Origin of the sequence: Bacillus cereus group sp. BfR-BA-01430 (genome assembly GCF_022663115.1) — a bacterium.
In the GTDB taxonomy this organism is placed as follows: Bacteria; Bacillota; Bacilli; order Bacillales; family Bacillaceae_G; genus Bacillus_A; species Bacillus_A cereus_BD.
Window position 1 is genome coordinate 1 of the sequence record NZ_JAKUEW010000011.1, and the last position, 57671, is coordinate 57671.

Consider the following 57671-nt stretch of genomic DNA (forward strand, 5'->3'; position numbering starts at 1 on the left):
GCATGTATTAGGCACGCCGCCAGCGTTCATCCTGAGCCAGGATCAAACTCTCCAATAAAGTTTGTCTAGCATCATAAATAAAAATTGACGTTTCACGTTGTTTGTTTCGTTTAGTTTTCAAAGTTCAACATCGCGTTTCAGCGACTTTTATAATATAACATAATATATTTTTCTCGTCAACACTTTTTTTGAAGCATATTTACTTCTTCATTTGCTGACTTCGCCTATTATATAGGCTTTTCTTTCCCTTTGCAAGCATTAATCTAAAAAAATAAGAGAGGGATGATTCCCCCCTCTCTTATTCTTCAGAAGCTTCTTCGTTTTCTTCTTCATCATCTTCTTTTTGAGCTTTTGCTACTGTCGCTACTTCTTGCTCATCTTCCAGACGAATTAAACGTACCCCCTGTGTATTACGTCCCATTTGCGAGATTTGTTCAACTGGCATTCGAATAATAACACCAGCTGCCGTAATCAGCATGATATCTTCCTCACCTGTTACAGACTTAACCGCTACTAACTTGCCGTTCTTCTCTGTAATATTACATGTTTTTAAACCTTTTCCACCACGACTTTGGATGCGATACTCCTCAATCGGTGTACGCTTTCCATATCCATTCTTCGTTACAATCAACACATTCATATTCTCTTCGACAATTTCCATACCTACAACACGATCATCCTCACCTAATGTTATAGCTTTTACGCCGGCTGCATTACGTCCCATAGAGCGCACATCTTGTTCATTAAATCGAATTAACATACCATTGCTTGTACCAACAATAATATCTTTGTCACCAGATGTTAAGCGTACAGAAATTACTTCATCCTCTTCGCGAAGAGAAATGGCTATTAGACCGTTTGTACGAATATTTGAAAATGATGAAAGCGGTGTTCTCTTAGAGATACCTTGTTTTGTTGTAAAGAATAAAAATTGATCGTCACCAAATTCACGAATTGGAATAATAGCGTTAACCCACTCATCCTTATCTACTTCTAACAAATTAATAATCGGTATTCCTTTCGCTGTACGGCTATACTCTGGAATTTCATATCCTTTTGTGCGGTATACTTTACCTTTATTTGTAAAGAATAAAATATGATCATGTGTCGATGTCGTTAATAAATGTTCAACAAAATCATCATCATTTGTGCCCATTCCTTGTACACCACGACCTCCACGGTTCTGCGTTTTATATGTAGAAGCAGGTAATCGTTTAATGTATCCGTTATGAGTCAATGTAATCGCAATATTTTGTTCCGGTATTAAATCTTCATCCTCAATGGATTCAATACCACCGATTGTAATTTCAGTTCTTCTCTCATCGTTAAATCGTTCTTTTACTTCTGTTAATTCTTCACGAATAATTTCCAGAACTTTTTCTTCATCGGCTAAGATTGCTTTTAACTCAGCAATTAATTTCAATAGTTCTTGATATTCTTGCTCGATTTTCTCTCGTTCTAATCCTGTTAAACGTTGCAAACGCATATCTAATATTGCCTGCGCTTGTTTTTCACTTAAGGCAAATTGCTCCATCAATCCTTGCTTTGCAATATCTGCTGTTTTCGAACTACGTATTAACGTAATTACTTCATCAAGGTGATCTAAGGCAATTCGTAACCCTTCTAAAATATGAGCACGAGCCTCTGCTTTTTCTAATTCGTAAGCTGTACGTCTACGAATAACTACTTTTTGATGTTCCAAGTAATAATATAGCGTTTGTTTTAAATTTAATACTTTTGGTTCTCCACCTACAAGTGAAAGCATATTAATACCAAAACTTGTTTGAAGAGCTGTATGTTTATATAGATTGTTTAGAAGTACGTTAGCATTTGCATCACGACGAACTTCCATGACAATTCGTAAACCTCTTCTATCAGATTCATCACGTAAATCTGTAATACCCTCAATTTTTTTATCGCGAACTAATTCTGCAATTTTTTCAATAAGGCGAGCCTTATTCACTTGGTAAGGTAATTCTGTGACAATAATGGATTGTCTTCCATTCGCTTTTTCTTCAATTTCAACCTTTGCACGTAGTGTAATAGAACCGCGACCCGTTTCATAGGCTCTGCGAATTCCACTTCTTCCTAAAATAAGACCTGCTGTAGGAAAATCTGGCCCTGGAATATATTCCATTAACTCAGCAATTGTAATCTCAGGATTATGGCTTAAAGCTAAGACCCCATCAATGACTTCTCCAAGTTGATGCGGTGGAATATTTGTTGCCATACCAACAGCAATACCCGTCGCACCATTTACTAATAAATTAGGGAAACGAGCAGGTAGTACAACTGGCTCTCTCTCAGAACCATCATAGTTATCTTGATAGTCTATTGTATTTTTTGTAATATCGCGCAATAGTTCCATAGAGATTTTAGACATTTTTGCTTCTGTATAACGCATCGCTGCTGCAGAGTCACCATCAATAGAACCAAAGTTTCCATGTCCATCAACGAGCATATAACGCTGACTAAAATCTTGTGCCATACGTACCATCGTTTCATAAACAGCTGAATCACCATGTGGATGATACTTACCGATTACTTCCCCAACGATACGTGCTGATTTTTTATATGCTTTATCAGCAGTAATACCTAAATCATTCATTGCATATAAAACCCTGCGATGTACAGGTTTTAATCCATCTCGTACATCTGGTAATGCACGAGATACGATAACACTCATTGCGTAATCTAAAAACGAGGTACGCATTTCCTGACTAATATTAACCTCTCGAATTCGTGCTTGTTGTTGATTATCTGACATCAACCAGCACCTCCTCTTACATTTCCGTTACAAATTACATTGATTTATATATAGACGACAGGAACACTGAGATTCCTGTCGTTATTTATCTTAAATATCAAGGTTTTTTACATATTTTGCATTTTCTTGAATGAAATTACGACGCGGTTCTACCTTATCTCCCATTAAAATTTCAAAAGTTTCATCCGCTTCAATTGCATCTTGTAAAGAAACTTGCAATAATGAACGCACCTCTGGGTCCATTGTCGTTTCCCATAACTGAGCCGGATTCATCTCACCAAGACCTTTGTAACGCTGAATACCTGGCTTAGGTTGCGCTGGCAACTCGGCCAATATTCTTTCAAGTTCTTTTTCGTTATAAGCATACTGAATCTTTTTCCCTTGTTGCACTTTAAACAATGGTGGTTGTGCAATATATACATAACCATGTTCAATAATTTGACGCATATAACGATAGAAGAACGTTAATAATAGGGTACGAATATGCGCACCATCGACATCGGCATCAGTCATAATAATAACTTTATGATAGCGAGCCTTTGATATATCAAAATCGCCGCCAATGTTTGTACCAATTGCTGTAATAATTGTACGCACTTCATCATTGGATAAAATTTTGTCTAATCGCGCTTTCTCAACGTTAATAATTTTACCCTTAAGCGGTAAGATTGCTTGGAAGTGACGATCGCGTCCCTGCTTTGCAGATCCGCCCGCAGAGTCCCCCTCTACGATATAAATTTCACTGATGGATGGATCTTTAGAAGAGCAATCCGCCAACTTACCAGGTAAACTTGAAACCTCTAACGCGCTCTTTCTACGAGTTAATTCACGCGCTTTCTTCGCAGCTACACGTGCTCTTGCTGCCATTGTCCCTTTTTCCACAATTTTACGTGCAACATTTGGATTTTCTAGAAGGAACTTTTCAAATGCCTCTGAAAATACAGACTCTGTAATCGTTCTCGCTTCACTATTACCAAGCTTCGTCTTCGTTTGCCCTTCGAATTGCGGATTCGGATGTTTAATGGATACAATTGCAGTTAAACCTTCACGAACATCTTCACCAGTTAAATTACTGTCAGCATCTTTTAAAATATTATTTTTTCTTCCATAGTCATTAATTACACGCGTTAAAGCTGTTTTAAATCCTACCTCATGCGTACCACCTTCATACGTATGGATATTATTTGTAAATGAATAAATATTATTTGTATATCCTTCGTTATATTGAAGGGAAACTTCAACCTGAATCCCATCTTTTGAGCCTTCTACATATACTGGTTCTTCATGAATTGGCTGCTTCGAACGATTTAAATGTTCAACATAAGATTTAATCCCACCTTCATAATGGAATTCTTTCTTCTGTTTATTTTCACGTTTATCTTCAATTATTAATTTAATATTACGATTTAAAAATGCTAACTCACGCATACGAGTTGCTAATATATCAAATTCATACACGGTTGTTTCTTTGAAAATTTCTGGGTCTGGCTTAAAGCGAGTGACTGTTCCTGTGTGATCTGTTTCACCAATCACTTTTAAATCTGCAACCGGAATACCTCGTTCATATTTTTGGTAGTGGATTTTTCCTTCGCGGTGTACAAATACTTCTAACTCGCTTGATAGGGCGTTTACTACAGATGCCCCTACACCATGAAGACCACCGGAAACTTTATAACCGCCACCGCCAAATTTACCACCAGCATGAAGTACAGTCATAATAACTTCTACTGCAGGGCGTCCCATTTTTTCTTGTATACCGACTGGAATACCGCGGCCATTATCCGTTACACGGATACTATTATCTTCTTCGATGACTACATTAATCTCATCACAATATCCCGCTAACGCCTCATCAATACTATTATCTACAATCTCCCATACAAGGTGATGAAGACCCTTTCCACTTGTTGATCCAATGTACATACCTGGGCGTTTTCGAACCGCTTCTAATCCTTCAAGTACCTGTATTTGACTTTCATCATATGAGTTTGCTTGCATTTCCTTTTGTTCCATTGACACAAAGATCACCTACTTTTCCATTTAAACAGAAGTTATATTCTGTCTATTTCACAATCTACCGTGCCGCTTTTTACATGAATTGTTTTCGCTTTTTTTAATGTTTCGTGTTCAATTCCGTCGACACTCGTCGTTGTCACAAATGTTTGCACTTTTCCTTGAATTGTATTTAAAAGATGTGATTGACGGTAATCATCTAATTCTGATAACACATCATCTAATAAAAGAATTGGGTATTCTTTTACCTCTGCATAAATCAATTCAATTTCAGCTAATTTTAGGGATAGTGCAGTTGTTCGTTGCTGTCCTTGTGAGCCAAAGACTTGAACATTTTTACTATTAACGAAGAATTGTAAATCATCACGATGAGGACCAATCAAAGTCGTACCACGGAAAATTTCACGTTGTTTCACAGATTGAAAACTTTCATAGTATACTTCTTTTATTTTCGACAAATCCATTGATTCTGATACATCTACACTTGGCTTATAAACGATTTCCAATTCCTCAAGCCCTCTGCTAATCCCACGATGGATTGGAGCAGCCCACTCTTGTAGTAAATGTAAGAATTCAAAACGTTTTTGTAGAATTTTCGCACCATGTTCAATAAGTTGAAGCGTAAATACATCCAACATCGTTTCCTCATTTTTACCTTGCATTGCCTTAAGCAAATGGTTTCGCTGTGTGAGCACTTTTTGATATTGACTTAATTCATACAAATAAACAGGAGCTATTTGTCCTAATTCCATATCTAAAAAGCGTCTTCTGACTTGAGGACTTCCTTTTACAAGATTTAAATCTTCAGGGGCAAACATAACAACATTCATCTCGCCAATATATTGGCTCAATTTTTGTTGTTCAAGTTCATTTAATTTTGCCTTTTTTCCTTTTTTAGAAATATTCAATTCCAAGGATAAGGAACTATTTCGTTTTTGTAATCTACCTTTTATTTTACCATAATCTTCATCCCATCGGATGAGTTCACGATCATTTGAAGTTCTATGAGATTTTGCCATCGCTAATACATAGATAGCTTCCATCAAATTTGTTTTCCCTTGTGCATTTTCACCAATGATTACATTGACTTTATCCTCAAAAGAAAGGTTCAAATCTTCATAATTTCGATAATTTTTTAATTGTATTTCTGAAATAAACAAAGGGCTCCCCCTTTATGCTTGAACTTGAAATGTTCCGTTTCCCGGAATTTCAACTATATCATTGGCGTATAATTTTCTACCTCGTCTATTTTCAAGTTCTTGATTCACGTACACTTCATATTCTTGCAAGAACCATTTTACAGCTCCACCTGTATCAATTATATCGGCAAGTTTTAAAAATTGTCCTAGTGTAATATACTCTGTTGAAATTTTAATACGTTTCATAAAATCGCTCACTTTCTAAAAGTGTTCATTCTTTCATTGTACTAAATAAACTAACATTAGGAAAGTAATACCCAAAATCAAAAAAGAGTCGCTAGTACATAAAAACTAGCAACTCTCATTCTTTTTAGTAAGTACGAACCGGTAAAATTAGTTGGATAATGGAGTTATCATTTACTGTACGAATTAAGAAAGGTCTCATCGCACCAGTAAAGCTAATTTTAATTTCAGTACTATCTAAAGCTTTTAATGCATCCATCATATATTTTGCACTAAATGATATTTTTAATTCTTCACCATCTATTTTTTCACATTGAACTTCTTCTACTACTTTCCCAATCTCCGGTGAATTTGAAGAAATTTCTAGCATTTGCTGTTCAAGTGTTGATAGTTTTACAACGTTATTACGCCCATCTCTTGCCAATAAGGAAGCACGATCAATAGCTTGCAAAAACTCTTTTGTATTTACAAAGATATCCGTCTTACTTTCAGCAGGAATTAAGCGAGTTGTATCAGGGTAATTCCCTTCCAATAATCGAGAGAAGAATAGTAAATGTTTTGTACGGAATAATACTTGATACTCTGTAATAACAATATCCACCATTTCTTCAGACTCATCTAAAATTTTACTTAGCTCATTTAAACTCTTACCTGGAATGACAACATTTGCTTGGAATTCATCAGAAATGTTATGCCCTTCAATTTTTGCTGTACGAAGTGCTAATCTATGACTATCTGTTGCAATACAAGTTAACTCGCTGTTATATACCTTCCAGTTTACACCTGTCAAGATTGGACGAGTTTCAGAACTTGATACTGCAAATACAGTTTGACGAATCATATGTTTTAGTAAATCTGTTGGCACTTTAAATACATGATGTTCTTCGATTTGTGGTAATAACGGATATTCCGCAGAATCTAATCCATTTAAATTAAACTCTGATTTTCCAGATTTTATTTTTGTCATAAAATGATTTTCGACAGAAATTTCGACAATGTCTTTTGGTAATTTTTTTACGATCTCACTAAAATATTTTGCTTGTAAAACAATACTACCTGATTGACTAACTTCTACGATTTCTTTTCCATCTTCTTCAACAGGAATAAATGATTCGATTGAAATATCTGCATCACTTCCTGTTAATGTAACTCCTTCTTCTGTAGCTACAACTTTAATTCCAGTAAGGATCGGAATTGTAGTACGAGAGGAAACAGCTTTCATTACATCTTGTACACTTCTTACAAGGTAGTCTTTTTGAATTGAAAAACGCATAGCGAAAACCTCCGGTAAGTATAAGATTTTATTTATTTAATAAAGATAAAAAGTAGTAGTAATAGTAATAGGGCTTGTGGATATGTGGATAACCCCGTTCAAAGATGTAAAAACAGTCTATCTACATGTGGATAGACTGTGCGTAAAACAGGAAAAGTTATTCACACTATTCAGCTACTACTTTAAAATATCATTAATTTCTTCAATTTGCTTTTGCAGTTGTGTATCTGTTTTTAAGAGCCGCGAAATTTTTTCATGTGCATGGATAACTGTTGTATGGTCGCGACCTCCAAATTCCTCACCTATCTTTGGTAAAGATGAATCTGTTAATTCACGTGATAGATACATTGCAATTTGACGAGGAAATGCAACAGATTTTGTGCGTTTCTTCGCTTTAAAGTCTTCTAATTTCACTTGATAAACATCCCCAACTGCCTTTTGAATATCATAAATGGAAATAATTTTCGGCTTTGAGTTTGGAATAATATCTTTCAATGCTTCGGCAGCTAGATCGGCATTGATATCCTTATTAATTAAGGAGGAATAAGCAACAACGCGGATTAATGCACCTTCCAGTTCTCGGATGTTCGAATCGATTTGATTCGCAATATAAATCATAACCTCATTTGGAATATCGAGGCCTTCTGCTTTTGCTTTTTTACGTAAAATTGCAATCCTTGTTTCAAGATCTGGTGGTGTGATATCCGTAATTAATCCCCATTCAAAACGTGAACGAAGACGATCTTCTAATGTTGGAATCTCCTTTGGTGGCCGATCGCTTGAGATTACAATTTGCTTACTTTCTTCATGCAATGCATTAAATGTATGGAAAAACTCCTCTTGCGTTTGTTCTTTTCCGGCAAGGAATTGAATATCATCTATTAATAAAACATCTACATTTCGGTATTTATTTCGAAAGTCCACCGCTTTATTGTCACGAATTGAATTAATAAATTCATTTGTAAATTTTTCAGATGATAAATAAACGACTTTTGCGTTTGGATTATGTTCAATCACATAATGTCCAATTGCATGCATTAAGTGGGTTTTGCCAAGTCCGACGCCCCCGTAAATAAATAAGGGATTATATGCTTTCGCTGGTGCTTCAGCTACAGCGAGTGAAGCTGCATGAGCAAAACGATTACCCGATCCAATAACAAATGTATCAAAAGTATATTTTGGATTTAACATACTTTGTGGCAGATGATTAGATTCATCACTCATCTTTTTTGCTTTTGCGGGAGGATAGTCAACCTCCTCTTCAGTTTGACTTTGAGGAATAATAAAACGAATATCCAACTTTGCTCCTGTTATATCATAAATTGTTTCTGAAATTAGCTCTGAATAGTGAGATTCTAACCAGTCACGGGCAAATTCATTGGGAGCTATAATGGTTAGAGTATCCTTTTTTAAAGCATGCGCCTTCGTTGATTTGAGCCATGTTTCATAACTTGGTTTACTTACCTTCTTTTCTAATTCCTTTAACGCACTATTCCATAAATCAGCGATATTTTCCAAGGATGTCCCTCCTTTACGAATATGGTAAAAGAATAAGGTTGTGCAACAAATGTACACCCCCCTAAATTTTAAATGTATATTTATACGAAACGTATTTTAAAACCTAAAAACGTTGTTTGTATACGAGATAGAGTTTTCGACAAAAATAGCATATGTGGACAAGTATTTACCCACATGTGAGTATAACTGTCCACAAGTTATTCACAAATTGTGGATAAAATATAAATGTGTAAAAGTTATTCAAGGTGAAAACACAACTATAATATCAAAAAAAAGTTGCCATAGCAATGAATTTTAGAAAGTTATCCACAAAATCAATACCTTGTGGAATAAACTTGTCCACAACACGATATACTGTGTAAAAGTCGAAAAAAAATTTGTGGATACAAAAAAACAAAAAATATATTTATCCACAAAAGAATGGGATGCTTGTGAAAAAAGGTGTGAATAGGTTTAAAGTGAATATTTGATGAAAATTTCGAGAACCATTGACATTTTCCTAGTTAATTAACTATAATTTATAAGACTGTCTTTAACAGATATTCCTCAGGGAGGTGTCATATAATGAAAAGAACTTACCAACCAAATAAACGTAAGCGCAGCAAAGTACATGGTTTCCGCAGCCGTATGAGCACAGCGAACGGACGTAAAGTGCTAGCAGCTCGTCGTCGTAAAGGAAGAAAAGTATTATCTGCGTAGACCACTGAACGATCAGTGGTCTTTTTTTCTAGCCATAATGAATTTCCGCTGATGAAATACAGGAGTGTCAATTGATATGAAGAAAAAGAATCGTATAAAAAAAAATGATGAATTTCAGGCCGTTTTTCAAAAAGGAAGGTCTAGTGCCAATCGTCAGTTTGTTATCTACCAATTAGATAAGGAAACACAACCATACTTTCGAATCGGTCTTTCTGTGAGTAAGAAAATCGGGAATGCAGTAGTTCGCAATCGGATTAAACGTATGATTCGTCAATCCATTACAGAATTAAAAGATGAGATAGATTCTGGAAAGGATTTTGTTATAATAGCAAGGAAGCCTTGTGCAGAGATGACATACGAAGAGTTTAAGAAAAGCTTAATTCATGCCTTCAAACGTTCTGGAATTAAAATTACAAACAAGTAGCGTAGGAAAAGGAAAATGAATTACACTATATACATACCGAAACAAGGAGGAGCAGGCTGTGAAAAAGAAGATAGGCTTACTTGCCATGGTTATCGCTTTGATGGCGATTGCTGCAGGTTGTAGTGAAGTAAATCAGCCGATTACACCGAAAAGTACAGGGATTTGGAATGAATATTTCGTATACCCGCTTTCTCAGTTAATCACGTATTTTGCAAACTTATTTGGTAGTAATTATGGTTTAGCGATCGTTATTACGACTCTTATTATTCGTTTTGCGTTATTACCATTAATGATTAAACAAACGAAGAGTACAAAAGCAATGCAAGCGCTGCAACCAGAAATGGTAAAGTTGAAAGAGAAATATAGCTCTAAAGATCAAGCAACACAACAAAAATTGCAACAAGAAATGATGCAATTGTATCAAAAACATGGTGTCAATCCATTAGCGGGTTGTTTACCAATTTTTATTCAAATGCCAATTTTATTCGCATTTTACCATGCGATTATGAGGACAGCTGAAATTAAGCAACACAGTTTCTTATGGTTTGATTTAGGACATGCAGATCCTTATTATATTCTTCCTATTGTTGCTGCAATTACAACATTTATTCAGCAAAAGATTGCGATGGCGGGTACTGTTGGACAGAATCCACAAATGGCGATGATGGTATGGCTTATGCCAATTATGATTTTAATCTTTGCAATTAATTTCCCAGCAGCATTATCTTTATACTGGGTAGTTGGTAACATCTTTGGTATCGCTCAAATGTATATGATCAAGGGCCCTGAAATTAAGGCTAGTAAGGCAGGAGGATCAAGCAAGTGAGTATAATTACTGCTAAAGGACAAACCGTCGAGCTGGCAGTACAAGATGCTTTAAGGCAATTAAAGGTTTCAAAAGAACAAGTAGATATAAATATTATCGACGAAGGCAAGCGAGGATTTCTAGGTTTAATTGGGAATCGACCTGCTGTGGTAGAGGTTATCGTAAAGAAAGATCCAATCCAGGAAGCTGAAGAGTATTTACGTAATGTCGTTCAGGCGATGGGAGCGGATGTAGCGATTACAAAAAAAGTAAAGGGAAGAGATGTGGAATTTACTCTTTCTGGAAAAAATGTAGGTGTTTTGATTGGAAAAAGAGGTCATACTCTAAATTCTTTACAATATTTAACAAATCTTGTTGCGAATCGTAGTACGAAGCAATATGTTGGTATAACAATTGATGCTGAAAACTATCGTAGTAAGCGAAAAGATACATTAGAATCTCTCTCTTATCGATTAGCAAAACAAGTAGCAAGTACAAAGAAAAATGTTGTATTAGAACCAATGCCTTCTTTTGAAAGAAAAATTATCCATCAAGCATTAGCTAATCATCCAAATGTTATTACATCTTCCGAGGGAAAAGATCCGCATCGGCATGTTGTAATATCTCCCAAATAACCGGTCACTCATTTGAGTACCGGTTTTTTCTATGAGTTTGTTCTAACAAGTTTTCATGTATGAAAATAAAGGATTTAAATGCAGATTTGACTGAAGAAAAAATGACTGTGGATAACTGAAAACACTAAACTTATCCACTGTGAATAAGTTTAGTGTTTTTTACATGAGGACATAATAAAATGAGTTAATATTCTTTTGTAGATAGGTTCATTATGGTATCCTAATAGTTTAGTGAAGGAAAAAATTATGTTGAAATAGAGAGAAATAAGCAAGTGAGGTGAAAGGACATGGAATTTGATACAATTGCTGCGATTTCCACGGCACTTGGGGAGGGCGCGATTGCCATTGTTCGAGTAAGTGGAGAGGATGCGATTGAGAAGGTCAATCGCATTTTTAAAGGAAAAGATTTAACAGCAGTATCTTCCCATACAATTCATTATGGTCACATTGTGGATTTAGATACAAATCAAGTTATTGAAGAAGTTATGGTATCTATTATGCGTGCTCCTAAGACATTTACACGTGAAGATATAGTAGAAGTGAACTGCCATGGTGGTCTTGTTTCTGTAAATAAAGTATTGCAACTGATTTTAGCACAAGGAGTACGTTTAGCTGAGCCTGGTGAGTTTACGAAGCGTGCTTTTTTAAATGGTCGTATTGATTTGTCTCAAGCTGAGGCAGTAATGGATTTAATCCGCGCAAAAACAGATCGTGCAATGAATGTAGCGATTAATCAAATGGAAGGACGCTTATCCACATTGATTAGTCGCCTTCGTCAAGAAATTTTAGAAACGTTAGCTCATGTTGAGGTAAATATAGATTACCCAGAATATGATGACGTGGAGGAAATGACACATCGTATTTTAATTGAAAAGGCAACTCATGTTCAAACTGAGATTGAAAAGATTTTAGAAACATCAAAGCAAGGGAAAATTTTGCGAGAAGGAATTGCGACAGCAATTATTGGAAGACCGAATGTCGGAAAGTCTTCATTATTAAATAGTCTTGTTCAGGAGAAAAAGGCTATTGTAACAGATATAGCAGGAACAACTCGTGATGTTATTGAAGAATATGTCAACGTACGTGGTGTACCACTTCGACTTATTGATACAGCTGGAATTCGCGAAACAGAGGATATCGTTGAACAAATTGGTGTTGAGCGATCAAAAGAGATGATGAGCCAAGCTGATTTAGTATTAGTAGTAGTAAATTATAGTGAACCATTAACGAATGAAGATGAAGAGCTCTTCCGTGCTGTACAAGGAAAAGATTTCATTGTCATTGTAAATAAAACAGATTTACCACAAGGGATTGAGATGGAACGCGTAACGGAGCTAGCAGGTGAGAAACGTGTTATCACAACATCCTTAATTGAAGAAAAAGGCGTAGATGAATTAGAGAAAGCAATTGCTGATCTGTTCTTTGAAGGAACAATTGAATCAGCTGATATGACGTATGTTTCTAATGCAAGACATATCGGTTTACTAACACAAGCAAGAAAAACGATTGAAGATGCAATTGGTGCAATTGAGAACGGTGTTCCAATTGATATGGTTCAAATTGATTTAACAAGAACATGGGAAATACTTGGTGAAATTACGGGTGATACCGTTCACGAAAGTTTAATTGACCAACTGTTCTCCCAATTTTGTTTAGGAAAATAATAAAGATCTTTCAAGATGATAGACGATAGTAGGAGGAATAAATAATGGGATACAATGCCGGTTCTTACGATGTCATAGTAATCGGTGCAGGCCATGCAGGATGTGAAGCGGGTCTTGCAGCAGCACGAATGGGATCAAAAACATTAATGTTAACAATTAACTTAGATATGGTTGCGTTCATGCCATGTAACCCTTCTGTTGGTGGGCCCGCAAAAGGGATTGTTGTTCGTGAAATCGATGCATTAGGCGGCGAAATGGGACGAAATATTGATAAAACGCATATTCAAATGCGTATGTTGAATACAGGGAAAGGACCTGCTGTACGCGCCCTTCGTGCACAAGCGGATAAATTTTCATATCAACATGAATTAAAGAAAACAATTGAAGAAACGCCAAACTTAACATTACGTCAAGGAATGGTTGAACGTTTAATCGTTGAAGATGATGTGTGTAAAGGAGTAATTACGCAATCAGGTGCGGAATATACAGCGAAAACAGTTGTTATTACAACTGGAACGTTTTTACGTGGTGAAATTATTATGGGAGACTTGAAATATTCAAGTGGTCCAAATAACCAACAGCCATCTATTACATTGTCAGAGCACTTAGAAGAGCTTGGATTTGAACTTGTTAGATTTAAAACAGGGACACCTCCTCGTGTAAATAGTAATACAATTGATTACAGTAAAACAGAAATCCAGCCAGGAGATGATAAACCGCGTGCGTTCTCATTTGAAACGACAAAGTTTATTTTGGATCAAATTCCGTGCTGGTTAACATATACAAGTGAAGAAACTCATCGTTTAATTGACAAAAACTTACATCGTTCTGCTATGTATTCTGGTATGATTAAGGGAACAGGTCCTCGTTATTGTCCATCAATCGAGGATAAAGTAGTACGATTTAATGATAAACCGCGTCATCAAATTTTCTTAGAGCCAGAAGGACGCAATACGCAAGAAGTCTACGTTCAAGGATTATCAACGAGCTTACCAGAAGATGTACAGCGTGAAATGTTGAAAACAATTCCTGGTTTAGAGAATGTTGAAATGATGCGCACAGGTTATGCGATCGAATACGATGCAATTGTACCAACACAACTTTGGCCAACTCTTGAAACGAAAAAGATTAAAAACTTATATACGGCGGGACAAATTAATGGTACGTCTGGTTATGAAGAGGCGGCAGGACAAGGTATTATGGCTGGAATTAACGCTGCATGTCGCTCTTTAGGCAAGAAAGAAGTCATTTTAGGTCGTTCAGATGCTTATATTGGTGTTTTAATTGATGACCTTGTGACAAAAGGGACAAATGAACCATATCGTCTGTTAACTTCTCGTGCAGAATATCGTTTATTATTACGTCATGATAATGCGGATCTTCGTTTAACAGAAATTGGTCATGAAATTGGATTAATCCCAGAAGAGCGTTATGAGCGTTATTCTCAAAAGAAAGAACAAATTGAACAAGAAAAGGCTCGTTTAGAGGGTATTATTATTAAACCACGCCCTGAAGTACAAGAATTAATTCGTAGTGTTGGTGGAAGTGAACTAAAAGATGGTATACGTGCTAGCGATTTACTACGACGTCCAGAAATGACGTATGAACATATTCGCTTACTTGCACCAAGTGAATTAGAAATCAATGATGAGATTGCAGAGCAAGTTGAAATCCAAATTAAATATGAAGGATATATCGAAAAGTCTTTACAACAAGTAGAACGTATGAAGAAAATGGAAAGCAAAAAAATTCCTGTTGATATAGATTATGATGCTATTTCTGGTATTGCGTCAGAAGCAAGACAAAAATTAAAAGAGGTTCGTCCACTTTCTGTAGGGCAAGCATCTCGTATCTCAGGTGTAAATCCAGCTGATATTTCCATTTTACTTGTATACATTGAACAAGGGAAAATTGCGCGAGTATCGAACCAATAAATAGTAAGGAGATATTGCGAGATGAACATAGAACAATTTCAGTCTATGCTAGGAGAAAGAGGAATTTTCCTTTCTCCTAGACAATTAGAGCAATTTGAAATGTATTTTGAAACATTAGTAGAGTGGAACGAAAAAATGAATTTAACAGCGATTACGGAGAAAGAAGAAGTGTACTTAAAACATTTTTTTGACTCTATTACTGCTGCTTTTTACTACGATTTTTCAAATCCACTATCTATTTGTGATGTTGGTGCAGGTGCAGGCTTTCCGAGTATACCGTTAAAAATTTGTTTCCCGCACTTAAAAGTAACAATTGTTGATTCACTGCAAAAGCGGATTAACTTTTTGAATCACTTAGCACAAAAACTGGAACTCAGTGACGTTGCTTTTTGTCATGATCGTGCTGAAACATTCGGTAAAAAAGAACATGTACGTGAATCATACGATATTGTAATGGCGCGTGCAGTAGCTCGCCTTTCTGTATTAAGTGAATTATGTTTACCGCTTGTAAAGGTTGGGGGAACATTTATTGCCATGAAAGGTGCAGCAGCTAATGAAGAAATTGAAAATGGTAAATATGCTGTAGAGGTGCTTGGCGGACAATTAAAAGAGGTATCTACGTTCCAATTGCCATTTGAAGAAAGTGAACGGAACATTTTATTAATCGAGAAAAAACGCAAAACACCGAAAAAATATCCACGTAAGCCAGGTACACCCAATAAATTACCTATTGAAAAATAAATCTTATTAGACGTAAGATTAAATTATATAAATGGAACCGTAAATGTTTGATAAGGAATATGTTTATGTAGAATATTCAATAGGCCCAAAGGTGGTGGAATATGTATGAAAAATACGTTTTCTCGTTTATTTGGCTTTGGAGATAAAATGAGCGAACTCGAAATACAAAATGAAAGCCATGAAGATATAAATAAAAAGATACATGAAGAAATACATGAAATTCCGATAGCAAATATCATTCCAAACCGTTATCAACCACGGACGGTGTTTGATGATGCACGCATCGATGAACTAGCATTAACAATCCGTACGCATGGGCTTATTCAACCAATTGTTGTAAGGCAGTATGAAGAAGATTGTTATGAAATTATTGCCGGGGAAAGGCGTTTTCGTGCTGCAACGAAATTAGGATGGGGAAAGGTTCCTGCAATTATAAAAAATTTAAATGATACGGAAACAGCTTCAGTTGCTTTAATTGAAAACTTGCAACGCGAAGAGTTAACAGCAATTGAAGAAGCTGTTGCATATCAAAAGCTAATTGAGTTACATAATTTAACGCAAGAGGCACTAGCACAGAGACTTGGCAAAGGGCAATCAACCATCGCAAATAAGTTACGGTTATTAAAGTTACCTGAAGATATTAAAAGGTCATTATTAGAAAAGAGTATTACAGAGCGGCATGCTCGTGCACTTATTCCTTTGAAAAATGAAGAGTTACAGTTAAAAGTTTTACAAGAAATTGTGGAAAAACAATTAAATGTAAAACAGACAGAAGAGCGAATTGCAAAGTTACTTGAGGAAGTAAAACCGAAGCGTAAAGCAAAGAAAAAAGCTGTAAGTCGTGATATGAGGATTGCGATGAACACGATTAGACAATCTTTGCAAATGGTTGCAAAAAGTGGTTTGAATGTGAACTCTGAAGAAGAAGAATTCGATGAATATTATCAAATCACAATTAAAATTCCTAAGAAAAAATAATAAAGTGAAACTTTAATCGGTGGGGCTGCATCCCCTGCTGGTTCGTGGTCTTCACGAACTAGGCTACCCGAAAATAGCGGGTTCAATATATGATAGAGGTCTCATCTTTTTGATGAGGCTTTTTTTACTATATCGATACAAAAGAAAAAACAACTTTTTAGGTAAAAGAGAATCATGTATAGAAACAATTCATTTGATTTTTGCCTCATACATGACGGAAAAATAACGATATATCTTTTTTCTTATTGGAATGAAGAAGGAGTTTAAAAATAAATTTTGAAGTTTAATAGAGGACATAAAAGAAAATATTTGATTTCATGGTACAATAAATATAACTATTTTTAGAATAAGATAGAAAGGTTGAAAGTAGGTGACATCATGGGGAAAATCATTGCTATTGCTAACCAAAAAGGCGGTGTTGGAAAAACAACAACATCCGTTAATTTAGGAGCCGGATTGGCACAAATGGGAAAGAAAGTTCTTCTTGTCGATATCGATGCTCAAGGGAACGCAACAACTGGTGTCGGAATTGAAAAGTCCGAATTAGATCAATGTATTTATAATGTTCTTGTAGAAGATACAGCTGTTCAAGAGGTTATAAAGAAGACCGCAACTGAAAACTTAGATGTTCTACCCGCTACCATTCAATTAGCAGGAGCTGAGATTGAATTGGTGCCAACCATTTCCCGGGAAGTACGTTTGCAGAGGGCATTGCAACCAGTTCGTACTGAATATGATTACGTTATTATTGATTGTCCTCCATCTTTAGGCTTGTTAACAATTAATGCGTTAACAGCAGCTGATTCTGTCATTATCCCTGTTCAATGTGAATATTACGCATTAGAAGGATTGAGCCAACTATTAAATACAGTTCGTCTTGTACAAAAGCATTTAAATAAAAATTTAGCAATTCAAGGCGTATTATTAACGATGTTAGATGCGCGCACAAATCTAGGAATTCAAGTTATAGATGAAGTGAAAAAATACTTCAGAGATAAAGTATATCGTTCTATTATTCCACGTAATGTTCGTTTGAGTGAGGCGCCGAGTCATGGCAAACCGATTATGCAGTATGATGCTAAATCAAGAGGGGCTGAAGTATATATAGATTTAGCAGAGGAAGTGATTGCAGGTGGCTAAAGGGCTGGGAAGAGGAATAAATGCATTTTTCCCTGATTTAGATGTGAAAGAGGAAGAAACGATTCAAGAGATTGCAGTAACTGAACTAAGACCTAATCCTTACCAACCTAGAAAAACCTTTCATAAAGAAGCGATTCAAGAATTAGCAATCTCTATTAAAGAACATGGCATTTTACAACCTTTAATTGCGCGAAAGAGTATTAAAGGGTATGAAATTGTAGCTGGCGAAAGAAGATATAGGGCTGCAAAGGAAGCAAATCTTGAAAAGGTACCAGTTGTTGTACGTAAATTGAGTGAGCAGCAAATGATGGAATTTGCGCTTCTTGAAAATTTACAGCGTGAAGATTTAAATCCAATGGAAGAGGCTATGGCGTATCAAATGTTAATGAATGAGCTAAATGTAACACAAGAACAATTAGCGAAGCGCCTTGGAAAAAGTAGACCGTATATCGCAAATTACACAAGGCTACTGACTCTCCCTTCATTTGTGCAAGATATGATTGCAAGTGGGAAGTTATCAATGGCGCATGGACGCACCTTACTTACCATTAAGGATGAAGAACAATTAAAATCTTTATTAAAGCGCATTGAAAAAGAAGGCTTGAATGTTCGACAATTAGAAAAAATTGTTCAAGAGATCAATCAACGAGTTTCACGTGAAACAAAGAAGAAAAAAGAAAGAAATATCTTTTTCATAGAACGTGAAACGGTATTAAGAGAAAAATTTGGTACAGAGGTAAGAATTAAAGAAACAAAAAAAGAAAAAGGGAAAATCGAAATCGAATTTTTTAATAAAGAAGATTTGAATCGAATTTTAGAACTACTTTCAGGTGGAAATTAAAAAGCAAACCATCTTATTATTTATAGATGGTTTGCCTTTTTTAATACAGATAACTTTTGATCTGTTTCTTTTATGCTTTGGGCGATTACATCGGCCATTTTCATCACTAAGCTTAATCTTGTATTTTGAAGCACAAAAAATTCCATAAAACCATTTAAATTTACAATGCCATGTATATGTAATTCTCCCACTGCTGGAAGTTTTTTGTTCATTGCAGCGCCTGGTTTGCTAGGTCCTTTTCCTACCGTTATGGAACCGATATTTTGTGACTTGCCAAGACATGCGTCAACTGCAATAATAAAAGAGTTCGGATTTAAAGATTGTATATTCCGAATATTTTCCTCGAGATTTAGAGCGTGTACAGGTTCATCAAGTGTGCCGAATACTTGGAAGTTTTGAATATTTATTTGTTCTAATTTTGTACCAACTAGTGGCCCAAGTGCATCACCAGTTGAGCGATCTGTTCCTATACAAACTAGTATAAGTGGTGATTCGGTCGGTATGTGCGATAGTAAGAAATTGCTTAACATTTCTGAGGCTTCTACATCATGATGCATAACATTTTGTGATTCTTTTTCAAAAAAAGGTAAGCGAAAACTCCCAATATTCATGAAGCACCCATCCTTTTATTCATTTTTCTAATATGTTACACATTCTTTTTTCTATTAAGAATATTACATGAAGCTAAGATGTGGGAAAGTATAAGTGTATATGTTGTAAATTGTTTATAAGAGAGGAAAGAATAGTACTAGTATATATTTTTTTGTGCCATTTTATACCTTAATCAAAAGATAAAAATGTAAATAAGATAGTAAAGTTTTTAAAGAAATAAGAGAAACTTCTGATACAATAAAGGATGAATAAAAGATTATCATTGGAGAGGTAAAACAGATGGATTTATTAACGAAATGGTTTGACTCTATTGATTGGTCCAATATTGGAATGGGAGCAATCAAAATATTAGTTATTTTAGTGCTTGGTGCAATTGTAGTTAGAATTGCTAGGGCAATTGTCAGAAATGCATTTCGAATGGGTAGCCGTTCACCGATTCAAATTTCAGAGCGCCGTACAATGACGGTAGCAAAGCTGCTTGAAAATATTGTAGCATACGTTGTTATATTTATTATGCTAATTGCTATTTTAGGGATATTTGGCATTAATGCATCAGGTTTATTAGCAGGAGCAGGGGTAATCGGTTTAGCGGTCGGTTTTGGTGCTCAAAGTTTAGTAAAAGACGTTATTACAGGATTGTTCATTTTATTAGAAGATCAATTTTCAGTTGGTGATTATGTTCGCATTGGTCAGTTTGAAGGTGTTGTTTTAGAAATTGGACTACGTACAACGAAAATAAAAAGTTGGACAGGTGAAATTCATATTTTACCTAACGGAGGAATTATGCAAGTAACAAACTTCTCTGTTAGCAACAGTGTCGCATTTGTTGATGTTTCTATTTCTTATGAGAGTGATATTGACCAAGCAGAACGAGTAATTGAAGAATTATTAGAAGAATTGCCTGCAAAATATGAAGATATGGTAACAACACCACAACTATTAGGTGTTCAAACACTTGCTGCATCTGAAGTTGTACTGCGTGTAATTGCTGAAGTAGAACCAATGAAACATGCAATTATTGCAAGGGCTCTTCGAAAAGAGATTAAAAATCGTCTTGATTTACACGGTATTGAAATTCCATATCCACGTATGGTTTTATATAATCGTGAAGAAATGGTTAATGGAGCAGCAAATTAATGGGAAGAGGGGTTTAGAGAATGGAACAGAAGCAATATAACTTGTACGATATTGTGGAAATGAAGAAAGCCCATCCTTGTGGTGAAAATCGTTGGAAGATTATTCGTATGGGAATGGACATCCGCATTAAGTGCGAGGGATGTGACCATTCCGTAATGATTCCTCGAAGAGAATTTAATCGTAAGGTGAAAAAAGTACTTGTGAAACATGAAGAATAGATGTGAGGTAACAGCTACATAAGGTAGCTGTTACTTTTTTGAACTTTTAGGTAACTTGTCATTTTATTCGTTACTATCTATAATGATGGAAGATTGAGACATAGGAGTGAAAAATATGGGATTAACGGCTGGAATCGTTGGCTTACCTAACGTAGGGAAATCAACATTATTTAACGCAATTACACAAGCGGGGGCAGAATCTGCAAACTACCCATTCTGTACAATTGATCCAAATGTAGGGATTGTAGAGGTGCCAGATGATCGTTTAAATAAACTAACGGAACTAGTTGAGCCGAAGAAAACTGTTCCAACTGTATTTGAATTTACTGATATTGCTGGTATTGTAAAAGGTGCAAGTAAAGGTGAAGGATTAGGAAACAAGTTCTTATCTCATATTCGCCAAGTAGATGCAATTTGCCAAGTGGTACGTTGTTTTGAAGATGAAAATATTACACACGTTTCAGGAAAAGTTGATCCAATTGATGATATTGAAACGATTAACTTAGAATTAATTTTAGCGGATTTAGAATCTGTTGATAAACGTATTGAACGTGTTGCTAAATTAGCAAGACAAAAAGATAAAGAAGCAGTATTTGAGCATGAAATTTTAGTTCGTTTAAAAGAAGCGTTTGAAGCAGGAAAACCAGCTCGTACGGTCGAGTTTACAGAAGAACAAATGAAGGTTGTTAAAGGGCTTCATTTACTTACAACGAAAGAAATGCTATACGTAGCAAACGTAAGTGAAGATGATATTATGGATCCTTCTGAGAACCAGTATGTACAGATGGTAAAAGAATTTGCAGCAAAAGAAAATTCACAAGTAATTGTTGTTTGTGCAAAAATTGAATCAGAAATTGCTGAATTAGATGAAGAAGAGAAAAAGGTATTCCTTGAAGAATTAGGCATTGAAGAGTCTGGTTTAGATCAATTAATTCGTGCCGCGTATGATTTGTTAGGGCTAGCAACTTACTTTACAGCTGGTGTACAAGAAGTTCGCGCATGGACATTTAAAAAAGGTATGAAAGCACCGCAATGTGCAGGAGTGATTCATACAGATTTCGAACGTGGATTTATTCGCGCTGAAACAGTTTCATATGCTGATTTAATGGAACATGGTTCGATGACAGCGGCGAAAGAAGCAGGAAAAGTACGTTTAGAAGGTAAAGAGTATATTGTAAAAGACGGAGACATTATGCACTTCCGCTTTAATGTATAATTTTATATTTCCTAGGAAAATAGTGAAAAAAGCTTGGTGAATATATCATATGTTTACCAAGTTTTTTATTTATTGGTTAGTTGATTCATCTAACTTACTATGATATAATCTAAACTCGTGAGTAATTACTATTATAATAATTAATTGCTCCTTGCCCATTATGGGCCGTTTAGACCAAAAGGAGGTGAAAGTGTAATGAAAAAGTACGAAATCATGTACATCATTCGTCCAAACATGGAGGAAGAAGCTCAAAAAGCTTTAGTTGAGCGCTTCGCAAGCGTTTTAACTAACAATGGTGCAGAAATCATTAACACGAAAGAGTGGGGTAAGCGTCGTTTAGCTTACGAAATCAACGACTTACGTGACGGTTTCTACATGATCTTAAACGTAAATTCTAACCCAGAAGCTGTGAAAGAATTCGATCGTTTAGCTAAGATCAACGAAGATATCATTCGTCACATCGTTGTTAAAGAAGAAGAAAAATAATTAAGATATATAGGGAGAGTGGTTCGATTGATGAATCGTGTTATCCTCGTTGGTCGTCTAACTAAGGACCCTGACTTACGTTACACGCCCAATGGTGTTGCAGTAGCTACTTTCACGTTAGCGGTGAATCGTGCTTTTACAAATCAGCAAGGTGAGCGTGAAGCTGACTTTATTAACTGTGTAATATGGCGTAAACAAGCAGAAAACGTGGCAAATTATTTGAAAAAGGGTAGCTTAGCAGGCGTTGATGGTCGTCTTCAAACTCGTAATTATGAGGGACAAGATGGCAGACGTGTATATGTAACAGAAGTTCTAGCAGAGAGCGTACAATTTTTAGAGCCGCGTAATAGCGGTGGGGAGCAACGCGGTTCTTTCAATCAGCAACCATCAGGAGCTGGTTTCGGAAATCAAGGCTCTAACCCATTTGGTCAATCTGGTCAATCTGGTAATTCTGGATTTACGAAGAATGACGATCCATTTTCAAATGTAGGTCAACCGATCGATATTTCGGACGACGATTTACCATTCTAATGGTATAGATCGGTTATTTTTAACAAAGAATGGAGGGAAATAGACATGGCAGGACGCAAAGGTGGACGTGCGAAACGTCGTAAAGTGTGTTTCTTCACAGCTAACGGCATTACGCACATCGATTATAAAGACGTTGATTTATTAAAACGTTTCGTTTCTGAGCGTGGTAAAATTTTACCTCGTCGTGTAACAGGAACAAGCGCAAAATACCAACGCAAACTTACAGTTGCAATTAAACGTGCTCGTCAAATGGCACTTTTACCATATGTTGGTGAATAATAAAGTAAGAAATGCACAGTAGAGTCTAACTTTACTGTGCATTTTGCTATGCTTTTCTTTTTAGAAGGAGAGGTTTATAGATGAAAGGTACAAGGATTATTACAGAGGGAGCAGCATTATTAGCGATATATGCAGTGTTACTTCTTATATCGCTATACGTTCCTATCTTAAGTCTCGTTGCAACATTTGCATTGCCGTTGCCTTTTATATTATTTATCATTCGATATTCGCTTCCGAGCGCATGCATGTTATTTGTTGTTTCTCTTTTGGTTACGCTTGTTGTTAGTTCGCCAATTAGCCTAGTAAAAACGGTTATGTGTGGCATAGTAGGGTTTACTTTAGGTTATATGTATAAAAAGAAAAGACAACCTGTAGAAATATTAATGGTTGGTACCCTTTCCTATTTAGTCTGTTTTTTATTCATTTATATTGGAAGTATCAAATTTTTACAATTAGATTTGATGAAACAAATACAAGATATGTTTACAGAAGGAATCGAGCAAAGTGAAAAAATAATCAAGGCTGCTGGCGTACCGGTTTCCCAAGAGCAAAAAGCTGAATTAGAACAACTTATGGAATTATTGAGAAACTTATTACCAAGCTTACTTGTTATGATGGCATTGATTTATTCGTGGCTAACAGTTTTGATAGCTGGAAATATTTTAAGAAAGTTGCGGTATCCAATTGTGAAATGGCCTGAATTTCGAAATATGCAATTACCAAAAAGTATTGTTTGGTATTATGTTTTGTTTATTGTGTGTTCTACTTTTATCAAGGTAGATGCAAATTCGTATTTTAATATTGCATTTTCTAACTTATATTTTATTTTTTCAACATTGCTTTTGTTTCAAGGGTTCGGGTTTATAGCTTTTTTAGTGCATATGAAAGGCTATTCAAAAGCAATCCCAATTATTGGATTTGTCGTCTGTCTGTTTGTCCCTCTATTGTTTCCTCTTGTAACAATCTTAGGTATAATTGATTTAGGTTTTCCATTCCGTTCTAGAATGAAGTCAAAATAAATGGTAGCGAAAGAACGTTGTAGTATTTGTGGTATACTATGGGAATCTGTAATGGACGTTGCTTAGGCTGACGTTTAATTTGTTCAACTAACGTGTGATGATCATCTATGTTAGTTTTACTTTATAGGAGTTGGATTCATGCCTGAATTTTATAAAAGACAGCGGTTTTTATATCCTGTTTATGTGTTGGCTTTTTTTATGTTTGTACTTATAGCCATTCTTAGTTTCTTTCATTGGTTAATGGGAATGGTGGCTTTTTTTATTTTTTGTATTGTGCTCTTTTTTGTCATACGTTTTGAGTTAACTTTTCAAAAAAAACTTGAAAAGTATACAACTGATATGATTACGAGAGTAAAGAAAGTAAGTAATGAAGCCTTTAATCAAATGCCGATCGGTATCTTACTATACAATAAGGAGTATGGAATTGATTGGGCAAATCCTTATTTATCTTCCTGCATGGGGCAACATTCTTTGGCGGGTTGGCATCTATATGATGTATCAGAGACATTACTTCTTTTTATAAAAGGGGAAAGTTCTGATGATATTGTATCTTTAAATAATCGTAAGTTCCGTGTGTTCGTTAGAAAAGAAGAGAAATTAATTTATTTCTTTGATGTAACGGAGCAAACAGAGATTGAAAAAATGTATGAGGATCAGCGTACAGTTTTAGCGATTATTTACTTGGATAACTACGATGAAGTTACTCAAGGATTAGATGATCAATTGCGCACGAATGTAACAAGCCTTGTAACATCGCGCTTAAATGAATGGGCACTTAAATATGGAGCGTATTTAAAACGAGCTTCTTCAGAGCGGTTCTTCGTTGTATTAAATGAAAGTATTTTAATGCAAATGGAGAAAGGGAAATTTGATATTTTAGATCAAGTGCGTGAAGAAACATCGAAAAGGAATATTCCGCTTACATTAAGTATTGGTGTCGGATCAGGTGACTTGTCTTTATCTGAGCTTGGAGCAATGGCACAATCTGGTTTAGACCTTGCATTGGGACGAGGAGGAGATCAAGTAGCGATTAAGCAAGCGACAGGTAAGGTGAAGTTTTACGGAGGTAAGACAAATCCTGTTGAAAAGCGGACACGTGTAAGAGCAAGAGTTATTTCTCATGCGTTAAAAGATTTGGTAATAGAAAGTAGCAACGTGATTATAATGGGGCATAGGGCACCGGATATGGATGCAATTGGTGCCGCTATTGGTATTTTGAAAGTAGCCCAATTAAACGAGCGTGAAGGGTATATCGTGTTAGATGAGAATGACTCGGATAAAGGGATAAAACGTTTAATGGATAAAGTAAAGCAAAATAAGGACCTATGGTCTCGTTTTATTACGCCTCAGCAGGCTATGGAATTTGCGACAGATGATTCATTACTCGTTGTTGTGGATACGCATAAACCTTCCATGGTGATGGAGGAAAAGCTACTACACAAAATTGAAAATGTAGTTGTAATCGACCATCATCGACGTGGTGAGGAATTTATTGAAGATCCGTTACTTGTCTATATGGAACCATATGCTTCGTCTACAGCTGAGCTCGTAACGGAATTACTTGAATACCAGCCGAAACGTTTAAAAATGACGATGCTAGAAGCGACGGCATTACTTGCGGGGATTATTGTAGATACGAAAAGTTTTACATTCCGTACAGGTGCTCGTACGTTTGATGCTGCCTCTTATTTACGGTCACATGGGGCAGATACAGTTCTTGTACAAGAATTGTTAAAAGAAGATATGCAGCAGTATTTACGAGTTGCAAAAACAATCCAAAATGCGTACATTTATAAAAATGGAATCGCGATTGCCAAGGTAGATGGTGATGAATATTGTGACCAAGTATTGATTGCGCAATCTGCTGATACATTACTTACAATGACGGGGATCATTGCATCTTTTGTTATTGCAAAACGCGGGGAAAACTTCATCGGAATTAGTGGACGTTCTTTAGGTGAAGTGAATGTCCAACTCATTATGGAAAACCTAGGTGGTGGTGGCCATTTAACAAATGCTGCTACACAGATAAAAAATACAACAATCGATGAAGCAGAAGAGAAACTTCAATTGGTTATTGAGGACTATTTAAAGGGAGGCACACAATCATGAAGGTAATTTTTCTAAAAGATGTAAAAGGTAAAGGGAAAAAAGGGGAAATCAAAAACGTACCAGATGGTTACGCGAATAACTTTTTATTAAAACAAGGATTAGCTGCTGAAGCAAACAACAGTAACATGAAAACTTTGGAAGCCCAAAAGCGTAAAGAAGAAAAAGATGCAGCAGCTGAGCTTGAGAATGCTAAAAAATTAAAAGAAACACTAGAAAAATTAACTGTAGAGTTAAAGGCGAAATCTGGTGAGGGCGGTCGTTTATTCGGTTCCATCACAAGTAAACAAATTGTGGACGAACTGCAAAAAACACACAAAATTAAGCTTGATAAGCGCAAATTTGAAATGGAAGATGCAATTCGTGCATTAGGTTATACAAATGTAACTGTGAAATTGCATCCACAAGTAACAGCTACAGTAAAAGTTCATGTTAGCGAACAATAAAAATAAGTTAGGCAAGGAGGATTGCGTATGAGTGACGTACTTGCTGATCGTACCCCTCCGCATAATATAGAGGCTGAGCAGGCGGTTTTGGGGGCTATTCTTCTTGAACAAGATGCGTTAACAACAGCTTCGGAACTGCTTCTACCTGAGTCTTTTTATCGTACTGCACATCAAAAGATTTTTGAAATTATGCTTGGGCTCTCTGATAAAGGAGAACCGGTTGATTTAGTTACTGTAACAGCTGTGCTTTCAGATCGAAGTTTATTAGAGGAAGTTGGCGGCGTTTCTTATTTAGCGGAATTAGCTGAGGCTGTTCCGACAGCAGCCAATGTGGAATATTATGCTCGTATTATTGCTGAAAAAGCACTTTTACGTCGCTTAATTCGAACTGCAACTCATATTGTATCAGATGGATATGAAAGAGAAGATGATGTAGAAGGGCTTTTAAATGAAGCTGAGAAAAAGATACTAGAGGTATCGCATCAAACAAATGCAAAAGCATTTCAAAATATTAAAGACGTTCTTGTAGAAGCTTACGATAAAATCGAACTTTTGCATAATCAAAAGGGTGAAATCACAGGTATACCAACGGGTTTTACTGAATTAGATAGAATGACAGCTGGGTTTCAGCGCAACGATTTAATCATTGTAGCAGCCCGACCTTCAGTAGGGAAAACCGCTTTTTCATTAAATATTGCTCAAAACGTGGCGACAAAAACAGATGAAAATGTGGCGATTTTTAGTTTGGAGATGGGGGCCGATCAGCTCGTTATGCGTATGCTTTGTGCAGAAGGGAATATTGATGCGCAAAGACTTCGTACCGGTTCATTAACTTCAGATGATTGGGCGAAATTGACCATGGCAATGGGAAGTCTTTCTAATGCAGGGATATATATTGATGATACACCGGGGATTCGCGTCAGTGAAATTCGAGCAAAATGTCGCAGATTGAAACAAGAACAAGGCCTTGGCATGATCTTAATTGACTACTTACAGCTCATTCAAGGAAGTGGAAAACCTGGCGAGAACCGACAACAGGAGGTATCTGAGATTTCCCGTACATTAAAAGGAATTGCACGTGAACTACAAGTTCCTGTAATTGCCTTATCTCAGTTATCCCGTGGGGTTGAATCTCGTCAAGACAAACGTCCAATGATGTCTGATATTCGTGAATCAGGAAGTATTGAACAAGATGCCGATATTGTGGCCTTTTTATATCGTGATGATTACTACGATCGTGAAACCGAAAATAAAAATACGATTGAAATTATTATTGCGAAGCAGCGTAACGGTCCAGTAGGTACTGTGGAGCTTGCATTCGTAAAAGAATTTAATAAATTCGTAAACTTAGAGCGGCGGTTCGATGATGGACATGCACCGCCAGCTTAAGGAAAGTATAAAAAAGAAACACATTTCTTATAATAAGATGTGTTTCTTTTTTTACATAGAAAAGATAGGGCTTTCATTTTAAAAATAACAAGTTCTTACGAACGAATATGATAAAACTTAAAAAAATGTTCGTTTTTTAATTGACTTCTCTTTTCATTTTGGTACAATTATATTGTTTGAAAAGTTCGTTTGAAAATCGCGGAGGTGCTTGAATAATGTCTTCAGTAGTAGTTGTAGGAACACAATGGGGCGATGAAGGAAAAGGTAAAATTACTGACTTTCTTTCTGAACATGCGGAAGTAGTTGCAAGATATCAAGGTGGAAATAACGCAGGACATACAATCGTTTTTAATGGTGTGAAATATAAATTACACTTAATTCCATCTGGTATTTTTTATAAAGAGAAGATTTGTGTAATTGGTAACGGTATGGTAGTAGATCCAAAAGCATTACTTGTAGAATTAAAATATTTACACGATCGCGGTGTAAGTACTGATAATTTACGCATCAGTAATCGTGCGCACGTTATCTTACCATATCATTTAAAACAAGATGAATTAGAAGAAGAGCGTAAAGGCGATAATAAAATTGGTACAACGAAAAAAGGTATCGGTCCAGCATATATGGATAAAGCAGCTCGCATAGGTATCCGTATGGCAGATCTTTTAGATCGTGAAGCTTTTAAAGAAAAACTTGAACGTAATTTAGCAGAAAAAAATCGTCTATTTGAAAAAATGTATGATGCAGAAGGTTTTAGTGTGGATGAAATCTTTGAAGAGTACTATGAGTATGGTCAACAAATTGCACAATATGTATGCGATACATCTGTTGTACTAAATGATGCGTTAGATGAAGGCCGTCGTGTGCTATTCGAAGGTGCACAAGGCGTTATGCTTGATATTGACCAAGGTACGTACCCATTCGTTACATCTTCTAACCCAGTTGCTGGTGGTGTAACAATTGGTTCTGGTGTGGGTCCTTCTAAAATTAAACGTGTTGTAGGTGTATGTAAAGCATATACAAGCCGTGTTGGTGATGGTCCATTTCCTACTGAACTTCATGACGAAATTGGTCATCAAATTCGCGAAGTTGGTCGTGAATATGGTACAACAACAGGCCGTCCACGCCGCGTTGGTTGGTTTGATAGTGTTGTTGTAAGACATGCACGCCGCGTTAGTGGTTTAACAGATCTTTCTTTAAACTCTATCGACGTATTAACAGGTATTCCAACTGTGAAAATTTGTGTTGCGTATAAATATAATGGAGAAATTCTGGATGAAGTTCCAGCTAACTTAAACATTTTAGCGAAATGTGAACCTGTATACGAAGAACTTCCAGGTTGGACAGAAGATATTACAGGGATGAAGTCATTAGAAGAACTTCCTGAAAATGCAAGACATTATGTAGAACGTGTATCTCAACTAACAGGTATTCCATTAGCTATGTTCTCTGTTGGTCCAGACCGTAGCCAAACAAATATTGTTCGTAATGTATATGGCATTTAATTATTGATTTTCCTATAAAGTTACATTATATTAGTAAAGAATCCGTGTTTACGCGGATTCTTTTAAATTTTTATAAAAAATTAAAAAAAGTATTGTACAAATAAAAATTATTATGCTATGATAAATCTTGTCGTCACGAAAATATGACGTTGGTGAGTATGAGCCATTAGCTCAGTTGGTAGAGCATCTGACTTTTAATCAGAGGGTCGAAGGTTCGAGTCCTTCATGGCTCACCATTTTCATTTTCGTGGCCCGTTGGTCAAGTGGTTAAGACACCGCCCTTTCACGGCGGTAACACGGGTTCGAATCCCGTACGGGTCATGTTTATATTTTGGTCCCGTGGTGTAGTGGTTAACATGCCTGCCTGTCACGCAGGAGATCGCCGGTTCGACCCCGGTCGGGACCGCCACTTTTGTTTATACCACCATTAGTGGTTTTATATATATGTTTTGGCTCGGTAGCTCAGTCGGTAGAGCAGAGGACTGAAAATCCTCGTGTCGGCGGTTCGATTCCGTCCCGAGCCACTCTCAGGATATTAGGTGGGCCCACTTAATATCCTTTTTATTTTGTGCAATTTTACAAATGAGGGTAGTTATTTTAAAATAGAGTAAGGAGCCTCTAGCAGTTGAAGCTAGGGGTTTTTCTATAGATCGTATAGGATTCCGTGTAAAAGTGGATCATACATGATTCTATGAGAATAGAGGAGAAAATACTTAAATGAAGGGTGAACTTTAAATAGGAAATACCTATATGTTTAAGGATTATTGACCATATTTTTATGAGGAGGAAATACACGATGATGGGAAAAAAAATCTTAGTAGTTGATGATGAAAAGCCAATCGCAGATATTTTGAAGTTTAATCTAGAAAAAGAGGGCTTTGAAATTGTAATGGCCCATGATGGGGATGAAGCAATCGAAAAGGCTAATGAAGAACAACCAGATATGGTTTTATTAGATATTATGTTACCAGGAAAAGATGGACTAGAGGTTTGTCGTGAAATTCGTAAAAGTTCTGAAATGCCAATTATTATGTTGACAGCAAAGGACTCTGAAATCGATAAAGTGTTAGGACTAGAACTTGGAGCAGATGATTATGTTACAAAACCATTTAGTACGAGAGAACTGCTAGCTCGTGTAAAAGCTAACTTACGCCGTCACCAACAAGGCGGGGCAGCAGAGAAAGAGGAAAATACAGAAATGGTCATTGGACCAATTGTTATTAATCCAAATGCGTATAGTGTAACGAAGCGAGAAGAGAGTATTGAACTTACGCATCGTGAATTTGAGTTACTACATTATTTAGCGAAGCATTTAGGACAAGTTATGACACGTGAGCATCTATTACAAACTGTATGGGGTTATGATTATTTTGGGGATGTACGTACAGTAGACGTAACAGTACGTCGTTTACGTGAAAAAATTGAAGATAATCCAAGTCATCCAACTCTAATTGTTACAAGACGCGGAGTAGGATATTACTTGCGTGACCCAGAGCAGGAATAAAATATGAAGAAAGTCGGTTTTTTTCAATCTATTCATTTAAAGTTTGTGCTCATCTATATGCTACTAATTTTAATAGCAATGCAAGTTATTGGTCTATATTTTGTGCGTGAGCTAGAAAAGAGTCTCGTGCAAAGTTTTAAAGATTCATTAACACAACAAACGAATTTGTTGTCTTATAACTTAAAGCAAGAGTTTAATAAAGAATTTAATAAAGAACGTGATAAAAATGAAATATCTTTCCAACAAGCCGTTAATAACTCGATTGAGAAGTTTGCGAATGACCGAAAGCGTGATATTCAGGAAGTAAGTGTTTTTGATCGGAATAGGAAACTATTAGCAACTTCTGATAATTCGCCAGCTAAGAAAAGTCAGGTGAACCGAGCGTCTACAGATATAACTGTTCAACGAGTCATTGTACAAAATAAGATGGAATCAAAGATTGAGAAAGATGGAAGTACGGGACATCGCGTTCAAGTTATGGTTACTCCAATTGAAAGAAATCAAGGGGAAGGTGAAGTAGCTGGTGTTATAAAAATTGTTGCTTCTATGGAAGATGTATATAAGCAAATGAAAGACATTAACCAAATCTTTGCAACAGGGACAGTCATCGCATTATTAGTGACTGCCGCCTTAGGTATTTTATTAGCTCAAACAATCACCAGACCGATTTCAGATATGAGAAGACAGGTAATTGAAATGGCAAAAGGAAATTACTCACGCAAAGTAAAAGTTCATAGCCATGATGAAATTGGACAATTAGCATTATCTTTCAATAATCTATCGAAAAAATTACAACAAGCCCGTTCTTCAACAGAAAGCGAAAGACGCAAGCTATCATCGGTTTTATCACATATGACTGATGGTGTAATCGCTACGGATCGAAAAGGGGATATTATTTTATTAAATGACCCTGCTGAAAAAATGCTAAATGTTTCGCGTGAAACAGCATTGGATCAATCGATTTTAGAGATATTAGGGATTCGAGACGAGTTTACGTTAGATCATTTATATGAAGAACCGGATTCGGTTTTATTAGATTTTAGTACACGTAATGAACCGTACATTTTACGAGCTAGTTTTTCTGTTATTCAAAAAGACACTGGTAAAGCAAATGGTTTAATTGCGGTATTGTATGATGTAACGGAACAAGAGCGAATTGATCGGGAACGTCGTGAGTTTGTAGCGAATGTATCACATGAGTTGCGAACACCACTTACAACGATGCGTAGCTATCTTGAGGCACTGGGTGATGGAGCGTGGAAAGATCCAAATATTGCACCGCAATTTTTAACGGTCACACAAGAAGAGACTGAAAGAATGATTCGACTTGTAAACGCATTGTTACAACTATCTAAAATGGATAGTACAGAATATCGTTTAATGAAAGAATGGGTAGATTTTACGGAGTTCTTTAATAACGTCATTGATCGATTTGAAATGTCTAAGGAACAAAATGTAATTTTCAATCGTTCTTTTTCGAAAAAAGCAAGATTTGTTGATATGGATACAGATAAAATTACCCAAGTTCTATACAATATTATTTCAAATGCCCTAAAATATTCACCTGAAGGCGGAACGATAACATATCGTTTACGCGATCGTGGAGATATGTTAGAAATTAGCGTTAGCGACCAAGGTATGGGAATCCCGAAAGAAAATGTCGATAAAATTTTCGAACGATTTTATCGCGTAGATAAGGCGCGTTCAAGACAAATGGGAGGAACTGGTCTAGGTTTAGCAATTGCTAAAGAAATGATTATTGCACATGGTGGATCTATTTGGGCAAAAAGTGAAGAAGGAAAAGGAACGACAATTTACTTTACCCTTCCGTTGGCGAAAGAAGAAGAGGACGATTGGTAATGAATATGGAAAATTTTAAAACCATTGTGCTAATTAATTTAGTAGTTATTAGTTTGTTTCTTACTTTTAATCTATGGACATATGTGCCTGATTCTCATTCAATGCAGAATACTAAGTTTGTTGAGGGGACTACAGTGCCGGAAAGTGTGGATGTTTCGCACGTCATTCTTCCCTCTTCTGTAATCGTTCATAAGGATAATAAACATCACTTCGTAAGTGAAAAACAAGAAAATATAAATATAATATATAACATCCTGAAAAATGGTGAATTACAAGATTGGGCAAATATCACAAGTACAATTCCTAAGAGTGAGTTTTTATCGTATGTACATGGGGAAGGAAAAATTGAAATTGTCTTCCCTACCAATATTCCATTTGGAGCAATAAGAAGCGTGCTGCCAATTAAAGATAAAAAGTTAGAAAAGCAAAGTTTTGATCGAATTATTATTGATCCTTCCAGAAGCCGAGATCAAAGTATTGATATAAATTTTGTTGCGTATAATAGTCGCCAAATTTACAGAATGACATTAAGAGATGTAAATGTACGAGATATTGTAAATGCAGAAAATAAATTTGTCGTATTAGCAAGACCGTATTTTGAGTATCGAATCAATGATACAAAAAGCATATTCTTACCAGATGGAGTGACAGAAAAAAGAAATTGGATGTACATTACGAGCAATATGGAAATAGAGTCATTTAAAAATGCGCTGTTTAGTGATCCACGTTATGCAACGCTAATTTCGAATAATAATACAGATGAAACATATACGGATGGAATTCGTTCCATGCAGATTAAACAGAATGGTATTAAGCTTGAATATACAAATTCATCCGTAACTCGTGATAATAATGTAGATGATAATATTCTTGTCCAAAAAAGCTTTGAATTTTTGAGCGGGCATAATGGTATAACAGATAACTATCGTTTTGTATATGTGGACCCTAAGGGGGAAACAAAGTTCCGCTTATATGAGGAAGATTTACCTGTATTTAATGAATATGGATTAACGACATTAAAACAAATCTGGGGATCTGAGGAACTGATTAGTTATCAAAGACCATTATTTAAATTTGCAGGAAGTAGTCAAGAAGATAAAGTTATACTTCCACCTGGTCATACCGTCATTCAGTCATTAGTCAATAATCCAGATATCGATAAGAATTTGATTCAAAATATCGGGATTGGTTATAAGTTTGTGCTAGAAAATCATCCGAATGGACCGATGAGTACTAAAACAATAACTGGTATGTTAAAACCAATTTGGTACGTGGAGTATGGGGAAGACCATATGATGTATGAGTGGAGTGAAGAGAAAGGGGGAAGTCTGATTGGACTGGAATAGGATTAAAACAATTTTTATTGTTACCTTTTTTGTTTTAGACCTCTTTCTTGTGTTTCAATTCATTCAAAAGCAAAATAATAATGAATTAGAACTTATGACGGAAACAAAAATAGATCAGCAACTAAAAGCTGATCATATTACGGTTGGTGATTTACCAAACGAACCAAAGAAAGATTCATTTATTATAGCGAAAAATAAAGTTTTTAAGGAAGAAGATATTCATTCTTTAAAAAATCAAATACCTAGATTACAAGAGGATGCTAAAAAAATTGAAAGTGATCTAAAGGAGCCAATACAAAATTCAAAAACACTTGCTAAAGATAAATATAGTGATTTTTTAAAGAATTATGTAGTAGATGGTCAAAAATATGAATTTGCAAAATCAGAGGCTTCAAAAATTTATTTCTTTCAAAAATATAAAGACAAACCTATTTTTTACAATGATCATGCGATGATTATCGTTACTTTAAATGAAAAGGATGAAATCATTTCATATACGCAAACTATGTTAACGGATTTGAAAGAAATGGGTGAGAATGATAAAGCGAAAGAGCAAGAGATTATTCCGGCTCAGAAAGCTTTAGAAAATTTATTTGTGAAGCAGGAATTAACTCCAAATACGCATATTAAAGAAGCGCAAATTGGTTATGCAACACTCGTTTCTTTAGCTGAATCGAATAAACAAGTATTGACTCCAACGTGGAATTTAAAGGAAAAAGGAAAAAAAGATCACTTTGTAAATGCCATTGAGGGACAAGTTATTAAGCTAGGTGAGGAAAAAGAAAAATACAATGGAGTGAATGGGAATGAGTCTGCATTTTAGTGTACTTGCGAGTGGCAGTACAGGAAATGCGCTGTATGTCGGAACTGACAAGCAAAAATTGCTTGTTGATGCAGGCTTGAGTGGTAAAGCAACAGAGGCTTTATTTAAGCAAGCTGAATTAAATATTCAAGATATATCAGGTATTCTTGTAACACATGAGCATAGTGATCATATTAAAGGACTTGGAGTGTTAGCACGCAAGTATAATTTACCCGTTTATGCAAATGAAAAGACGTGGAACGCTATGGAGCATTTAATTGGAAATATTGCAACGGATCAGAAATTCGTTTTTTCAATTGGTGATGTAAAAACATTCGGAGATATTGAAGTTGAATCGTTTGGGGTTTCCCATGATGCGGTAGAACCGATGTTTTATGTTTTTCATCATGGTGGTAGAAAATTAGCACTTATCACAGATACAGGTTATGTAAGCGATCGTATGAAGGGTGTTATTAAAGGTGCGAATGCTTTTGTATTCGAAAGTAATCATGATGTTGAAATGCTTCGTATGGGCCGTTATCCATGGAGTATTAAAAGACGTATTTTAAGTGATGTAGGCCACGTTTCGAATGAAGATGCTGCACTTGCAATGACCGATGTTATTACAGATGAAACAAAGCATATTTATTTAGCGCATTTAAGCTTAGATAATAATATGAAAGAACTAGCGCGTATGGCTGTTTCGCAAGTACTAGAAGAAAAAGGATTTGGAGTTGGAGAAGCGTTTGAAATACATGACACAGATCCAAAGAATCCAACAAAAATTCAATACGTATAATTCTTCATTTTAGTAAACAATAAAGATGAATATAGCTGTTTACAGGAAGATAGGTGAACAAATATGTCCTTTATTGATGAAGAAAATCGTATGAAACGTACAAGGAAAAAGAAGCACAAAGGTCTTGTTATTTCTAGCATAGCGGGGACTGTTGTAGGAGCTTCATTGTTTGCATTTGGAGCTCCTTTGTTTTCAAAGTCCGAGACTAAAAATATACAGCAAGCAGAAGCAAGTGAAGGAAACATAGTGAGTGAACCGTCACAAACGGTGCAACATTCCAGTTTTGTAGATGCCGTTGATCGTGCTTCAGAAGCGGTCGTTGGTGTAATCAATATTCAGCGTGATCATTTTTCCGAAGTAGATGCAGAAGCTGGCACAGGATCAGGGGTTATTTATAAAAAAACAAATGGTCATGCTTATATTGTCACAAATCACCATGTCATTTCTGGTGCGAATCGAATTGAAATTAGCTTAAGTGATGGAACAAAAGTTCCTGGAAAAATATTGGGAAGCGATATTGTGACAGATTTAGCTGTTATAGAAATAAATGCGAAGCCTGTCAAAAAAGTAATCGAAATTGGTGATTCGAATACAGTACGTCGCGGGGAAGCAGTTATTGCGATTGGAAACCCACTTGGATTACAGTTTTCAGGGACAGTAACACAAGGAATTATATCTGCAGACGAACGAATTGTCCCGGTAGATTTAGATCAAGATGGACATTATGACTGGCAAGTGGAAGTGTTACAGACCGATGCGGCTATTAACCCTGGAAATAGTGGCGGGGCGCTTATAAATGCAGCGGGGAAACTGATTGGAATTAACTCCATGAAAATCGCTGCAAAAGAAGTAGAAGGAATTGGTTTAGCGATTCCTGTGACAAGAGCTGTACCTATTATGAATGAGCTTGAAAAGTATGGAACTGTAAGAAGGCCATACATAGGAATTGAACTTCGGTCATTAAATGAAATTCCAAACTACTATTGGGAAGAAACATTACACTTGCCAAGACGCGTTACAAATGGTGTTTGTATTTTAGACGTTAAAAGTCCATCGCCAGGTGCTGACGCAGGCCTTAGAGAGCATGACGTGATTGTCGCAGTAGATGGAAAGCCAATACAAGATATCATTGCTTTTCGTACAGCTTTATATAATAAGAAAATTAATGATAAAATGACTCTTACTTTTTATCGCGGTACAAAGCGCTCAACAACAACAGTGAAATTGGCTAGTCAGAAATATTAAAAACAGGAGGACTGCCTCCTGTTTTCTATTGTAGAAAAGTGAGGTGAGAAATATGAATTTACCTTGTTGTTTAGAACATGTAGAGTTAGCATTGGATATTATTGTGGATGAGTGTGAAGTTGCACCTGTTATCAACAGTGTGGATAACTCCGAAAAAGAAGAAAAAACATGTGAATTTTGTCAAAACAAGGCGATATATGTTGTATCGAACACAGATTCCCACACAATATGTGGGTAATGATTGTGGATATGTGGATAACATTTGTGGATAACTTGTTTGTAAGGTGGGGAATACATGTGAATATCTCAATTATTTCGATCGGGAAATTAAAAGAAAAATATTTAAAACAAGGTATTGCAGAATACTTAAAACGATTATCATCTTATGCAAAAGTGGAAGTAATTGAATTACCAGATGAAAAAGCACCAGAAAACTTAAGCGAAGCAGAGATGTTAATTGTAAAAGAAAAAGAAGGCGCGCGTATACTAGACAAAATTTCAGATGATACGCATGTCATTGCACTAGCAATTGAAGGAAAGCAAAAATCATCAGAACAATTTGCAGAGAACTTAGACCGCCTCGCTACATATGGAAAAAGCAAAATCGCCTTTGTAATCGGTGGATCCCTTGGCTTAAGTACAGAAGTAATGAAACGCTCAAATGAATCTCTATCATTTTCTAAAATGACATTACCGCATCAATTAATGAGACTTGTCCTTTTAGAACAAATCTATCGTGCATTTCGAATTAATCGTGGGGAACCGTATCATAAATGATGGTAAACAGTAAAATAGAACTTACTATTGAAATAAATAGAAAGCAAGGAAATCCATCAAAGGGGAGTTGAGGATTTCTCTAGAAAGTTCTTCAATAAATATGATATGAAAAGGAGTAATATTTGAATTGGAATATATTTGGGTCGAAAATGACAAAAATATAAAAAATATCTTGAATGAAGAGATGAAAGTACATATAAAGTGGAGTAAAAAAACTGATGAAGACTATGTCAAGCTGTCAAGGCAGTATATTAACGCAGGCTTAGCTATTAATGGTGCTACTAAGGGTGACTTACAGGCTATATTTATTGCAGAAAAACATAATGTAAAGGGGTTGTACAAGACCTATAAAGATAGATATGGTGTTGAAGAGCTAAATGAAGCCGAACAAACATGGTTAGAGACATATTTAGATAGTGTAGAAGTAGTAGATTCCAGTTCAGACCTTTTCAGATACCCGTTTAAAGATGACTTCATGCAACGATATGGCGATAAGGCATTAGATATTTGTCATATGGGTAATCGACTTATATATTGTTATAGCACCTTGAATAAAATGATATATGGTGAATGGTTTGAAGAAGCCAAATTAAATCTTCAAGAGGAGCCGGAATTTTTACAATTAGCAAGCTCAGGCATTAATAATTGTTATCTATCGGATTCACCATGGAGTGATGGATTTCATAAGCAGGTTACAGGATATAGTGAGGTTGCAACATTTTTGTTTGGAAAGTTTAAAGAATCAAAAGATGAAGCATTATTTTATCCGATAGTTTTCTTAATGAGAAATGCCATTGAGATAGGATTAAAAAGACTACTTCATATGCGGATGGATCAAAGTATTGATAAGTGTATTATTAGAAGAAAAAGGAACTCACATTTGTTATATAAAGATTTATGGAAGACAATTAAACCGATGTTAGTTCATTATTCTAAAAAAGACAATCAAAATGAAGAAATACTTGAACTAGCAGAAAGTTATATTAGGTCTTTAAATGGTCTAGATAAGAATGGAGATATATTTAGGTATCCATGTTCATACAGCAATGAGTACAAGTTTAATGATGAAGAGATTGATGTAGCAAACTTCTATGAATATTTATTAGGACTTTTCCATTTTATTGATAGTTGTGATGCATGGTTAGATAATATCAAGGAATGTGAAATGGAAATGAGAAAAGAGTATGAAGCTGATATGAGAAGTGAATGGGAATAAGAGCAGAGAAGTTATATAGATTGTGAAGTGACCCCTAAAAGTTAGACAGGTTATTTCATTAGGCAACTTCTTGGATATGAGCCCGGTATTGTACCGGGCTCATGCCCTTTAGTTTTGCTTTAATTCTTTTATGATTATAGTATTCTATATACTTTGCTAGTTCTTTCTTAAAATGTTTGATACTTTCGAATTCTTTTCGATACAGAAATTCTGATTTCATGATGCCAAAGAAGTTTTCAATCACTGCGTTATCATAACAGTTCCCTTTACGGGACATACTTTGTGTAATGCCAAGTTTATTGAGGGAGTGACGGTATTGTTTCATTTGATAGTGCCAGCCCCAGCCTTGATCAGAATGAATAAGGAGCGTATCCTCGTCTGTTAAATGTTCAAAGGCTTGGTCTAACATTGTTGAAACCAATGAATACGTTGGTCTTGAACCAATTGTATACGTGATAATCTCATCATTAAATAAATCCAACATCGGTGATAGATATAACTTCTCCCCAAATAACTTAAACTCCGTAATATCTGTAACCCACTTTTCATTTGGTTTTTCAGCTTGGAAGTTGCGATTTAAAATATTTGGCGCAATTTTTCCAACTATCCCTTTGTAAGAACAATATTTTTTCATACGAACAAGACATTTTAATCCTAATTCTTTCATAAGACGATACACTTTTTTATGATTTACTTTGTGTCCACGATTCGTAAGTTCATCACGAATACGACGATAGCCATAAAGCCCCTCGTGTTCATCGTAAATAGCTTGAATCAGTTCTTTTAACTTTGCATTTGGATCAGGACAATTGAACTGTTTCACCTGATAATAGTATGTGCTACACGGAATATCCGCAAGTTGAAGTAGTCCCTTTACTGGAAACTCATGCCTTAGCTCATAGACTACTCGTGCTTTATCTTGTTTCGTAATTTTTCCTTGTTTTGAACTAAGGCATTCAACTTTTTTAAATACGCATTCTCCATACGGAAACGCTCATTTTCCGCTGGTAACGCCTCTATTCTCTTCGTTTCTAATAGCTTTTTCCATTGAAATAGCGTAGAAGGTGCTGGAATGTTAAAGATTGCAGCGGTCTCCCTAATAGACGTCCCTTGTTCGTCCATATAATTGAGTACGTCTAGTTTATACTGCATGTATGATGTATAGCTTTTTTTAAAAAGCAAAAATGTTAATTATGATACGAAAAAGAAATTATCATTTTAAGATAATATTTCGATAAAATATGTATGAATCCCCTTGGCATAATGAGGTCAAGGGGATTTTTATTGATAGAAAGGTTATAGAGTAGGTTGTAAAGAATACATCATATAAATGAATCGTATTAAATATAATGAACCGATGCATAGTAGCTTTTTATGGATATGTAGGGAGAGAAAGGGTTACTGGGGGGGATGTTCTATTGATGTGAAAGAGGTCAAATGGAAAAAGGAGACGATTTAACATGGTGAAAGGAAAGAGAGGGAATGTAAAGGTTCATTTGATTGTTTTTATTATTGTTGTCTTAATCAGTGGATGGCTTGGGGTATTGCTTGATTCTGTCCTTACAGATCAAACGGAAGGTAATACTTTAGGTATGGGGCTTTGGTTAGTGTTACCGTTTTTAACCGCTACATTTTTTAGAATCATTCGCCGTGATTGGAAAGACATGGGATTGAAATTAAATGTGAAAAATAATGTGATGTGGTATGTTACGGCATTCGCTATTTATCCTTTTGTTACTCTCGTAAGTGTTGGATTTGCACTCTTTTTTGGTGCTGCGGACATATCGCATGTTGAGCTATCTTCGCTTTTGTCCATTATGATGATTTCTATGGCAAGTAATTTTCTTAAAAATATATTTGAAGAGTTTGCATGGCGTGGTTATTTAACGCCGAAGTTAATCGAACTAAAAATGAATGATTGGCTACTGTATCTTATTTCTGGTCTTATTTGGGCTTTATGGCATAGTGCTTATTATATCGTATTTTTACCAAATGATTATTTTGAATCCACTTCAAGGATGAGTACCCTCTTAATCGGATGTGTGCTCATGGTGTGCTGGACGGTCATGTATGTTGAAATATATAGGCTTACGAAATCCGTATGGCCATGTGTATGTATGCATGCGCTTGAGGACGCTGTTCCGACAGTTTTGGTCACAATTAGTGGTGTCATTACATTTACAGATCGAGGGGATTTTTGGTTAAATCCTGTTAGTGGAGTTGTTGCAACTGGCTTATTTCTTAGCGTTGGATTGTTTTTAAGGGCGATAAGAATCAAGAGGGACAATAGTCAGTCGATTATTGTGTAAATTGGAGTATGTAGAAAAGGAAAAATGGTAATACGTATCTCAAATCAACATGTTCCCATTTCGTAAAAAGTATGCTGTAATAGTGGGAGGACAATGGATTGTTCTAAGTAGTCAAAGAAGTGGGGAATTGAGGTTGAAAAAGTTTAAGAAGTTTTACTTAGAGATTACGAGTGTGTGTAATCTTGCATGTAGTTTTTGTCCGCCAACAGAACGGCAGAAGCAATTTCTGTCTGTGGAGGATTTTTCAAAGAGGTTAGACCAAATTAAGCCGCACACAGACTACATTTATTTGCATGTAAAAGGTGAGCCATTGCTTCATCCTAAAATAGACAAATTGTTAGATCTAAGTCACGAAAAAGGGTTTAAAGTAAATATTACAACGAATGGCACTTTAATTCATAAGAGAAAACATAAGTTATTAAATAAACCAGCTTTAAGACAGATTAATTTTTCGCTCCATAGTTTTGATGGACATCCCGGTTCGGAGGATAAGGAAGGGTATGTAAGGAATATCCTTTCTTTTATTCGAGAAGCAACAAGTGAATCGGATTTAATTGTGTCATTAAGATTGTGGAACTTGACGCAAGATAATAAGACAAATCTTGAGAGAAAGCGAAATAGAGAACTGTTAGAGATAATTGAAAAAGAGTTTGATTTGCCATACAAAATTGAGGAGAAGATTACACCTGGGAGCGGTATAAAGCTTGCTGATCGCATCTTTATTAACCAAGACTATGAATTCCAGTGGCCAGCTCTTCATGAGGAAGAAGATGATGGAAAAGGATTTTGCTACGGTCTTCGAACACAGGCGGGTATTTTAGCAAACGGAACTGTTATCCCTTGTTGTTTAGATGGTGAAGGAATCATTAATCTTGGAAATATTAATGAGGATTCGTTCTCCAATATTATTGAAGGGGAAAGAGCAAAAAATCTTGTAGATGGCTTTTCAAGAAGAGTTGCGGTAGAAGAGTTATGTCGAAAATGCGGGTATCGTAAAAGATTTGGGAAGTAGAAAATAAGCTCCTTAAGAATGATTATTCTTAAGGGGCTTATTTTTCTATTACTCGTGATACAACTGTTCTAATTCATCAATTAATGAACCTATATAAGAAACAGCCTTGCGAATTGGGTCTGGTTTTGACATATCCACTCCTGCATGTTTCATTAATTCAAGCGGTTCCATCGTTCCACCAGCGCGCAGTACTTCGAGCCAGCGATTTACTGCGGGTTGCCCTTCTTCTTGGATCAATTGAGATATGGCAGTGGAAGCCGTTAGTCCGGCAGAATACGTGTATGAATATAGGCCCATATAATAATGAGGTTGACGCATCCAAGTTAAGCCTGCTCCTTCATCAATTACAACAGTATCTCCCCAAAATTCAGAAAGAACAGCTGTTTTCACTTCTGTTAAAGTGCTTGCATTTAAAGCTTGTCCCTCTTCTGCTAGAGCATATACTCTGCGCTGAAACTCAGCTTCAAGCAAATGAGTAACAAAGTTATGATAATACGTTCCTAGCAGTTGTAAAATAACCCAGCGACGCATTCTTTTATCTTTGTTTGTGGTCAATAAATGTCTAGCTAAAAGCATTTCATTCATTGTAGAAGGGGCTTCAATAAAGTATAAGGATGGACGAGCGTTCATAATGCGCTGCGTTTGATTGGCGAAATAAAAGTGACCAGCATGTCCAAATTCATGAGCTAATGTAAAGCAGCTGCGCATGTTGTCTTGCCATGTAATGAGAATATAAGGGTGAGACCCGTATGGACTAGAACAGAAAGCGCCTGTAGATTTACCAATATTATCAGCAAGGTTTACCCATCTTTCCGTAAAGCCTTTTTTCATAATAGCACTATACTCAGGCCCTAATACTTTCAAGGATTCCTGAATGAGTGTACCCGCTTCTTCATAAGTAATAGATGGATTGAATTCTGGATCAAGAGGAGCCTTTAAATCACAGAAAAGCATTTGTTCTAGCCCTAAAACCTTCTTCTTCAAGTTCGCAAAATGGCGCATATGAGGAGCGAGCTCTTTATAAATAATATCTATTTGATTGTTATACATATCGATTGTTACTTTTTGCGGGTCTAGCAGCATATGAGTGGCGGATTCATAATTTCGTAAACGTGCAAGTGTCACTTGTTTTTTCACTTCTGTAGCATATGTTGTAGCGATAGTATTTTTATATCGCTTTAATGTTGAGACAAAAGAAGAGTATGCTTTCCTACGAATCTCTGCGCTAGAGGAAAATTCATAACGACTTTCAAATAGGGAAAAAGATACGGGTAACTCTGTTCCTTTTTCATCATGAATGGAGGAAAAATCCATGTCGGCTAGCTTCGTCATTCCATAAATTTTATAAGGGGCAGTATGAATTTCATCTAGTGCTGTAAGAACTTCTTCTGTTTCTGGAGAAAGTTTATGCTTTTTTGATTCAAGAATTGTGAATAAAGATTTTTGGAAAGGTTCTAGTTCAGCTTCTTCTTGAAGATACGTTTCAATTGTTCCTTCAGGTAGTTGAAGAATTTCAGATGGAATAAAAGACAGGGCTGTATATAATTTTGTACCTAAAGCAGAGATGATGGATGAGTTTTTTTGAATAGCTGAATCTGTTCGATCGGTAGACTCATTTAAATTTGCAAATGTCCATAGTTTTATAAGCTTCATTAAGAGCTGTTCTTGTAAAAGCAAGCAGTCTAATAACACCTTTGAGCTAGTATGTAATTTTGTTCGAAAAGCGTCAACTTTTTTTATATCTCCCTCAAGCTCTTTACATGCATTTTCCCACGCTTGCTGAGATACAAATAAATCAGAAAGATCCCACGTTAATTCAGCTGGAACTTTTCGGCGGATAGGTCGCGTTTCTATTACTTTCTCCATGACAAGTCAACCCCCTTAGTAGATTTCCTTTATATCATAGCACACTTATTGAAAATTCAGTTAATAGAAAGATTGGGAAATATACATAAAAAATGAGCAATTACGTCCGGGTAATTGCTCATCTATCTGATCGATAAGACTTAATATACTTTATCTCCATTGAAAATTGAATTTTTTACAACAACATAATCTACAGTACGAATGGATTCTAATTTTGTTCCACCAGCATACGAAATAGAAGATTGTAGATCTTGTTCCATTTCAATTAAAGTATCTTTTAAAGAACCTTTATGTTCAACAAACATTTTTTTTCCTTCAACGTTCTTTCTCTCACCTTTTTGGAATTCAGAAGCCGAACCGAAATATTCTTTATACAGTTTTCCATCCTTTTCAATTGTTTCTCCTGGAGACTCTTCATGACCAGCAAATAGAGAACCAATCATAACCATAGTTGCTCCAAATCGAATTGATTTTGCGATATCACCGTGTGTACGAATACCTCCGTCAGCAATAACCGGCTTGCTTGCAGCTTTTGCACACCAGCGAAGTGCGGCTAACTGCCATCCGCCAGTTCCGAATCCAGTTTTAATTTTTGTAATACAAACTTTACCAGGTCCAATCCCTACTTTTGTAGCGTCAGCACCAGCATGTTCGAGTTCTCTCACTGCTTCTGGTGTTCCAACGTTTCCAGCAATAACGAAGCTTTCTGGTAAATGTTTCTTTATATGTTGAATCATTTGAATAACGGCATTTGAATGACCGTGTGCAATATCTATTGTAATGTACTCAGGTGAAAGCTGTTCAGCAGCTAACTGCTCTATAAACGCATATTCTTCTTCTTTAACCCCAACGCTAATAGAAGCAATTAATCCGCGTGATTGCATATCTCTGACGAATGCCATGCGTGTTTCAGGTTGAAAACGATGCATGATATAGAAATAATTATTTTCCGCTAAGTACATTGCGATTTTCTCATCAATAATTGTCTGCATATTTGCAGGCACGACAGGTAATTTAAATTTATGTTTTCCTAAAGTGATACTTGTGTCACATTCAGAACGGCTATTTACAATACATTTTGCAGGAATTAATTGAATATCTTCATAGTCGAATACATTTTCCATCGTTTACACCCCTAAATACGAATAATTTTATTATCATTTGTAAAAATTGTTCGCCCAATTGGTAATGTACATCATTTTATTACAGAAGTCAAAGTTTTTTAGTTGATTTCTTTGTATTTTTCAGGAGAAAATCCAAAGAAAGTGGTTTAATATCGAACTAAATAATTTATTTTACAAATAATATTCGTATTTAATGATGAATGCTTTTTGCAGAAATTTTTATTGAAAATATTGTAAGAAATTATTTGTTATATTCGTATATATAATTAGAGGAGGGGAAGATATGAATGATAAGGAATTAGTATCTGAATTGAAAAATCAAAATATAGAAGCATTAGATCAAGTTATTCTTCAGTATAGTAGGCTTATATATGGCGTTATAGGAAGTATATTAGGAGAAAATCACGAAAGAGTTGAAATTGAGGAATGTTATAACGATGTTCTTTTCGTTCTTTGGTATAAAATAGATCATTTTCAAATTGAAAAGGGACAATTTAAAAACTGGATTATTTCAATCGCGAAGTTTAAGGCGCTAGATTATAAAAGAAAGTTTAAGCGAAAACATATAGAACAAACAATGGAACGGTGCATTTTAAAAGATAAAGAAGATGTAGAACAAGTCTTGTTGAAAGAGGAAGAAAAAGAATTTATTTTAAAGGCGATTCAACGGCTCGATAAGGTGGACTATCACATTTTTTATCGAAGGTATATTGCAGATGAGAGTATAAAGCAGATTTCTGAAGAACTGCATATGAATGCGAGTGCCGTTTATACAAGACTGTCTAGAGGAAGGGAAAAACTAAAAAGGGGAATGGAGGGATATTATGAGGTATGAACATGGTCTAGAGAAAGTTGTTTTGGAGCAGTGGGATGAACGACAAATAGCTCATTTTGAAGAGATAGGAGAGCGTTTTATTGGGAATTTGGAAGAGAAGAAAAAAGATATTAAAAAGCAAATTGCAAAGAAAAATTTACAAGAGATAGAAAGAAAGGCACATTATGAGCTAGAGGAGGATGAATATATCGAATTACAGTTTCAAGCGAGTGCGACAGGGAGCTACTACTTAGGATCTCTTTTATGCTCTGCGGACTATTTTGTTATGCCATTGGCACTTACAGATGTAGGAAATCGATTTGTCGTTTTTGGGACAAGATATAAAGTTATGATTTACGAAGTGAAAGAAACGTATCAACTGCAAAGAGAATATATTATTGATTACAATGATATATCTAAATATTATTACAAAACAAAAAGAGACCGTACGATATTATGCTTTAAGGCAAAAAAGGATAAATATAACCAACTAAGAGAGTGTTCAAATTGGCTCTTATATGGCTATCTACAAGGAAGAATTAACATGATGATAGACCGATCAGATCGAGATGTGATTGCGAAATTTTTTGATCGTTATTGTCAAATGGATTATTAGCATAGTGGTAGTTTAATAAAAAAGACATATAGATTTCTTTACTGCTGAAATCTCGATAAAATTCAATTTTGTTTTCTATACTTAATGTACCATTGATTATTTTCAGCTTTAAGCACGAACAATGATAAAAAAGTTTTTTCTGGAAGAAACTTGTTCTATTAAGTAGTCATTGTACAATGAACATATGGTATAAAATGTAATATGGTGACTTGGGGGAATAAACATTTGGTAGGAGATATGTGGTATAATTTTAAAAGTTTATAATGAATGAAATATGGAGGACTATACTTATGGCAATACTTGTAACGGGTGGAGCAGGATATATTGGTAGTCACACATGTGTAGAGTTGTTAAATAGTGGACATGAAATTATCGTAGTAGATAATCTTTCGAATAGCTCAGAAGAAGCAATCAATCGAGTGAAAGAGATAACAGGTAAGTCGTTTCAATTTTATAAAGAAGACGTTTTAAATCGTGAAGCACTTGATATGATTTTTGAGGAACATACGATTGAAGCAGTCATCCATTTTGCTGGTTTAAAAGCAGTGGGGGAATCGGTTGAAATTCCACTTACGTATTATCATAACAATATTACAAGCACATTAGTGTTATGTGACGTGATGCAGAAGCATAATGTGAAAAAGATGATTTTTAGCTCATCTGCAACAGTATACGGTATTCCAGAGACATCACCAATTACAGAAGACTTCCCGTTAAGTGCAACAAACCCATACGGTCAAACAAAATTAATGATTGAACAAATTTTACGTGATGTCGTTGTGGCAGATCCAGAATGGAGTGTAGTATTACTTCGATACTTCAATCCGTTTGGTGCTCATGAAAGCGGGCGCATTGGAGAAGATCCAAATGGTATTCCGAACAACTTAATGCCGTATGTAACACAAGTAGCAGTTGGGAAATTAAAAGAATTAAATGTATTTGGAAATGATTATCCAACAAAAGATGGCACAGGTATACGTGATTACATTCATGTTGTGGACCTAGCAAATGGCCATGTGAAAGCTGTTGAAAAGGTACTCCATACAAAAGGGATTGATGTTTATAACCTTGGAACAGGAACGGGTTATAGTGTATTAGAAATGGTAAAAGCTTTTGAGAAAGTCTCAGGAAGAGCAGTGCCTTATAAAATTACAGAGCGTCGTCCTGGAGATGTGGCAATATGCTATGCAGATGCATCGAAAGCAAAAAGAGAACTAGGCTGGGAAGCAAAACGTGGACTCGAAGAAATGTGTGCAGATTCTTGGAGATGGCAAGTTAATAATAAAAATGGATATGAGAAAGCATAATAAAAAACGACTTGACTAATCGTAAGAAGAGGCTGTCCAAAGTAGCTGAATAACTACTTTGGACAGCCTCTTTCGTTACATAAAATAATACTTCTATTTTTTTAGTAGATGAAAACATAAGAGAATCTCACAGGAGACTCTTATGTTTTTTGCGAGGAAATTTAGTAACATAAAAGAGATTATGTATTTCGTTATTTTAAAAAGGGAATGGGAAGGAATGACGGATATGGCAAAGGTATTAGTTTTAGGGGGAACACGTTTTTTTGGCAAACGGTTAGTTGAGAAACTGTTGCAAGATAATCATGAGGTGACGAAGGCAAAAGAGTTAGGATTTCAATTTAATAGAGTAAAAACGAATATAAATGCTGTATTGAAATACTATATTGAAAAGTTAAGGTAATTGATACATAAATCCCCCGGTGGCAATCCGGGGGATTTTGGAGGATTTCGATGATACTAGTTTACATTACCAAATTTACCTTATACGCATGACTAATGTTTCTGTGATTTAATTGCTTGTAAATACTTTTCATTCACACGATCCCAATTGACCGTATTCCACCAATTCGTAACGAATTCTGGACGTCGATTTTGATACTTCAAATAATAAGCGTGCTCCCATACATCGATTACAAGTAACGGAACTTTTCCTTCTTGTAGTGGTGTATCTTGATTTGGTGTACTCATAACGGAGAGTTGTTCCCCATCAAGTACGAGCCATCCATATCCACTTCCGAATCGACTAATAGCCGCTTTGGAAAGCTGATCTTTAAAGTTGTCAAAGGTATTAAAGTAATAATCAATGACTTTTGCAACGTCTCCATTAGGTTCGCCTCCGCCCTTCGGACTCATGACCTCCCAAAAAAGGCTGTGGCAGTAATGCCCACCGCCATTATTTCTAACTGCTGTCATAATATCAGGCGGTAGTTCATTTAAATTGCTCAGTAATTCTTCTAAAGGCTTGTTCTGCAATTCTTTATAATTTTCTAAAGCAGCATTTAAATTTTTAACATATGTTGCGTGATGCTTTCCATGATGAAGCGCCAAAGTGTCACCATCAATGTAGGGCTCTAATTCATCATAGTCATATGAAAGCTTAGGCAAATGAAATGAAGACATAAACTTCCCCCCTTTTTTCAAAAAGTTGCACATGGTAAAAACAATTTACCTAACTCAAAAATACACTTGTTTTTTTAATAAGTCAACAATAAAACAAACAATTCTATTTATTTTCTGAAAAGGATTGTTTTTGGTTAATAATGTAAAATGGGTTTGGTTTGTTCCTACGTTTCTTTTTGCTTATACTGTAAAATAGTAGCGTCTTGTTGAAACAGAAGGAGATTATTTATGAATAAAATGAGGGTATTAATAGATGAAGCAAGAAAATTTATTACAACTTGCTATCAAGAACTCGGTAAAGAAAAACAAATAGAAGAACGGATGAACCAAATCGTATTGGAAATAGAGCGGACGGGTACATATGAACATACTTTTGAGGAGCTGGTTCATGGGGCACGGATGGCCTGGCGAAATAGTAACCGATGTATTGGAAGACTGTTCTGGAATAAAATGCATATACTGGATGCTAGGGAGATCAATGATGAGGAAGGGGTATATCGCGCGCTAATTCATCATATTCAATATGCGACAAATGGTGGAAAAATTAGGCCAACCATTACGATTTTCAAACAGTATAGAGATGAACAAAATCATATTCGTATCTATAATCATCAATTAATTCGTTATGCAGGATATAAAACGGACACAGGTGTGATTGGGGATCCGCATTCCTCTTCTTTTACATCTTTTTGCCAGAAGCTTGGCTGGAATGGGGAAGGAACGAATTTTGATGTGTTACCACTCGTATTCTCAATTGATGGGCAAGAACCTGTATATAAGGAAATTCCGAAAGAGGAAGTAAAAGAAGTGGATATTGAACATCCAGAATACCCATTTTCCTCTCTTAGAGTGAAATGGTATGGTGTACCGATGATTTCAGATATGCGTTTAGAAATTGGCGGGATTTCTTATACGGCAGCTCCTTTTAATGGTTGGTATATGGGGACTGAAATTGGTGCCCGTAATTTAGCTGATGTGGATCGTTATCATTTACTGCCTGCCATTGCAGAAATAATGAATTTAGATACAACTAGAAATAGTACGTTATGGAAAGATAAGGCGTTGGTTGAGTTAAATGTAGCTGTCTTACATTCATTTAAAAAACAAGGAGTAAGTATCGTTGATCACCATACAGCAGCGCAGCAATTTGCTCAATTTGAAAAACAAGAGGCGGCATGTGGTCGCGTTGTGACTGGAAATTGGGTATGGCTAATTCCGCCGTTATCGCCAGCTACCACTCATATATATCATAAACCTTATCCAAACGACATTTTGACCCCTAATTTTTTTCATAATGGTAAGAAGTAAAAACGAATCATAAATATCATTTTATCCAAAATGTAAAGAGCTCGTCCAAAAGTTATATTTTTGAACGAGCTCCTTTTGCATTTTTAATAGAAGCGAAATCTCGTGACGAATCGCCGATATAGGATGGTCTGTTGGCACAAACCTTTTTCGTACCATTAATCCAATACTTTTCCTTTCGTTTCGGGAACGCATATAAGCATGGTTAGAAGGCCTAGTGGATAAATGATAAAGATAAGGGATAGAGCACCAAATAAATTGCCGCCTGTCGCCAGTAATCCAATAATAACTGGTCCGAATCCAGCTAAGCCGCGTCCTGTGCCGAAAATAAAGTTTTCAGCTGTGGAACGTGCTTCCGATGGATAGTTTTCAGCTAATATTGCTCCGAATCCTCCCATCATTCCGTTTGCAAAGAAACCAAGTAAGGCGCTTCCCCACAGTAATAACGTTGCGTCTGTAAAGAGGAAGAAGTAAATCAAACAATATATAGTACCACCTATATAATAAAGTGAAAATGTTTTACGGCGTCCCATTTTATCGGCCAAAATGCCAAATGTTGCGATTCCAATTAACATTCCAATTGTAGAAATGAACATCCAGCCGCTTGCTTTTACCAATGTGTAGTTATATTTATTTGCTAAAATTGTAGGCATCCATGTAAAAATACCATAGTATCCAAAGTTTTGGATGAAAGACATAATAATAAGTCCAATTGTTGTCATCGTTACTTTTTTATTAGAAAATAACTTGCGTAAAGGAAACTTTTTCATATGTTGGAGCTCTTCTGCTTCCATAGCTGTTAAAGTTCCTTGGCGCTCTTTTTGTAACAATTCTTTTTTATATCGTTGTTTTTGTTCCCAAATTTTCGGTTCACTTAAGCTTTTACGAACATATACGGCAAGTAAAGCTGGTATGAGACCAAATAAGAAAACAGCTCTCCAGCCGAAGTGTGGAACGATAAAGGCTGGAAGGAGTGAAGCAACGAGTACTCCAAATTGCCATCCAAGTGCAACAACGGAAGTTGCTTTTGCCCGCATTTCTTTAGACCATGTTTCCGTTACAATCGCCATTCCGATACCAAATTCTCCACCAACACCCATTCCTACTAGAAAACGAAGTGTTAATAATTGCCAATATTCTGTTGTGAAATAAATGAGTGCAGTTGCAAGTGAAAATAATAAAATAGTAAAAGCCATTGTTCGAATACGACCCAATAAGTCAGCGATAAATCCAAATAAGTAGGAACCAATTAACATCCCAATAGTTGTTGCTAATGTAAGGTTTCCACCCTCTACAGGTGTTAAGTGAAATTCTTTCAAAATGTAAACGAGTACGAAGGATAGAAGTAACATATCTAATCCCTCTGCTGCATACCCTAATGCAGAACCAAGCAATGTTTTATAACGTTTTGCTTTTGATTCATTTGTTATGTCCATTATTACTCCTCCTTATTTTTATACAGTCACTATGGAAGAATAATAAAAGGCCTTCTCACGTCAGTTGTGTGAGAAGGCCTAAAGAGCATGCGTATCCCTTGGAAAGAATGCGCCTACTTTTTTTATATTCCGACTTCCTTCTCAACCTCACGGGGTTGTGTTAAAGGACTGTAATGAAATTACTTTATTATTAGCACTCTTCGATTCTATTGTCAAATATGAAAGAAAGTTTTTAAGGATATTATTGTAAAAGATTATAAATGATAGATGATTCTTCTTGACGTTCGCTTCATTATTTTTCGATAATAAAATGAACAAAATAAATAAAGGAGGACTAAAGATGTTAGATTTAGTACTCATGATGATTGAGCGCGTTGGATTAATTGTTATATTAGGTTTTCTACTTTCGCATATTCGAATTTTCCGACGTCTTCTTCATAAACAAGATGGATATAAAGATAAGCTTATGCTCATTTGTATTTTTTCGTTATTTACAATTGTAAGCAATTACACAGGAATTGAAATTGCAGGAAATACAATTATGAATGAAAATTGGTTACAAGGCGTTTCCTCATCAAGTACGATTGCAAATACGCGTATTATGGGTGTCGGAATTAGCGGTTTACTAGGAGGACCGATTGTCGGAATTGGTGTTGGGTTTATTTCTGGTATTCATCGCTACATGCTAGGAGGGACGACAGCTTTTAGCTGTGCCATTTCATCTATTTTGGCAGGGATTATTACAGGATATATTGGCCGGATTTTTCAAAAGCATAATCGTACAGTTACACCTAAGTATTCAGCGTTTTTAAGCGTGGTTATTGTTTCGTTGGAAATGGTTATGATTTTATTCATCGTAAAAGATGGATGGAATATAGTAAAAACGATTGCAATGCCGATGATTTTTGTAAATGGTTTTGGTAGTTTTATTTTACTTTCCATGGTGCAAGCGATTTTGCGACAAGAAGAGAATGCAAAGGCACTACAAACGCATAAAGTGCTTCGAATTGCTGATAAAACATTACCTTATTTTCGCCAAGGATTAACAGAAGAATCATGTAAACATGTGGCACAAATTATCCATCGTTTTACGGGAACGGATGCGGTATCCTTAACAGATACAGAAAAAATATTAGCACATGTGGGATTAGCAGCTGATCATCATATCCCGTCGCATAGTTTAATTACAGGATTATCAAAAGAAGTATTACATACAGGAAAAATAATGAAAGCGAAATCAAGAGAAGTCATTAACTGTCAGCATGAAGACTGCCCATTACAAGCAGCAATTGTTATTCCTTTAACATCGCATGGCAATACAATTGGAACATTAAAGTTATATTTTAAAAATCCAAATCAGTTAAGTCGTGTGGAAGAGGAGCTAGCAGAAGGGTTAGCAAAAATTTTCTCTACCCAGCTTGAATTAGGAGAAGCAGAGCTGCAAAGTAAATTGCTTCAAGATGCTGAAATCAAAGCATTACAAGCACAAATTAACCCACATTTTTTATTTAATGCTATTAATACAGTTTCAGCACTTTGTCGTACAGATGTGGAAAAAGCAAGAAAGCTCTTACTACAGCTTAGCGTCTATTTTCGTTGTAACTTACAAGGAGCGCGGCAACTGTTGATTCCGCTAGAGCAAGAGCTGAATCACGTGAATGCATATTTATCGTTAGAACAAGCGAGATTTCCAAATAAATATGAGGTTAAAACCTATATAGGCGAAGGATTAAAGACTATGTTAATTCCACCATTTGTGCTTCAATTGTTAGTTGAAAATGCCCTTAGACATGCATTTCCGAAGAAGCAACCGATTTGCCAAGTAGAAGTGTATGCGCACGTTGAAGGTGATTTGATTCATTTTAAGGTGAAAGATAACGGTCAGGGGATTGAACAAGAGCGTTTAGAACAATTAGGAAAAGCGGTTGTAACATCCAAAAAAGGAACAGGTACAGCTTTATATAACATTAACGAACGGTTAATGGGGCTATTTGGGAAAGAAACGACACTTCATATTAAAAGCGAATTACTGAAAGGAACTGAAATTTTCTTTGCAATTCCGATTCAATATGTAGAGGGGGAAGGAAGTAGTGGTAAAGGTATTAGTAGTAGATGATGAAATGTTAGCAAGAGATGAGCTGAAATATTTATTACAACGAACGAAAGAAGTGGATGAAATTGAAGAGGCAGATTGTATAGAAGATGCATTAGAAATATTGATGGATGATAAACCAGATATTGTTTTTTTAGATATTCAGCTTTCAGATGATAATGGTTTTGAAATTGCAAACATATTAAAAAAGATGAAAAATCCGCCAGCTATTGTATTTGCGACAGCATATGATCAATATGCATTACAAGCATTTGAAGTCGATGCATTAGACTATATTTTAAAGCCATTTGATGAAGAACGTATCGCACAAACATTAAAAAAATATAAAAAGAGAAAGCAAAGTGAAATAGAAAAGAAGGCAGATGTGAAAGTACCGGATGTAACTGCTGAGATGCATAAACTTGCACTTCCAATCGAAGAATCAATCGTTCTTGTAAGTACGGAAGATATTGTCTATGTAGGACTTGTAGATGGGAAAGTAACTGTAAAGACAATTCGAGAAACATATGTAACTCATGATACGCTTGTTATTTTGGAGAAAAAACTACCACAAACAACGTTCATGAGAGTGCATCGTAGTTTTATTGCAAATGTAAATCATATTTCAGAAGTTCAACCTTGGTTTAATTCTACTTATAATTTAATTATGAAAGATGGATCGAAAGTACCAGTAAGTCGTACATATGCAAAGGAATTAAAAAAACTGCTTCGTATTTAAGAAGCAGTTTTTGTATTTCATCCTGTCATTTTTGTAACTGATTCTCTATATTCGACGTTCCATTTTGTAAACGCTTACTCAAGCATTTACATCGTATACAATAAAGGTACCAAATCGAAAGAGGTGGCTAAAATGAGTACAAAAAAAGTATATAGTTTTTTATCACAAGCATTTATTTTCTCAGCAATTATGTTAGTTTCTCATATGATCGCATCACATTTACCAATTCCAATGCCTTCTTCAGTAATTGGATTAGTCATTTTATTTAGCTTATTATGCTTAAAGGTTATTAAATTGGAACAGGTTGAGTCACTTGGAACGGCATTAACAGGTATTATCGGCTTCTTATTCGTTCCATCTGGTATTTCCGTTATTAATTCCCTTGGGGTAATGGGACAATATTTTGTACAAATCATTACTGTAATTGTTGTTGCAACAGTTATTTTATTGGCGGTAACAGGTTTATTTGCTCAATTTATTCTAGGAAAAGATGGAAAAGAACCGGTAGATACAAAACAATTAGACACTTTAGGTAAAGGACATAAACACGGAAAAGTTGCGTAATAGATTGTATACATGGTTAGGAGGTAATGGACATGGCAAGCACAATGACTCCATATTTCGGAATTGTTGTTTCATTAATCGCATACGGGATCGGAACATTCTTATTTAAACATTCAAAACAATTTTTCTTATTTACACCGCTATTTGTAGCAATGGTATTAGGGATTGTCTTTTTAAAGGTTGGAAATTTCACATTTGAAGAATATAATACTGGTGGTAAAATCATTAGTTTCTTTCTAGAGCCAGCTACAATTGCTTTTGCAATTCCATTATATAAACAAGCTGATAAATTAAAAAAATATTGGTGGCAAATTTTATCTGCTATCATTGTCGGATCTGTTTGTTCAGTAGTGGTTGTGTTCATTGTTGCGAAAGCCATTCATTTAGATGCAGCTGTTATGAATTCTATGTTGCCACAAGCAGCAACAACAGCAATTGCATTACCTTTATCTGAAAGTATCGGTGGTATTCCAGCTATTACATCTTTTGCTGTTATCTTTAACGCGGTAATTGTATATGCACTTGGGGCATTATTCTTAAAAACATTTAGAGTCAAAAATCCAATCGCGAAAGGATTAGCATTAGGAACAGCAGGACACGCACTTGGCGTTGCAGTCGGAATTGAAATGGGTGAAGTAGAAGCAGCGATGGCAAGTATTGCAGTAACTGTAGTTGGGGTTGTAACAGTTGTTGTTATTCCAATGTTTATGCCATTGATTGCGTAATCAGATATCAATTTAAACCTGATAGAAGCAAGCTATTTGTAGAACAGATTTCTACTGATAGCTTGCTTTTTATGTTACAGTAGTGGTATGACCTATTTTATTTTTCCTTAAATCTTTATTAATACTTTATATAATGCGTTCTGAAAAGGACTATTATATTGTAAAATAGAAAGGAAAGGTAATGTTATGGATCCAAATCTTACTCTAGCAGAAAGAAGATAAGAAGAGGATGTTAATCAACATAAAAAATTTGTGGGGAAGAGAAAGAGACCCCCTTATGATAAGTCTTACTTTATAGGACAGGAGAGATCACTCGTCGATTATGCAAATGAAAAACCTGTTTCAAAGCAAAGGATTTCAAAGGTTACTGATACTTTTATTATTAGCTCTTATATTATATGGGCTAAAAAGCATGTTTAATTTAATTTTAATTACGTTTATCCTGACATATTTAATGGATCGATTCCAGAAATTTATTTCTAGAAAGCTCGATCATTTTATGCCGATTAACCGAAAAATTATTATAGCGTTTTTATATGTCATGTTTGTTGGTGGAATTACAGTTACATTATTTAAATATCTACCGGTGTTAACAGTACAAATTTCACAATTAATTTATCAATTTAATGTATTCCTTAAAAATCCACCGGATAATGACATGATAAAGGCCTCGATTAATGCGATTAATCATATGGAGCTTTCAAAGTATGTAGGGCAAGGCGTAGATATTATTTATAAGTCCATTGCAAATGTTGGGAAATTCGGTTTGCAATTTTTACTTTCTTTAATTTTAAGCTTATTCTTCTTATTGGAAAAAGCACGTATTGTTGCATTTACGGCAAAGTTTAAAGAGAGCAAACTTGCTATTTTCTATAATGAAATTGAATACTTTGGGAAGAAATTTGCGCGCTCTTTTGGGAAAGTAATTGAAGCACAATTTTTAATTGCTATTGTGAATTGTGTGCTATCCGTGATTGCACTATGGATTTTAGGATTTCCACAGTTACTTGGTCTAGCATTAATGATCTTTCTATTAGGTTTAATTCCAGTGGCGGGTGTAATTATCTCATTATTTCCACTTTGCATGATCGCATATAATATTGGTAGTATTACTTATGTTATCTATATATTAATTATTGTGGTTGTTATTCATGCGCTTGAAAGTTACGTATTAAATCCAAAGTTTATGTCACAAAAGACGAACTTACCCATTTTTTATACATTTATGGTATTGATTTTTTCTGAGCATTTTCTAGGTGTTTGGGGGCTAATTATCGGTATCCCAGTCTTTATGTTCCTATTGGATGTTTTAGATGTAACGAGCGATGAAATA

52 protein-coding genes, 4 tRNA genes and 2 pseudogenes (1 of these 58 running past the window's edge) are annotated in these 57671 nt (G+C 35.6%); 46 read left to right on the forward strand and 12 right to left on the reverse strand.

Annotation, left to right across the window (positions count from 1 at the left end; genetic code table 11):
• Positions 1-298: 298 nt before the first annotated feature.
• The 6 genes from gyrA to dnaA all read right to left on the reverse strand — a co-directional run bounded on the left by gyrA (position 299) and on the right by dnaA (position 8953).
• Positions 299-2767, reverse strand: coding sequence for a DNA gyrase subunit A (gyrA, locus tag MR058_RS16815; RefSeq protein WP_242145054.1), 2469 nt, complete (start codon positions 2765-2767; stop codon positions 299-301).
• 90 nt (positions 2768-2857) lie between these two features.
• Positions 2858-4780 (reverse strand): DNA topoisomerase (ATP-hydrolyzing) subunit B, encoded by a 1923-nt coding sequence (gene gyrB, locus MR058_RS16820; RefSeq protein WP_242145183.1) that lies wholly within the window; start codon positions 4778-4780, stop codon positions 2858-2860.
• Positions 4781-4818: 38 nt separating this feature from the next.
• Positions 4819-5940, reverse strand: a complete 1122-nt coding sequence (gene recF / locus MR058_RS16825) for a DNA replication/repair protein RecF (protein ID WP_242145055.1) — start codon at positions 5938-5940, stop codon at positions 4819-4821.
• A 12-nt stretch (positions 5941-5952) separates the two neighbouring features.
• Positions 5953-6165 (reverse strand): S4 domain-containing protein YaaA, encoded by a 213-nt coding sequence (yaaA, locus tag MR058_RS16830; protein WP_000821363.1) that lies wholly within the window; start codon positions 6163-6165, stop codon positions 5953-5955.
• 124 nt (positions 6166-6289) lie between these two features.
• Entirely contained in the window at positions 6290-7435 is a 1146-nt protein-coding gene (dnaN, locus tag MR058_RS16835) for a DNA polymerase III subunit beta (RefSeq protein WP_242145056.1), read from the reverse strand.
• Positions 7436-7612: 177 nt separating this feature from the next.
• A complete protein-coding gene (dnaA, locus tag MR058_RS16840; RefSeq protein ID WP_242145057.1) occupies positions 7613-8953 on the reverse strand; it encodes a chromosomal replication initiator protein DnaA in 1341 nt (446 codons plus the stop codon).
• A 564-nt stretch (positions 8954-9517) separates the two neighbouring features.
• Between dnaA and rpmH the strand changes: the two genes are divergently transcribed.
• From rpmH to MR058_RS16890, 10 genes are all read left to right on the forward strand, one after another.
• On the forward strand, positions 9518-9652 hold the full coding sequence (gene rpmH / locus MR058_RS16845; RefSeq protein WP_000831901.1) for a 50S ribosomal protein L34: 135 nt from the start codon (positions 9518-9520) through the stop codon (positions 9650-9652).
• 76 nt (positions 9653-9728) lie between these two features.
• Positions 9729-10076, forward strand: coding sequence for a ribonuclease P protein component (gene rnpA, locus MR058_RS16850; protein ID WP_012096472.1), 348 nt, complete (start codon positions 9729-9731; stop codon positions 10074-10076).
• A 58-nt stretch (positions 10077-10134) separates the two neighbouring features.
• A complete protein-coding gene (gene spoIIIJ, locus MR058_RS16855; RefSeq protein WP_242145058.1) occupies positions 10135-10902 on the forward strand; it encodes a YidC family membrane integrase SpoIIIJ in 768 nt (255 codons plus the stop codon).
• Positions 10899-11516 carry an RNA-binding cell elongation regulator Jag/EloR gene (gene jag, locus MR058_RS16860; protein WP_242145059.1) on the forward strand — a complete coding sequence of 206 codons (618 nt, stop codon included), beginning with the start codon at positions 10899-10901 and terminating at the stop codon, positions 11514-11516. Before spoIIIJ ends, jag begins: the two co-directional genes overlap by 4 nt.
• A gap of 287 nt (positions 11517-11803) precedes the next feature.
• Entirely contained in the window at positions 11804-13180 is a 1377-nt protein-coding gene (mnmE, locus tag MR058_RS16865; RefSeq protein WP_242145060.1) for a tRNA uridine-5-carboxymethylaminomethyl(34) synthesis GTPase MnmE, read from the forward strand.
• A 44-nt stretch (positions 13181-13224) separates the two neighbouring features.
• On the forward strand, positions 13225-15114 hold the full coding sequence (gene mnmG / locus MR058_RS16870; protein ID WP_242145061.1) for a tRNA uridine-5-carboxymethylaminomethyl(34) synthesis enzyme MnmG: 1890 nt from the start codon (positions 13225-13227) through the stop codon (positions 15112-15114).
• 21 nt (positions 15115-15135) lie between these two features.
• Positions 15136-15855, forward strand: a complete 720-nt coding sequence (gene rsmG, locus MR058_RS16875; RefSeq protein ID WP_242145062.1) for a 16S rRNA (guanine(527)-N(7))-methyltransferase RsmG — start codon at positions 15136-15138, stop codon at positions 15853-15855.
• Between the two features lie 105 nt (positions 15856-15960).
• The gene (gene noc, locus MR058_RS16880; RefSeq protein WP_242145063.1) at positions 15961-16833 is read left to right on the forward strand and encodes a nucleoid occlusion protein; all 873 of its coding nucleotides are present in this window, start codon (positions 15961-15963) and stop codon (positions 16831-16833) included.
• A gap of 378 nt (positions 16834-17211) precedes the next feature.
• Complete coding sequence (soj, locus tag MR058_RS16885) at positions 17212-17973, forward strand: sporulation initiation inhibitor protein Soj (RefSeq protein ID WP_012096464.1); 762 nt, start codon at positions 17212-17214, stop codon at positions 17971-17973.
• Complete coding sequence (locus tag MR058_RS16890; protein ID WP_242145064.1) at positions 17966-18814, forward strand: ParB/RepB/Spo0J family partition protein; 849 nt, start codon at positions 17966-17968, stop codon at positions 18812-18814. Before soj ends, MR058_RS16890 begins: the two co-directional genes overlap by 8 nt.
• A gap of 20 nt (positions 18815-18834) precedes the next feature.
• On the opposite strand, the gene yyaC is transcribed toward MR058_RS16890, so the two are convergent.
• Positions 18835-19425 carry a spore protease YyaC gene (yyaC, locus tag MR058_RS16895; RefSeq protein ID WP_242145065.1) on the reverse strand — a complete coding sequence of 197 codons (591 nt, stop codon included), beginning with the start codon at positions 19423-19425 and terminating at the stop codon, positions 18835-18837.
• A gap of 280 nt (positions 19426-19705) precedes the next feature.
• Here yyaC and MR058_RS16900 point away from each other — a divergent pair, with 280 nt between their 5' ends.
• The 24 genes from MR058_RS16900 (at position 19706) to MR058_RS17015 (ending at position 39310) form a co-directional block, all read left to right on the forward strand.
• Entirely contained in the window at positions 19706-20563 is an 858-nt protein-coding gene (locus tag MR058_RS16900; RefSeq protein ID WP_242145066.1) for a mechanosensitive ion channel family protein, read from the forward strand.
• A 20-nt stretch (positions 20564-20583) separates the two neighbouring features.
• On the forward strand, positions 20584-20781 hold the full coding sequence (locus MR058_RS16905) for a DUF951 domain-containing protein (RefSeq protein ID WP_242145067.1): 198 nt from the start codon (positions 20584-20586) through the stop codon (positions 20779-20781).
• Between the two features lie 115 nt (positions 20782-20896).
• Positions 20897-21997 carry a redox-regulated ATPase YchF gene (ychF, locus tag MR058_RS16910; protein WP_242145068.1) on the forward strand — a complete coding sequence of 367 codons (1101 nt, stop codon included), beginning with the start codon at positions 20897-20899 and terminating at the stop codon, positions 21995-21997.
• Between the two features lie 195 nt (positions 21998-22192).
• On the forward strand, positions 22193-22483 hold the full coding sequence (gene rpsF / locus MR058_RS16915; protein WP_242145069.1) for a 30S ribosomal protein S6: 291 nt from the start codon (positions 22193-22195) through the stop codon (positions 22481-22483).
• A gap of 27 nt (positions 22484-22510) precedes the next feature.
• Positions 22511-23014: a single-stranded DNA-binding protein gene (gene ssb / locus MR058_RS16920; protein ID WP_242145070.1), complete on the forward strand. Its 504-nt coding sequence runs from the start codon at positions 22511-22513 to the stop codon at positions 23012-23014.
• Between the two features lie 45 nt (positions 23015-23059).
• The gene (rpsR, locus tag MR058_RS16925; protein WP_012096455.1) at positions 23060-23293 is read left to right on the forward strand and encodes a 30S ribosomal protein S18; all 234 of its coding nucleotides are present in this window, start codon (positions 23060-23062) and stop codon (positions 23291-23293) included.
• A gap of 80 nt (positions 23294-23373) precedes the next feature.
• On the forward strand, positions 23374-24312 hold the full coding sequence (locus MR058_RS16930) for a YybS family protein (RefSeq protein WP_242145071.1): 939 nt from the start codon (positions 23374-23376) through the stop codon (positions 24310-24312).
• A 138-nt stretch (positions 24313-24450) separates the two neighbouring features.
• Complete coding sequence (locus tag MR058_RS16935; RefSeq protein WP_242145072.1) at positions 24451-26424, forward strand: DHH family phosphoesterase; 1974 nt, start codon at positions 24451-24453, stop codon at positions 26422-26424.
• Entirely contained in the window at positions 26421-26867 is a 447-nt protein-coding gene (gene rplI, locus MR058_RS16940) for a 50S ribosomal protein L9 (RefSeq protein ID WP_242145074.1), read from the forward strand. The genes MR058_RS16935 and rplI overlap by 4 nt, the downstream gene beginning before the upstream one ends.
• A gap of 27 nt (positions 26868-26894) precedes the next feature.
• On the forward strand, positions 26895-28256 hold the full coding sequence (gene dnaB, locus MR058_RS16945) for a replicative DNA helicase (protein ID WP_242145075.1): 1362 nt from the start codon (positions 26895-26897) through the stop codon (positions 28254-28256).
• A gap of 215 nt (positions 28257-28471) precedes the next feature.
• On the forward strand, positions 28472-29761 hold the full coding sequence (locus tag MR058_RS16950; RefSeq protein ID WP_242145076.1) for an adenylosuccinate synthase: 1290 nt from the start codon (positions 28472-28474) through the stop codon (positions 29759-29761).
• A 160-nt stretch (positions 29762-29921) separates the two neighbouring features.
• Positions 29922-29997, forward strand: a tRNA-Lys gene (locus tag MR058_RS16955).
• 13 nt (positions 29998-30010) lie between these two features.
• Positions 30011-30082 (forward strand) — tRNA-Glu (locus MR058_RS16960).
• A gap of 12 nt (positions 30083-30094) precedes the next feature.
• Positions 30095-30170 (forward strand) — tRNA-Asp (locus MR058_RS16965).
• A gap of 42 nt (positions 30171-30212) precedes the next feature.
• Positions 30213-30285 (forward strand) — tRNA-Phe (locus MR058_RS16970).
• Between the two features lie 272 nt (positions 30286-30557).
• A complete protein-coding gene (gene walR / locus MR058_RS16975) occupies positions 30558-31265 on the forward strand; it encodes a cell wall metabolism DNA-binding response regulator WalR (protein ID WP_002174499.1) in 708 nt (235 codons plus the stop codon).
• Positions 31266-31268: 3 nt separating this feature from the next.
• Positions 31269-33125 (forward strand): cell wall metabolism sensor histidine kinase WalK, encoded by a 1857-nt coding sequence (walK, locus tag MR058_RS16980; protein WP_242145077.1) that lies wholly within the window; start codon positions 31269-31271, stop codon positions 33123-33125.
• A complete protein-coding gene (locus MR058_RS16985; protein WP_242145078.1) occupies positions 33125-34471 on the forward strand; it encodes a YycH family regulatory protein in 1347 nt (448 codons plus the stop codon). The genes walK and MR058_RS16985 overlap by 1 nt, the downstream gene beginning before the upstream one ends.
• Positions 34458-35294 carry a two-component system regulatory protein YycI gene (locus MR058_RS16990; RefSeq protein ID WP_242145079.1) on the forward strand — a complete coding sequence of 279 codons (837 nt, stop codon included), beginning with the start codon at positions 34458-34460 and terminating at the stop codon, positions 35292-35294. Before MR058_RS16985 ends, MR058_RS16990 begins: the two co-directional genes overlap by 14 nt.
• Positions 35278-36072: an MBL fold metallo-hydrolase gene (locus tag MR058_RS16995; RefSeq protein WP_242145080.1), complete on the forward strand. Its 795-nt coding sequence runs from the start codon at positions 35278-35280 to the stop codon at positions 36070-36072. The genes MR058_RS16990 and MR058_RS16995 overlap by 17 nt, the downstream gene beginning before the upstream one ends.
• A gap of 63 nt (positions 36073-36135) precedes the next feature.
• On the forward strand, positions 36136-37317 hold the full coding sequence (locus MR058_RS17000) for a S1C family serine protease (protein ID WP_242145081.1): 1182 nt from the start codon (positions 36136-36138) through the stop codon (positions 37315-37317).
• A 52-nt stretch (positions 37318-37369) separates the two neighbouring features.
• Positions 37370-37555: a CxxH/CxxC protein gene (locus tag MR058_RS17005; RefSeq protein WP_242145082.1), complete on the forward strand. Its 186-nt coding sequence runs from the start codon at positions 37370-37372 to the stop codon at positions 37553-37555.
• Positions 37556-37614: 59 nt separating this feature from the next.
• A complete protein-coding gene (gene rlmH / locus MR058_RS17010; protein ID WP_242145084.1) occupies positions 37615-38094 on the forward strand; it encodes a 23S rRNA (pseudouridine(1915)-N(3))-methyltransferase RlmH in 480 nt (159 codons plus the stop codon).
• A 127-nt stretch (positions 38095-38221) separates the two neighbouring features.
• Positions 38222-39310, forward strand: coding sequence for a hypothetical protein (locus MR058_RS17015; protein ID WP_242145085.1), 1089 nt, complete (start codon positions 38222-38224; stop codon positions 39308-39310).
• A gap of 58 nt (positions 39311-39368) precedes the next feature.
• On the opposite strand, the pseudogene MR058_RS17020 reads toward MR058_RS17015, so the two are convergent.
• Positions 39369-40486: pseudogene (locus MR058_RS17020) on the reverse strand (IS3 family transposase); the annotation flags it as partial.
• A gap of 284 nt (positions 40487-40770) precedes the next feature.
• On the opposite strand from MR058_RS17020, the gene MR058_RS17025 reads away from it, so the two are divergent.
• Together MR058_RS17025 and MR058_RS17030 are read left to right on the forward strand one after the other, a co-directional pair.
• On the forward strand, positions 40771-41619 hold the full coding sequence (locus MR058_RS17025) for a CPBP family intramembrane glutamic endopeptidase (protein ID WP_242145086.1): 849 nt from the start codon (positions 40771-40773) through the stop codon (positions 41617-41619).
• Positions 41620-41752: 133 nt separating this feature from the next.
• A complete protein-coding gene (locus tag MR058_RS17030; RefSeq protein ID WP_242145087.1) occupies positions 41753-42631 on the forward strand; it encodes a radical SAM/SPASM domain-containing protein in 879 nt (292 codons plus the stop codon).
• 48 nt (positions 42632-42679) lie between these two features.
• Here MR058_RS17030 and pepF read toward each other — a convergent pair whose 3' ends face one another.
• Entirely contained in the window at positions 42680-44497 is a 1818-nt protein-coding gene (gene pepF / locus MR058_RS17035) for an oligoendopeptidase F (RefSeq protein ID WP_242145088.1), read from the reverse strand.
• Between the two features lie 140 nt (positions 44498-44637).
• Complete coding sequence (guaC, locus tag MR058_RS17040) at positions 44638-45621, reverse strand: GMP reductase (RefSeq protein ID WP_242145089.1); 984 nt, start codon at positions 45619-45621, stop codon at positions 44638-44640.
• 283 nt (positions 45622-45904) lie between these two features.
• Between guaC and MR058_RS17045 the strand changes: the two genes are divergently transcribed.
• From MR058_RS17045 to MR058_RS17060, 4 genes and pseudogenes are all read left to right on the forward strand, one after another.
• A complete protein-coding gene (locus MR058_RS17045) occupies positions 45905-46456 on the forward strand; it encodes a sigma-70 family RNA polymerase sigma factor (protein ID WP_242145090.1) in 552 nt (183 codons plus the stop codon).
• Positions 46446-47051, forward strand: a complete 606-nt coding sequence (locus MR058_RS17050; RefSeq protein ID WP_242145091.1) for a hypothetical protein — start codon at positions 46446-46448, stop codon at positions 47049-47051. Before MR058_RS17045 ends, MR058_RS17050 begins: the two co-directional genes overlap by 11 nt.
• Before the next feature lie 290 nt (positions 47052-47341).
• Entirely contained in the window at positions 47342-48358 is a 1017-nt protein-coding gene (gene galE / locus MR058_RS17055) for a UDP-glucose 4-epimerase GalE (RefSeq protein WP_242145093.1), read from the forward strand.
• A 226-nt stretch (positions 48359-48584) separates the two neighbouring features.
• A pseudogene (locus MR058_RS17060) lies at positions 48585-48677 on the forward strand (epimerase); the annotation flags it as partial.
• Positions 48678-48850: 173 nt separating this feature from the next.
• Here the strand turns inward: MR058_RS17060 and sodA are convergent.
• Positions 48851-49477, reverse strand: a complete 627-nt coding sequence (gene sodA / locus MR058_RS17065; protein WP_242145094.1) for a superoxide dismutase — start codon at positions 49475-49477, stop codon at positions 48851-48853.
• Between the two features lie 228 nt (positions 49478-49705).
• Here sodA and MR058_RS17070 point away from each other — a divergent pair, with 228 nt between their 5' ends.
• On the forward strand, positions 49706-50785 hold the full coding sequence (locus tag MR058_RS17070; RefSeq protein WP_242145095.1) for a nitric oxide synthase oxygenase: 1080 nt from the start codon (positions 49706-49708) through the stop codon (positions 50783-50785).
• A 155-nt stretch (positions 50786-50940) separates the two neighbouring features.
• On the opposite strand, the gene MR058_RS17075 is transcribed toward MR058_RS17070, so the two are convergent.
• Positions 50941-52218 (reverse strand): MFS transporter, encoded by a 1278-nt coding sequence (locus MR058_RS17075; protein ID WP_242145096.1) that lies wholly within the window; start codon positions 52216-52218, stop codon positions 50941-50943.
• A 340-nt stretch (positions 52219-52558) separates the two neighbouring features.
• On the opposite strand from MR058_RS17075, the gene MR058_RS17080 reads away from it, so the two are divergent.
• From MR058_RS17080 to MR058_RS17100, 5 genes are all read left to right on the forward strand, one after another.
• Positions 52559-54334, forward strand: a complete 1776-nt coding sequence (locus MR058_RS17080) for a sensor histidine kinase (protein ID WP_242145097.1) — start codon at positions 52559-52561, stop codon at positions 54332-54334.
• On the forward strand, positions 54309-55049 hold the full coding sequence (locus MR058_RS17085; RefSeq protein ID WP_242145098.1) for a LytR/AlgR family response regulator transcription factor: 741 nt from the start codon (positions 54309-54311) through the stop codon (positions 55047-55049). Before MR058_RS17080 ends, MR058_RS17085 begins: the two co-directional genes overlap by 26 nt.
• Positions 55050-55181: 132 nt before the next feature.
• Entirely contained in the window at positions 55182-55613 is a 432-nt protein-coding gene (lrgA, locus tag MR058_RS17090; RefSeq protein WP_242145099.1) for an antiholin-like murein hydrolase modulator LrgA, read from the forward strand.
• A gap of 32 nt (positions 55614-55645) precedes the next feature.
• Positions 55646-56338: an antiholin-like protein LrgB gene (gene lrgB, locus MR058_RS17095; protein WP_242145100.1), complete on the forward strand. Its 693-nt coding sequence runs from the start codon at positions 55646-55648 to the stop codon at positions 56336-56338.
• Between the two features lie 322 nt (positions 56339-56660).
• Positions 56661-57671, forward strand: the 5' portion of a protein-coding gene (locus MR058_RS17100) for an AI-2E family transporter (RefSeq protein ID WP_242145102.1). Its footprint extends 33 nt past the window's final position; the window shows 1011 of its 1044 coding nt (coding positions 1-1011); its start codon is at positions 56661-56663; its stop codon lies beyond the right edge, outside the window.

Bases quoted from the DNA above. Each gene is read 5' to 3' on its own strand.
- mnmG (WP_242145061.1), top strand. From the start codon at position 13,225: ATGGGATACAATGCCGGTTCTTACGATGTCATAGTAATCGGTGCAGGC.
- gyrB (WP_242145183.1), bottom strand. From the start codon at position 4,780: ATGGAACAAAAGGAAATGCAAGCAAACTCATATGATGAAAGTCAAATA.
- MR058_RS17000 (WP_242145081.1), top strand. From the start codon at position 36,136: ATGTCCTTTATTGATGAAGAAAATCGTATGAAACGTACAAGGAAAAAG.
- guaC (WP_242145089.1), bottom strand. From the start codon at position 45,621: ATGGAAAATGTATTCGACTATGAAGATATTCAATTAATTCCTGCAAAA.
- dnaB (WP_242145075.1), top strand. From the start codon at position 26,895: ATGAGTGACGTACTTGCTGATCGTACCCCTCCGCATAATATAGAGGCT.
- yaaA (WP_000821363.1), bottom strand. From the start codon at position 6,165: ATGAAACGTATTAAAATTTCAACAGAGTATATTACACTAGGACAATTT.
- walR (WP_002174499.1), top strand. From the start codon at position 30,558: ATGATGGGAAAAAAAATCTTAGTAGTTGATGATGAAAAGCCAATCGCA.
- rpsF (WP_242145069.1), top strand. From the start codon at position 22,193: ATGAAAAAGTACGAAATCATGTACATCATTCGTCCAAACATGGAGGAA.
- sodA (WP_242145094.1), bottom strand. From the start codon at position 49,477: ATGTCTTCATTTCATTTGCCTAAGCTTTCATATGACTATGATGAATTA.
- soj (WP_012096464.1), top strand. From the start codon at position 17,212: ATGGGGAAAATCATTGCTATTGCTAACCAAAAAGGCGGTGTTGGAAAA.
- rsmG (WP_242145062.1), top strand. From the start codon at position 15,136: ATGAACATAGAACAATTTCAGTCTATGCTAGGAGAAAGAGGAATTTTC.
- ychF (WP_242145068.1), top strand. From the start codon at position 20,897: ATGGGATTAACGGCTGGAATCGTTGGCTTACCTAACGTAGGGAAATCA.
- MR058_RS16985 (WP_242145078.1), top strand. From the start codon at position 33,125: ATGAATATGGAAAATTTTAAAACCATTGTGCTAATTAATTTAGTAGTT.
- rplI (WP_242145074.1), top strand. From the start codon at position 26,421: ATGAAGGTAATTTTTCTAAAAGATGTAAAAGGTAAAGGGAAAAAAGGG.
- gyrA (WP_242145054.1), bottom strand. From the start codon at position 2,767: ATGTCAGATAATCAACAACAAGCACGAATTCGAGAGGTTAATATTAGT.
- MR058_RS16930 (WP_242145071.1), top strand. From the start codon at position 23,374: ATGAAAGGTACAAGGATTATTACAGAGGGAGCAGCATTATTAGCGATA.
- mnmE (WP_242145060.1), top strand. From the start codon at position 11,804: ATGGAATTTGATACAATTGCTGCGATTTCCACGGCACTTGGGGAGGGC.
- pepF (WP_242145088.1), bottom strand. From the start codon at position 44,497: ATGGAGAAAGTAATAGAAACGCGACCTATCCGCCGAAAAGTTCCAGCT.
- MR058_RS16935 (WP_242145072.1), top strand. From the start codon at position 24,451: ATGCCTGAATTTTATAAAAGACAGCGGTTTTTATATCCTGTTTATGTG.
- rnpA (WP_012096472.1), top strand. From the start codon at position 9,729: ATGAAGAAAAAGAATCGTATAAAAAAAAATGATGAATTTCAGGCCGTT.
- MR058_RS17075 (WP_242145096.1), bottom strand. From the start codon at position 52,218: ATGGACATAACAAATGAATCAAAAGCAAAACGTTATAAAACATTGCTT.
- lrgB (WP_242145100.1), top strand. From the start codon at position 55,646: ATGGCAAGCACAATGACTCCATATTTCGGAATTGTTGTTTCATTAATC.
- MR058_RS16950 (WP_242145076.1), top strand. From the start codon at position 28,472: ATGTCTTCAGTAGTAGTTGTAGGAACACAATGGGGCGATGAAGGAAAA.
- rpsR (WP_012096455.1), top strand. From the start codon at position 23,060: ATGGCAGGACGCAAAGGTGGACGTGCGAAACGTCGTAAAGTGTGTTTC.
- walK (WP_242145077.1), top strand. From the start codon at position 31,269: ATGAAGAAAGTCGGTTTTTTTCAATCTATTCATTTAAAGTTTGTGCTC.
- MR058_RS16900 (WP_242145066.1), top strand. From the start codon at position 19,706: ATGGATTTATTAACGAAATGGTTTGACTCTATTGATTGGTCCAATATT.
- MR058_RS17005 (WP_242145082.1), top strand. From the start codon at position 37,370: ATGAATTTACCTTGTTGTTTAGAACATGTAGAGTTAGCATTGGATATT.
- MR058_RS17045 (WP_242145090.1), top strand. From the start codon at position 45,905: ATGAATGATAAGGAATTAGTATCTGAATTGAAAAATCAAAATATAGAA.
- MR058_RS16995 (WP_242145080.1), top strand. From the start codon at position 35,278: ATGAGTCTGCATTTTAGTGTACTTGCGAGTGGCAGTACAGGAAATGCG.
- noc (WP_242145063.1), top strand. From the start codon at position 15,961: ATGAAAAATACGTTTTCTCGTTTATTTGGCTTTGGAGATAAAATGAGC.
- MR058_RS17025 (WP_242145086.1), top strand. From the start codon at position 40,771: ATGGTGAAAGGAAAGAGAGGGAATGTAAAGGTTCATTTGATTGTTTTT.
- MR058_RS17070 (WP_242145095.1), top strand. From the start codon at position 49,706: ATGAATAAAATGAGGGTATTAATAGATGAAGCAAGAAAATTTATTACA.
- lrgA (WP_242145099.1), top strand. From the start codon at position 55,182: ATGAGTACAAAAAAAGTATATAGTTTTTTATCACAAGCATTTATTTTC.
- MR058_RS17050 (WP_242145091.1), top strand. From the start codon at position 46,446: ATGAGGTATGAACATGGTCTAGAGAAAGTTGTTTTGGAGCAGTGGGAT.
- MR058_RS16905 (WP_242145067.1), top strand. From the start codon at position 20,584: ATGGAACAGAAGCAATATAACTTGTACGATATTGTGGAAATGAAGAAA.
- rpmH (WP_000831901.1), top strand. From the start codon at position 9,518: ATGAAAAGAACTTACCAACCAAATAAACGTAAGCGCAGCAAAGTACAT.
- galE (WP_242145093.1), top strand. From the start codon at position 47,342: ATGGCAATACTTGTAACGGGTGGAGCAGGATATATTGGTAGTCACACA.
- dnaN (WP_242145056.1), bottom strand. From the start codon at position 7,435: ATGCGTTTTTCAATTCAAAAAGACTACCTTGTAAGAAGTGTACAAGAT.
- yyaC (WP_242145065.1), bottom strand. From the start codon at position 19,425: ATGAATATTGGGAGTTTTCGCTTACCTTTTTTTGAAAAAGAATCACAA.
- MR058_RS17080 (WP_242145097.1), top strand. From the start codon at position 52,559: ATGTTAGATTTAGTACTCATGATGATTGAGCGCGTTGGATTAATTGTT.